This is a genomic window from Mesorhizobium sp. WSM4847 (assembly GCF_055811335.1).
On record NZ_JBVVPY010000030.1, the window covers coordinates 1 to 56,558 of the forward strand.

Below are 56,558 nucleotides of genomic sequence, written 5' to 3' on the forward strand. Positions count from 1 at the left end.
CACCCCCAATGCGTCCTGGGTTAGCGGCGGCCTTCTGTACTCGCCTCCTTGGGAATAAGCGGAGTTCGGTGCCGATCAACATGTCAGCCGATGGGGCTTCACTTTGATCGACACCGAAGGTGGGTTCGATCCCTGGCGCAGAACTTGATCCGAGGAAATTCAATGCCTGACCTCCGCCATAAGATTCGCGAATACGTTGAGCAGACCCCTTTTGTGGATACTCACGAGCATTTGATCGACGAGCGACAGCGCGTCGATGGAGTGGTACACTCGAGATTTTTCCAATCAAACGATTGGTCTTATCTCTTCCAAGACTATGCCGGGGAGGATCTCGTCGTTTGCGGTATGCCGCGGAAAGACTTTCAGAGCTTCTTGAACCCCAACTTTAGGAGCGAAGAAAAATATCTCTTACTGGCTCCGTACTGGAAACGGATAAGGAACACGGGCTATGGACTAGCGCTTCGTCACACTTTTCGTGGTCTTTACGGCGAAATCGACGTTACAAGCGATACGTTTCCTCAGATTGCCGAAAAGTACCACGAGTTCATTAGGCCTGGCTTTTACGCGGAAATTCTAAGGCGTTCGAATATCGAATATTGCCAAGTAAACTCGTTGCAAAGTTCCTTTATGGACAGTACTACGCCTAATATCCTTGCGCAAGACCTTAGTATTCTAAGTCTTTGTCGGTGCAGTGCCGCCGATTTCACGCGGATCGAGGAAGAAACGGGGTTACGCCCTAGCTCGCTCGACGAATGGCTTTCAATCATCGATGACTATTTCCGGAGGTGCGGGTCCAAGGCTGTCGCGGTGAAGTGCCAGATCGCGTACACTCGCGCCTTAGACTTCGCTCCAGTGACTAAAAGTCGTGCCGCTCGCCTTTTCCCGAACCAGGCGGATCTCACTGGCGCTCGTCATTCGCTCGGCGCAGATGATCTGAAAGCAATTCAGGATTTTTTGTTTCGGTATTGCATAGGTAAGGCTGAAGAGTATGGGTTGCCAGTAAAGTTGCACACCGGATATTTGGCCTCAGTCGGCGTCATGCAAATCGCCCGTGTCCGAAGCAATGCAGCCGACCTATGCCTATTGTTTCAGGATTATCCTGACGTAAAATTCGTGTTGATGCATATTGGATATCCATACGGACATGAGTTTATTGCGCTGGCGAAACAATACCCAAATGTGTACATCGATATGTGCTGGGCATGGATGCTAAATCCTGTTGCGAGTACCCGCTTTTTGACCGATTTTTTGGTCGCAGTACCGTCGAACAAGATCTTTACCTTTGGTGGGGATCTTGTAGCCGCGGAACCCATTTACGGGCATGCTATTTTGGCACGGCGCGGTATCGTCGAGGCTGTGCACGAACTCGTGGCGAGCGGGTGGCTCGCTGCCGAGGACATGCCGACGCTGATCGAACAGATCATGCGAGGGAATGCGCACCAATTCTTCCCGAACAACCCTTGTGGTGTAGATGCGTGAACTGGAGGCGTTAGTGGGTCGCAATACGCGGGAAGCTCTTGCAAGAAATCGGTTATAGTGTCTCTGCTTCTTTGCGGCTTGGTCGCGATGTCGGGCATCAAAGAATAATCAGGAGGATTCGCATGAACAATTGACCGGGTGAAAATTAAGTCGGTGGCGGCGGGCCAAGGCGAGCAGTGGGCTAAGGTGAAGGCCATGACCCAAGCTGGGAACGTTTGGATTAGCAGGCGAAGGAACACGCAATGAAAAGTGAAGTTACCGAGGATCAGGTCCGAGAATACCAGGAACGAGGGTTCGTGCACATCCCAGGCCTTTTGTCGCCGGCCGAGGTGGCCGAACTCAAAGCTGCCGTCCTCGATGCTGTTGAGATGATGGCTGGCCGCAAGATCGCCCCAGGCGGTATCGACCGGCCCGACGGCGACGACCGCTACTACGACCAGGTGTTTACCCAGCGGATCAACGTCTCGAAACTTAATCAGACGATCCACCGTTACATCCGCGGCCCCGAGATCGGGAACATGGCCAGTTCCCTTGCCCGCCAGCCCGCGATGCGCATCTGGCTCGACCAGGCGTTGATCAAGGAGCCCTACGGCAACCCGACCGCATGGCACTTGGACAATCCCTACTGGTCATTCTATTCGCGCGACGCGATTTCGATCTGGATCGCGCTCGAGGATGCGACGCCCCTCAACGGCTGCCTGTCGTTCGTGCCGGGCAGCCACAGGCTCGCCGGCTACGACAACACCGACATCGGGAAAGAGCTCGCGGGACTCTTCAAGGTTTACCCCAGGATGGCAGAGACGGACCCTGTCGCGGTGCCAATGCCCGCAGGCGATTGCAGCTTTCACAACGGCCTGACAGCGCATGGCGCCGGGGCCAACATGACCCGCCGCCGCCGGATCGCGATGACGGCGGGCTTCATGCCCGATGGCTCCACCTTTAATGGGCGCCAGAACATCCTGCCCACGGTTTACTTCGAAAGCCTGAAGGTCGGCGACAGGCTCTGCGACGACACGATCAACCCGATCGTCGGGAGAGCATAGCTGGTCGGTCGCAGCCTGAGCACCTTGAGCAGGCTACGTACCCTACGGGACGATGCGGGAGCTTCTCCGATACTCACCCACGAAAAGTGCAGTAGATCAACAATTTGATTATGCCCTCCCGGATACACTCAACTTCTTGATTTCATTCTGTTTTTCGTGGGTCAGAGCCAGAAATCTCCCCGTACTGTTCCGTATATGCCAAGAGGACTTCGCAATGCAGGTGAGGCGAGATCATAAGCGCATGAACTAGGCATGCGGCAGATCGCCCATTTAGGAATACCGGTAACCAGGGATTGGAGTTCCCTTTATGGCTGTAGCTGCCGAATTGGCAATCGAGACCAGACTGAGGATGGCGGGCATGCGCCCGACGCGGCAACGCGTTGCCTTGGCCGATCTGCTGTTTGCCAAGGGTGACCGCCACCTGACGGTCGAAGAGCTCCACGAGGAAGCCGTTTCCGCGAATGTTCTGGTATCGCTGGCCACCGTCTACAACACGCTGCACCAGTTCACCGAAGCGGGCATGATCCGCGTTCTCGCCGTGGAAAGCGCCAAGACCTACTTCGACACCAACGTGTCCGACCACCACCACTTCTTCGTGGAAGGCCACAACGAGGTGCTGGATATTCCGATCAGCAGTCTTGTGATCGACAATTTGCCGGAACCGCCCGAAGGCATGGAAATCGCCCGTGTCGACGTCGTCATCCGTCTGCGCCCCATCCAGCGCTGATCGCTCTTTCCCTTACATGACATCGTCGGGATAGCGCCCGGGCCGCCCCCGATAGGACGGGAACGTCCATCCGAACCAGAGCGCTCCGCCACCCACGGCAAACGCTGCCAGTTTCAATGCCGTCTGACCCGCGAAGATAAAAGGATCGCCTTCAGTCATAGCCCACCGTGAGTACTGTCTCGTGAGGTGATGGCGAACATCGGAAGACCAAGTGCAAACACTAGGAGTAGTCCCTACGACGAAGCACCCGATTGATGTGATTACGTCTGTCGCGCGCGGTATCGGCATCACGCGGTCACATTTCAAACAACGTGACAACGCCGTCGATCATCTCGTGGTATCCAGTCGGACCACGGGAGCGGGAAAAAGCTGGGGGTCAAGCCGCAAGGGCAAACTTGGCTTGCTTCAATCGACCATCGGCAAACCGCCGCGCGGACCTGAAGTACCCTGTGAGCTCCTGCGGGAGACCAACGCATCTGACGTTTTTTGTTCATGCGGGCATTCACGAGGCTGTTGGCGGCGGATTCGGCTGGGGCACTCGAGATCGGGTGATGCGACCAATATCGTTGGCAGTAGTGGACCAGGGAGGTTTTGTTCTGGATCAGATAGGTCTGAAGATTGCTGACCAGTTCGAAGAAGCGCTTGAGCTTGTTGCTGGCATCCGGCAGCCGAGCATATTGCTCCAACTGGCAAAGCATATCCCTCACGGCTCTCGTCGCCTCCCTGACGTAGCCGCTCCAGAGGAGATGACGAAGCCGCGGCACATGAAGCGCAGTGTCTCGAAGGTAAATACTCAGATTGCCGACGCTCTTGAGCCCTTCCCACGCCTGTTCGATATGACGGAGCCGCATCGACAGATGGAACCAGTCGAGAATGTGGGTGATGGGCTGGCGTGTTGCGCCGTCTGGCGCCGGTTTACTCAACCGGCGCCAGAGGGCGCAACAGGAATGGTCGCGGCTCTAATCGCCATTGGATGACAGTTCGGTGGCAGGTCAGATGCGGCTCAAAATAGCTGGCCGATTTCTAAGTTCTATATCATAGATTACGCGGCGTTCTTCGGTCAAGGTTATTATTTTTTTGTATTGCAAGAGATGAATCGCACTACCTGCAAATACTCTCGATCATAATCCAGGATCGATCAGTACTGCAGCAGTAGACTTACTTTAATCTCGGTCATACAGATCGATCTTACTTACACAACCCGTCTCATTGCTGGGCGGGAGACTCTGAACTCTTCTGAGCCGCCGGCGCCCAATGAGGCCAATCATTATGCACCGATTGGGATGCGGACCTTGACGACAGTGCCCGCTCCGGGTTTGCTATCGATGATAAGCCTCCCATTGAGTGTGGCGACCATCTGGGAACAGCCGGTGAGGCCGAGGCCGACGTGATTCCCGGCCCGGGTCGAAAAGAAGGGCGTCTTTGCTTTGCGCAGGACTTCTGGCGTCATGCCGACACCGTTGTCTGCGACCTCCAGGAACAGAACGTTGCGGCGAAAAATAGGCCGGTGCACGACCGATGCCTTTACGACAACGCTCGGCCTGTCGGTGTTTTCGACCGCCGTGAGCGCGTTCTGCACGAGCTCGCTCAGCACCAGTTGAAACTGGGTTGCCGGCACTGCTTGTGTTCCCGCCTCGGAATCGACTGACAGCTGTACGATGCCGTCCCGATCTTTGAGGTCCAGCAAAAGCTTGGCGAGCGGCAGGACATGCGAATCTCGTTGCGAAAAGGCGATCTTGAGCAAACCGTCATTGATGGATTCGAGTTCATTCGCCGCACTGCGGGCAGCCTTCAACATCTCTTCTCTCGGAGGTTGCTCCGAACCGGTACCCTCCAGAAACAGTCGCAAAGCGGTGACGCGGGAGCGCGTCATATGCGCGAACAGCGAGGCGAATGAGCGCATGTGTCGATCGCGACGGCTGACGTAAGCGTGACGCTGATGGGTTATGAGATAGAAGATCGCGACCAGTCCCAGCGCAATCGCGAACATGAACCAGTTGCGGGATGCGGCTATATCGATTTGAGCAGTCTCCTGGAGCGTCGTGCTGTGATCAACGGTGGCGCTGGAGATCTCGTACATGTCTTGTTCGAGATTGGTCATGTGGTCGAGGGCATCCGCATAATTGGAACCAGCTTCGACGGCCGGCGCGACGTTTTGCTCGACTGTCCGACGCACGTTTTCCAGGAGTTCGATGTCTTTCTGCGGGAAGAAATGCTGCAGGTACGGCAGCGCCAGAAGCTGAGCGATGTTGACGCTCACAAGAGCCATTTGCCGGGTGATGTCAGGATCGAGCTTGCCTGCTTCGTCGGCGAGACGGATATAGCCATGGACCCGGACAAGCCGCTCGCGCACCTGGGTCGCACGCCATTGAATCTCGTAGGTCTGGTTGAGGACCTCGTCCGTCTCTTGCCTGTAGCGGTCCGATCGGACGAACGCCCAAGTGCTGAGGAGGAGGGCGAGCGCCAGCCCAAGATAAGGCAAGGCAGCAAAAAAGCGGCTGGTGCCCAATCTCATTGGTCCGCGCGCAGCACCACCGGGAAGAAGACCCAGATAGCATTACGGGCTGGGACATAGGAGGCGGGCAGGCGATCGAAGGGCCAGACCATGAAGATCGGACCTTTCTCGTTCATCGTGATGGGGCGGAACTGCTGATCGCCTTTGCATCGTCCTTGGCTGCGGTCGTCCTTTGTACATTGGCGCTCGACCGCCAGGATAGGCGCATATGACTGGATCTCGCCCATGCGGAGTTCAGACACGAAGTCGTCGTAGGCGACCACCTTGACTTTAGCGACGTTGGCGAGCCCGGTTTTCGCCCATATGTCCTTCAGCAGGGGGCCCCGATAGACGATCTTCTCGTCCTCTTTCGTCCAGGGCGTGCGCGTATCGTAGGTCTGTTGCGGAAATTCGGTCTTCAACTGCTCGACGGTAAGGGTTTGGATGGCCTTGCCCGATGCATCTTCGAGCGTGAGTGTATCGGGATCCGCGAAGGCGCCCTTGCCGGCCGTTGGCCCGGCAACAGCCATGGCGACTGCGAAGGCAAGACAAGAAGCAAGAGTATCACGCCGCATCTGGTTCAACCTCTTCATATTCGCGTGGGCCGTCGTCCTTGGCGAAAAGCACGCAAGGTCCGCGGGACCCGCGGGGATCATACGCATAGCCTTTTAGCGCCAATGCCTGGGTGATATCGCGGATTCCGTCCAGGCCATACAAGTGATCATGCAGCTCTAGGTAGACGCGCTCGATGCCTGGGAGCTTGGCGTGCTGCAAGAGTTCCCTTTCGGCGCCTTCTATGTCCATAACAAGGACGTTGGTGCCGTGCTGGACGATGAAGTCGTCGGCGTCAGTCGAGACAATCGTCATTTCGCGCTCGTACGGCCCCTGATCTTTGTCCATCGAGGACATCCAGAGGTCCTTGCGGACATAGAAGGTGAATGGGCGTGGCGGACCGGCTGCAAGAATCCCTTTCAGTAGCACCACGTTGTCCAGATCGTTGGCGTCGACGACGCGCTTGGCGAGGGCAGCCGACGCCGGATTTGCTTCGAAGGCCCACACCTGAACGTCCGGGATCTGAGCGATAAGCGAGGTGATGATGCCGATGCCTGAGCCGAGTTCCAGAACACGATCACCGGGCTTCACAGCCCTCGATATCCACTTGGCTTCCTTGGCTTCGTAGGTTTCGTTGTCGAGGGCCTGCCAGATGACAGGCGATACGTCGTCAGGGCGCAGGGGCACCTTGACCCCATGGACGGTCATCAATGACATCTAATTAAAGACCCTGCGGTAGCCTGTGTCCGTTCTTCATCAATTTTGCCCGCGCCTGTTTGTAATATTTTTCCGCCGAGCTGGGATCGATGCCGAGGCGATCCGCCATTACCTGGTAAAACTGCGTACGCGTCATGCCTGGCTCGCGACGGGTCATCATGTCGATAATTTCCTGTTCTCTTGGCGTCAGGACGGAATACCGAACGTCGGGCATGGTCATCGCCACACGCGAAAGCCGAACTGCAAATCCGTTGGTGGAAATGTCGTCGAGCACGTCATTAAACACCCCGGGCTCCAGCCCGGTCTTGCCGAGATAGCCGGCCGCGCCGATTTGACGAAAAATTTCGGCCTCAGAATCGCTGTCTGAGCCTGTCACGACGATGTGGATCGCGCTTGGCGAGGCTTCGATGATTGTGCCGACGACGGCAACGCGATCAGCGTCCAGCGTCGGATCGAAGCCGGGAAGTCCCGGATCAATGACGACCAGATCGAACTCAGCGCTCCGAAGCTCTCGCGCAGCGATTTCCAATGTCTCGGCGCCAAGGACAACGCAATTTCCGAGACTCGCCCGAATCTGGTCCATAAGCGCCAGCCGCATCAGATTCTGATCTTCGACAACGAGCGCGCGAAACACTGGCGACAGGTCCTCACTGATCACTTGGCAGGCAAGTTTTCATCTTTCGCGACGGAAAAATAGGGATGCCATCATCCCTTTTTTCCGCGGCTGGACCGGGACAGTCTTGTTATGCGGGAGGAGCCGAACCACTCGGAGCAGTCGATGCCGATCCAACTTGTGTGCAGCAGCAATAGCGAGCCACGAGAGGCGGATGGAGTCGTGGATCTGATCGCGGCGCATCGCCATGCCGTGGCAAAGGTGGAGAGTCTCGGAAAACGGTTGATGCAGGCCGAAGAGGCCGAGGCCGCGCTGATCGGACCACGGCTTGACGCCGTGATGGCGGACGAGGCGCTTGTCCGCCGCCAGGCAGCGATGGCGCCGGTTGCCGATGTTTGCGAGCTGAAAATGAAGGCCGCATATTTCGAGCGGCTCATGAACGACGGTTGGTGCGACGTGGATGCGGATGACTTGCATGAGCTGCTGCGATCTTTCGTGGACTTTCAAATCTAAGAAAAGAGGGCGGACATCCAAGACGCGAACGCGTGCCATGCGGCGTAGGTCAGCGCCGGCACCGCGATGATGGCGATGAATGCGAACGCCCCGGCTATGGACCCGTCCGTGCGGCCCTCGACAGGGTAGTAGTAGCGGCGCGATTGATCCTCGTGGTTCATTGCTTGCGCTCCCCTGCCCGTCTCAGCAGAAGTTCGATGGGATGTTGAAACTTCGTCGCCCAAAGACCATCAGCTTTCATCTTCGCGTTGAGCTCAGCCACCAGATAGCTGGCGCTGACGGTGTTGCCTTTCTGGTCGGTGGCAGCGAACGCGTAGCCGGCCGCGATGAGGGCGGTCCCAAGGTCGATCGTATTGCCGTCGAGTTTCGCGCCACATACCACAAAGGTCGCTTTGTCGAGCGCCAAGGCGATCGGCTGGCAGGTCACGGCCGCCGTCGAAAACAAGGCGGCCAGGTGGGCGAGCGAGACGTTGCCGCAATCGAGCTCCGCGCCCTTCGCATCCAGCGTGATCGTGCCGCGCAAGCATGATTGCACGCCATAAAGCCGGTAGAGCTTGCCGCGGTCGCGCCACGTATCTCCCGTCAGCAGTTCGACGCCTTTCGACACCAGGAAGGGCGCGGCTGTCGCGCTGGCTGGCGCGGCGCCTTCGGCACTCACGGCGTGGGCGGTCGCGAGTGTGATAAGCGCGGCGAGGCTAGTTCGCTTCATCGGTCTGGAACTGTTTGCCGAGATCTAAGGCATGTTCGAGATCCGGCCGCAGGGACCTGCCCTCCTTATTGCGGCCGATCGCAGCCATGTCGAAGAAGACCATGGAATCGTCGTCGTAAGCGACCGAATAGGGATCGTTGGCATTGCCGGCCCCGACGAGCGCAAAGCACGAGACCGCGTCCGGAACGCCGGGCTGGCTTTTGAGGACCAGCGTCTTGCACAACATGACGGAGGCGCGGGTGTTGTAAACAGCGCCGTCATAGTCCTGCACGGCCTTCGTGCAATCCCACTCCTCAGCCTTGTAGGTGATCTTGGACTTCGGACAGGCCACGAGGCCCCGCAGCCTATAAGTCACGCCGTTGATAACGCGTTCGGTCGCGGACCTGATCTCCACCGGCTTTTGTAGCGGTGTCACCTCGCGCTGAAAAAGGCCTCCGCGTGCGTCGTAGCGCTCGTAGACGAAGGTCTTTTCGCCAGGTTTGGCGAACTTCTGCAGATACGCGGTCGACGGCTGCTCGAACGGATGCGGCTCGTTCGTGCCCAGATCGGCGGCGGATAAGACGGTGCTGTGGAGCAACAATGCCGCAAGGAAGAAAAACTGCTTCATCGGAAAAATGGCCTCGACTCTGCTTCTCGTATTGACACTTTACTTTGGCTCCATGTACCCATAGTAAAATGTCAAAATCGGTAGCGCAATGAAAAACCGGATCGCGCTTGCGCTTTCTCTCTCAGCCGTCATGGCGCCATTCGGCGCACATGCGGATAACACGACCTCGACGCGCATCGCGGCGGCGTTTGCACTGCCGGCCCGCCCGGCGGTTTCGACCGTTTCCGATGCTGATCACGGACCGACGGTTGGCGGCGGGTGTGCGCCGACGGATCGCGGGCGCGCCGCGGCCTTGGTGCGCCAGATCGCCGAAGAAGAGGGCTTCGATCCCGATCTGAGCGAGGCGGTTGCCTGGGCAGAAAGCGACATGGGCGGCAATCAAGGGCCGTCCCGCGCGGGCGCTCTCGGCATCATGCAGCTCATGCCGGCGACAGCCTCGCGCCTCGGTGTGGCCGACAGATGTGACGCCAAAGCCAACATCCGTGCCGGCGTCCGCTATCTGAAAGCGCTTTATGAGGAGTTCCATGATCCGCTCTTGATGTTGGCCGCCTACAATGCAGGCGAGCAGAACGTTTACAAAGCCAACGGCATCCCGGTGAACGACGAGACCACGAAATACGTGGTCAAAGTGCTCAATCGCTGGAAGCTCGGCAAGCTGATCAAGGCTCCCATTCCCAACCCTGTTGATCATCGTCCTGCAGCCGCGACCGACGCGGTCGATGGCGTCGCCTGGCAAGACGGACACGTCGTGGATTTTGGCAACTGAAAAAGGAGTGACATGGCGATGGATTATAAAAAGGCGGGCAAATTCGCCGTCCAGTTTATGGCCGCTGCGGCGATCGGAACGGCGCTCGCGCCGGCGAGCGCATACGCGCAGTCAGCCGCCCCCGTCGAGGGCGTACTGGAATGGTTCGTCGGTGTGCTGCAGGGCAGCATTGCTCGATCTTTCGGGATCATAGCAGTTTGCTTTCTCGGCTTCCTTGCCATGACCGGCAGGCTGGTGTGGATGATGGCGCTTTCCATCATTATCGGCATCGCTCTGGTCTTCGGTGCTGCAGCTCTGGTCGATTCCATCCGGTCTACCGCTGGAGGCGCGTGACCCGATGGAGGACGAAGAGGTCTATGTCGAGCCGGTCAGCCTGCCTCTGACGCGTCCGCCGATGAAATGGGGTGTGCGCTACGAGGTGTTCGCGCTTAACGGCATGGCTGCCGTCATCGGATTCATCGCGACCAGCAGCTTCACGCTCGGCCTCGGTCTATTCAGCGCGACCCATTTGATCAGCGCCTATCTGTGCCAGCGCGACCCGTACATCTTCCACATAGTCGAACGCCGACTGTCGAAACGGGACGCGGTCGCAAACTCGGGCTTTTGGGGCGCGAGGAGCTATTCGCCGTGAGCGTGAACGCCGACCTGAAATTCGCGAAAGCGCGCAAACGGGAAAAGCCTGTCGAGGCGCATGTCCCCTATTTGCGCCATGTCGACGACAATCTGGTGGTCACCAAAAGCGGCTTTCTGATCGGCGTCATTCAGCTCAGCGGCCTGCCCTTCCAGACCATGGATCAGGCAGAGCTCAACAACCGCCTGTTCAATCGCAACACGACATTCCGCAACCTCTCCACCTCCCGTTTTGCCGCCTATGCGACCATCATCCGGCGTCACGTCACACCAGAGATCGAAGGGGATTTCGACAATCCTTTCGTGGCGGAGCTCGATGCCCGCTACATGGACGAGTTGGGCTCGAAGAACCTGTTCGTCAACGAGGCTTTCCTGACGCTCATCCGCCGCCCGATGGTCGGGCGCGTCGGCTGGGTCGACAAGGCGCTCAATGCGTTGCGCCTCAGGACGGCCGGCGAAGAGACTCGTGAAGAGGCCATCGCCGAATTGCACGACGTCCTCAATGGCGTCACCAAGGACTTTTCCGCCTATGGCGCGCGGCTCCTGGGCGTGGTGACGCGACGCGACAGCGTGTTTTCCGAACCTGCCGAATTCATCGCCAAGATCCTTGCCGGCGGCGCAGATGTGGAAATGCCGCTGCCGCGCATGAGCTTGGCGACCGCCTGTGCGACCCGGCAAATCTTCTTCGGCAAATCCGCTCTGGAGATCAGGGGGGCACATGAAAGCAAGATTGGCGCCATGGTGTCGATCAAGGAATACCCGCCCTTCACGGCACCCGGGTCGCTTGATGGCCTGTTGCGGCTGCCGCATGAATTTATCCTGACGCAGTCATTCGCGATTGAAGATCGCGTGACGGCCATGCGCCGCATCAACACCATCTCGAACCAGGTCAGCGGTTCGGATGAGGCGGGAACCACGGTTGAGGATTCCGTGCACGCCGGCGCTGACAAGCTCGCCGGCGGCGAGGTGGTTTTCGGGCAGCACCACATGACGGTGATGGCGCTGGCTGCCGACATCCCAGGGCTCAACCGCTCCTTGTCCGACATCACGGCCGAACTGTCGCGCATGTCGATCGTCCCAGTGCGAGAAACGCTCAATACTGAACTTGCGTTTTGGGCACAGCTGCCCGGCAACTTCAGCTACATTGCGCGCCGCGCCCTGATCTCGTCGCTGAACTTTGCCGGGCTGTTCTCGGGCCACAATTTTCCCTCAGGCCAGCGTGAGGGACTGCACTGGAAGCGGTCGATCGCGCTCCTCGAGACGACAAGCCAGACAGCCTATTATTTCAACTTTCACGTCCACGACGTCGGCCACTTCACTGTTTTCGGTCCGACCGGTTCGGGCAAGACGGTCGTGCTGTCATTCCTGATGGCGCAGGCGATGCGGATTTCGCCGCGGCCGCGATGCGTCTACTTCGACTATATGCGCGGCGCCGAGCTTTTCATCCGCGCGCTGGGCGGCCGCTACGAGGTCATGGAGCCGATGCAGGCCACCGGCTTCGCGCCGCTCCAGCTGGAAGACACGGCAGAAAACCGCACGTTTCTCGAAGGGCTGCTGCGCTACTTGCTCACCCCTGACGACGGTTCGCTCGACGTCGCGGAAATGCGCGTGATCAACACGGCAATCGACAAGGTCTACAAGATCCCGTGCCAACAGCGCACGTTCGATCTGCTGCCGGAGGTGCTGCGCGGCTCGCTGGCGCCCGGGATGAACGATCTCGCGGCGCGGATTGAACCGTGGCTCGACCCTGGCGACAAGGGCTGGCTTTTCAACAACCCGGTCGATCTCGTCGATTTTTCGAAGCCGGTGGTCGGGTTCGACATGACCAAGATCCTGGCCGACAAAAAATTGCGCTCGGCCGCTCTGCTTTACATCTTCCATCGGCTGGAAGAGATCATCGACGGCACGCCGCTTCTGATGTTCCTCGATGAAGGCTGGAAGCTGCTCGATGACGAGGTGTTTGCCGCCTTCATCAACGAGACGCTGAAAACGATCCGCCGGCGCAATGGTGTCGTCGGCTTTGGCACCCAGACGGCCGAGGATGTGGTGAACTCGTCGATCTCGTCCTCGCTGATCGAGCAGACGAAAACCAACATCTTTTTCCCCAATCCGAAGGCGAGCAAGGATTCCTACATGGCGCGCTTCTCGCTGACGGCGAAGGAGTTCGAGTTCGTGCGCCGTACGCCCAAGGAAACGCGCACGTTCCTGGTCAAGCACGACAGCGATTCCATCGTGGCGAAGCTCGACCTGTCGGGCATGCCGGACCTCATCAAGGTGCTGTCGACCAACGAAGCCAGCATCAAGGAATGCGAACGGCTGCGCGAGATTTACGGGCAAGAGCCGGAAGCGTGGCTGCCATACCTTTGCGGATGGGAGAGCGAGCATGAAGAAGCGGCTTAGCAGCGTGATCGCCGCGGTCGCGATCATGCCTGGACAAATGGCGGTTGCCCCGGCGCTGGCCCAGATCGCCGTCATCGACAATTCCAATCTTGATAAGCGCGCGCAGGACGAGCAGCACAGCACAAAATCAGACGAAACCAAATCGGACGAGAATGAGAAGAAAAAGAGCCTCGTTTGCACCTATACGAACAAGTACAGGTCACAAATGTTCAGCCGCTCCCCTGGCGAGGCGCTGAGCCGCGACGCCGAAAACGCAAAGCTCATCCGCTACTATGCGCAAAAATATGGCGTTCCGGAGGGCCTGGCGCTCTCGGTCGCCTACCAGGAATCCCGCTTCGACAGCTGCGCCGGCTCGCACACCGGCGTCAAGGGCGTGATGCAACTAACAAAGGCAACGGGCAGGCAGCTCGGGTTCGATCGCGACATCAACGAGCAAAACATCGAGGGCGGTGTGAAGTATCTCGGCAAAGGCGTCGCGCAGTGTGGCGCCAGCAACTACAGCTGCCTCGCGAGCTTCTATAACGGCTCGAATGCCGCCGAACAGGCTGAGTGGGCTTCGGGCGTCGGCCGATGGCACGGCACCTTCGACAATTACGTCTCCAGCGGACAAGCGCCGGCGGCGTCCCCGCCGGCGATCAGCATCGTGACATCGAGCGGACCGGGCGGCGCCGCTCAAAGCGGCGCTCTCGATTCCGTCTCCAAAGCCGCGGCCGACCTCGACACCAGCTCCGCACAGATGACGGCCAATTCCTCGGGGATCGACGCGCTCGCCGGCGGCGTCGGACAAGTTGGCGAATACAAGGACGCCTGGGAGCTCAACTCGTCCGCGCGAAGTCTCAATGCCGGCCTCACCGGCCAATATATCGGTCAGGCCTCGGACTTCACCGCCCTACTGGGTCAGTTTCTTTCGTTGAACAACGTCGGAGCCTCGCAGACCGCGCGGATCATTGCCGCGCCGCAAAGTGGATCCCCAAATCCATTTTCATGCGACCCGGCCGAGCTTCAACGCCTACGGATCGATCAAAACCAATGGCTACCTTGTGCCAGCCAGAACGCGCACACCGCTTCCGGGAACGCACAGTCCATGCAGATCAACGCCGATCCAACCGGCGCGCGGCGCGCGATCGAAGCAATCCAGGAATAGGAGGTCTGAGAGTGAGAAAAATCGCTTTCGCGGCATGTGTAACACTTCTGTCCAGCGTCGCTCATGCGCAGATCGCCGTCATCGACAATGCGAATTTGGACATTGCCCGCCAGAACGCGGACAACACCAATTCGATCATGGGCTCCAACAAGGACATCCTCGAGAAGAGCAATCAGATCCTGCAAGCCCTGACCGGCAGCCGCAACGGCTCTCTCGGCATCGGCCAAATGGGCCTGGGCGGCAATATGTCGATTGCGCAAGCGCCGAGCTTTGGATCGATCCTCAATGGCGGCGCCCTCTCTTTCGGTGGGCTGTCGCCGCAAATCCAGAAGATCGCCGGAGCGGTCATCAACGGCCTGCAGCTGGTCAAACGGCTCCAGCAGATCAGCGGCAATGGCAGCAGTGCCGTCAACACAGCCTATAGCGGCAGCGTCAACGTCGCGTCGCTGTTGAGCGCCCTCACCTCGCAGGCCTCCCAAGGCGTCGCGCAACGCGAGCAGTCGTTGCAGTCGGCCAGCGGCCAGATCGGACAGGCCGAGGACGTCAAAGGCTCGGTCGATCAAAACACACGCATGCAGCTTGAGAACGCGCGTGCGGTCAACGAGCTCATCGGCGTGCAGAATGGTGCCGTCGCCGCGCTCAACGAGGAAATGAAGACCCGGCTGTTGCGGCAAAGCCAGGTGCAAAAGCTGATGACGCCGGCGCAAGTCAATCCGTTCCAGAACTTCGGCACAAGCGGGAACTGATCGTTGGCGTCAAAAGCGAAAAGGAGGCCAGATTTGTGGCGCTGGGCCGCCGTGGTCGCTCTGGGGGCGATGAGCGTCATAGTGGCCGGGTGCGCCAAGCCAGGTCGCGAGCTCAAAGCGCCGTGCGCGCCGCTGGCTTATGTGGGCGATGCGAGCTGCGGGCCCTTGAAGCCGGTCAACGCCCCGCCCTTCGATCGTGTTGTCGAGGATGGATGAACGGCCTGGCGACAAGCATTCTGGGAGGCATCGACGACGTCGGAAAGGGCTTTGTTTCCAGCGTCTACATGCAGCTTGGCTATGCGCTTGGGAATGTCTACGCTCTCATGCTCACCGTCTACATCATCTGGTGGGGCTATTCGATCCTCAGCGGCCGCGAGACGATCTCTCCGATCGAATCGGCATACCGCCTCGGTCGCGCGGTGGTCATCTATCTGCTGCTGAATGGTTGGGGCACGTTTTCCGAGACGATCTACAAGCTGGTACAGGCCGTGCCGAGCGAAATCGGCAAGATCATCGTCGGGGCCGTCTCGCGCGCCACCGGCAACCAGCTCTCGGATCAAGATGCGATCCCGGCCCTGATCGACAATCTCTACCGCGGTGCCCAGGACGTTGCCAATCAGGTCTACAGCGGCACTTTTTACGACATATTCGGCGCGCTGCTTTCCACCATCGTGCTTCTGGCCGCCATCATCTTTTCGGCGCTTGCGATCGCCGCAATCATCGCGGCCAAGATCATGCTGTTCATCACTTTGGCGCTGGCGCCGGTCTGGATTGTGCTTTGGCTCTACCGGTGGTCAACGCGGATGAGCGAGGGATTCATTTCGCTCACCACCTATCTGATCATCCAGCAAATCCTGATCTACGGCTTCCTGGGCTTTTATTTTTCGCTGGTCAATCTTGCCTTGAACACTGCCACGTCGGGAGGCGCCAGCGTCGACAACAAGATGTCGATGGTCCTGCCGCTCGTCCTGGTCACGATCATCGGCATCTATGTGCTCATGCAGATCCCGGCGATCGCCTCGATCCTGAACGGCGGCGGGTATCTAAGCACGGTCGGCGCATACCGCTCCTACGGCAATGTGCCCAGCAATGTTGCCCGCTATTCCGGAGCTAGGTCTGTCGCAACCCGGTGGCAGCGGCTGAGATCATCCCGTAGCAGCGAGGCGGCTCGGTCATCCATTCAGCAGGCGGCGCGCGATAACGCGAGACCATTGGCTTAGAAGCGCAGGCATCCGCCTGAGAGGCGCGGCTTCAGGGCTGCAGTGGGAGTTTGGCAATAAGGCTAAAGTAAAGTGACAAAAATACAGGCAAGCATCCCCGCCGAGACCGGCAAACTCGTTGACGAGCGCTACTATCAGGCCGGCGCGACCTGGGAAGACGACACACACCGGTCTCTGAGACGTTCGCGCACGCTGGCCTGGCTCGTCAGCGGCGTCGCGAGTGTGGTTGCGGGGCTGTCGTTGCTGACGCTCGTGCTCATCCTCCCGCTCAAGCAATTCGAGCCCTATGTGATTGAGGTCGACAAGACAACCGGATATCTAGAAGTTGCTCGCGCGCTCAAACCCGGCGATCTGTCGCAGAATGAGGCGGTCACGGCCGCCAATCTCGTTCGCTATATTCGCGCCCGCGAAACCTATGACGCGCGCGAGATCAAGCAGAACTACGATCTTGCGCAGCTTTATTCGACGGGAACGGCGGCCAGGGATTTGACTTGGGCTTACACGCCTTCCAACGCCCAATCGCTCGACAAGGTCTACGGGCGCAACGTCACCGTTTCCGTCGACGTCAAGTCGGTGTCCCTGCTCAACAGCACGACCGCGTCGGTGCGGTTTTCGACCACGACGCGTCGCGAGAATTCTTCCACGACCGACAATTGGGTGGCCGTGGTGAAATTCCGTTACACGACGACGCCGATAAAAAACGAATGGCGCTTCGACAATCCGCTCGGCTTCCAGGTGATGGAATACCGTCGCGATCAGGAGTCGGCGCCGACGGCAGGGAGCGCGCAATGAAGACCCACATTGGGGCCGCCCTGTCCCTGCTGATTTTGCTTGGCACGGCCAGTTCAGCTGCGGCGCGCGACTTTCGTATTCGCTACGTGCCTTTCGACAACGACAATGTGACCACGGTCAATGCCGCGCTCGGCGTCTCCACGATGATCGAGCTCAGCCCGTCCGAAGTCATCGAGACCGTTTCGGCCGGCGACACGAAAGGCTGGTCGATTGTGCCCAAACGCGGCTCGCGCTTTCTCTTCATCAAGCCGCTCGAACGGGACGCCTGGACGAACGTCAACGTCATCACCGACCGACGCGTCTATTCGTTGCTGCTCAAAGCCACGGACAGCGATCGCGACCGTGCGTCCTTCCAGGTCCGGTTCAAATACGCGGATGAGGATCAAGACGCGCGCCTGCTTTCTGAGGCCCAGCAAAGCGCTGCCGATCCCGATCTCAAGAACCTCAATTATGCCGATCTCAACTACAATTACGTCTATGTCGGCGATGATGGCCTGAAGCCGCGCGTCGCTTTCGACGACGGCACCAAGATGTTCCTGGAGTTCACCGGCGACATCCCGGCCATCTTCGTCGTCGACGAAAAAGGTCAGGAATCGCTGGTCAATCAGAGAACCCAGGGAAAATACACGATCGTCGACAAGATCGGCCGGCAATTCACGCTGAGGGCCGACGGCAAAACGCTCTGCCTCTACAATCGAGCGCGGCCGTCCAAGTCGGACCCTGTCTCCGACGTCTACGGGCCGAGGAAGCTGGTGCGCGGGGCCGGCCCCTTCTCTTCCCCGACCGCAAGGGGACGATAGATGAGCAACATCGACTATAACGAGCTTGATGGCGGTCCGACCGTCGCTCGACGCTATGCCGGGGTGGGCGCAAAAGTCGCCATGGTCGCCGCGGGGCTGATTGTGGCGATCGCGCTGATCTGGATCAATTGGCCCCGCGAGCCGCGCTCCCGCGATGCGGCGTCGGATTCTGGCGAAAATTTCAACCCGCCTGAATTTCGCCCGCCGGCGCTGGCCGAGACGCCACAAGCGGCCGACAACACAATCGACCAGATCGTTGTTCCGCCGCCCGCGGAAGGCGAAGCCAGCAAGCAACAGGCCGACAATGTCGATCAGACGGTTGAGCAGGGCGCCGATCTCGATGCGCAGCGGCGCGCCATCGAAGCCCAATTGGCAGCCGAGCAGGCGCGCCGCAAAGCCGAAGAGGAAGATGCCCGCCGCAAGCAAGCGGCTGACGAGGAGGCCCGCCGGAAGGCCGAGGAGGCTGAGCGCCAAAAGGCAATGTGGGAGCGCCTGCGGTCGAACCAGATGATTACGAGTGAGCAACCAAACTCGGCCGCCGGGCACGACCAGCCGGCCCAGGCGCAAATCGCCGCTGACGGTCAGCTTGTTCCGGTTCCGGGCGCCGACAACGATGCGAACAAGGCTTTCCTCGCGCAATCGGAAACACATTCGAACGCGATGGCGAAGGCGCGGGTTTTCCGCCGCACCGATGCTTTGATCCCTGAAGGCACGATGATCCGCGGATTTCTGGAAACCGCCATCAACACCGACCTGCCCGGCATGGTTCGCGCGGTGGCGCGCGAAGACGTCTATTCGCTCGACGGCCGTCGCATTCTGATCCCGAAGGGGTCTCGGCTGACCGGCGAATATCGTTCGGGGATTGCGCGCGGGCAAAAGCGTGTGTTCATCGTCTGGAACCGCGTCATCCGTTCCGACGGCGTGTCGGTCGACATCGCCTCGCCTGGCGCCGACCGTCTCGGACGGGGCGGTCTCGGCGGCCGCGTCGACACGCATTGGCTTGAACGCTACGGCAATGCGATCATGCTTTCCGTCGTTGGCGGCGTTTCGGAATACCTGTCCTCCCTCGCCGACAATGGCAGCGACAGCCAGCAACAGCAGGTGACGACCGTTGACCCGGTCACGGGGCAGACGGTCACGACCACCTATGGCGGCTCCGGTTCGCAACGCGACGCCCGCAGCATCGCCTTCGACAAATCCTCGACGGCGCTGCAACAGCTGGCACAAGAGGCATTCCGCGATACACAGAACATCCCGCCGACGATCTACGTCGACCAGGGCACGCCGATCGTCGTCTTCGTGCGCCGGGATCTCGATTTTTCCGAGCTCTATGCGGATCCGGTAGAAGAGGAGCTGGCTCGACTAAAGCGCGGCGGCAAGCCGGCAAGTGCGCTCGATCCGACGCCGCTCTTCATGACGCCGAAGGCTGAGGCTGATCCCTATTATCCAGGCTACGGGACTCCGGTCAGATGAACGTTGTGCAGCCTGTGCCGAACCCTTGGGCGCGCGCACCGGTGCTGCGCGCCGAACTGGAACCGATCTGGCCCTACATGGAGGAAGAAGCGGTTTCTGAAATCGCCATCAACCGACCCGGCGAAGTTTTCATCGAGCGCCTGGGTACAAAGGAGATGGAGCACGTCGTCAAACGCGAGCTCACCAGAAACTGGATCCGCTCGGTCTCGGTTGGCGTCGCTTCGGCCACCAACCAGGTCGTCAACGAGGTCACGCCGGTACTGTCGGCAGCTCTCCCCTCAGGCGAGCGCTTTCAATGCGTGCTGCCGCCGGCGGCCCCCGATGGCGGCGCGATCTCCATCCGCAAGCAGGTCATCATGGACATGACCCTTGGCGACTACGCCAAGATGGGCGCCTTCGAACAGACCGAGATGGGCAGCGGCCTGGCGCTCTCGGCCGAAGAAAAGCAGCTCGCCGAGATGCTCAACGACAGCTCGCCATTGGAATTTCTGCAATACGCGGTTCTCAATCGGATTTCCCTCATTGTCTCCGGCGGCACGTCGACCGGCAAAACAACCTTCCTCAATGCGTTGTTGAAGATCATTCCCTCTCATGAGCGCATCATAACCATCGAGGATACGCGCGAACTCAAGCCGGCGACAGCCAACACCGTGACGCTGCTTGCCTCGAAAGGCGACCAGGGCCTTGCCAGGGTTACGCCGCAACAGCTGCTGGAGGCGTCATTGCGCATGCGGCCGGACCGGCTGCTGCTCGGCGAGCTGCGCGGTGCCGAGACATTTTCCTTCCTGCAAGCCATCAACACCGGCCATCCTGGTTCGTTGACAACCGTTCACGCCAATTCGGCCCGCTCGGCCTATGAGCGCCTGGCCCTCATGGTCATGCAAAGCAATGTCGGGCTCTCTCGCAGCGAGATCCTTGACTACCTCCGCGAGGTGATCCCGGTCGTCGTGCAAATGGTGCGCGGCGACGGCGGACGCCGCTCGATCAGCGAAATCAAATTCACGAAGGCTGAGACGATCTAACGAGGACGCACAATGGAAAAGATCGCTGGCAGGATTTTCCTGGCGTTGATGGCCATGGTGCTGGGCGCGTTGCTGTTTGTGGTCGCATACGCGGCGACCAACTGGTACAGGACCGGATCGCATTTTCTCTTCGACAGCCTGAATGCGGACCCGCGGCCGGTCTTCGGCTACGCCTGGACGGACCTGAAAGCTGGAAGCTTCGCAAAGCTGCAATACGCCGGCGCCGCGGCCCTATTCGGCTTCGTCCTGCCGCTCGCGATCGCATTCTTGATGCGGCCGCCCAAGCGCAACGACGCGAAATTCATGTCGATGGCCGACGTTCGCCGGGCTGGCCTGCTGAAGCCGAGGGGCATCTTCATCGGACGCGCCGGCGGCAGACTGGTCAACGTCTTTGCCCCGCACCGCGATCGGCGCACCGGCAAATTGCGCCTGACGCGCCCCAGAGTTCGCGGCGGCAAGAAACTTTGGATCGACGGCGATGACGTCGGCGGCTTCGTCATTGGACCGCCAAGGTCGGGCAAGGGCGCGGCGCTGATCATTCCGAATGCGCTGATGTGGCCCCATTCGCTGGTCGTGCTCGATCTGCGCGGCGAGACCTATGAAGCTACGGCCGGCCACCGGGCCACCTTCAGTCAGGTCGTCCGCTTCGCGCCGGCCGACCGCGACGGCAACACCGCCTTCTATAATCCAATGGATTTTATTTCTCTCGATTCGGCTCAGCGGGACATCGACCTGCGCAACATGGCGGCCGCGCTCTTTCCGCGGCCGCCTGCGAACGCCGATCCTTACTGGGTCAACGATGCGCGCCTCCTCTTCACCGGCATTGCCTCTTACGTCATGGAGTCCACGCGGATCGCCGACGAAAACCGCAGCTTCGCCACCATTCTCAAGATCATGAACGGCGCCGACGAGCCGATCCTGGAGTTCCTGGCGAGCCTGCGCGACACCCGCCGGCATGAAGTCTCCGATTTCACGCTGCAGACGCTTCTGCCCTATGCGGATATGGCGGAGAAGCAGTTTTCCGGTCTCTATGCTGGCGTGCGCACCGGCATGGCGCCCTTCCTGAACGAGCGGCTGATGCGGGCAACCGCGCGGAGCTCCTTCGACATCCGCAACCTCAAGACCGAGCGGGTCTCGCTCTATCTCGATTTTCGGCGCGAGCAGATGGCTTCGCTGGGCCCGCTTTTCAATGTGCTCATCACGCAGATGATGAACTTCATGTCCGAATCCATGCCGCGCCCCGGCGAGCACCAGGTGCTTGTCCTGCTCGATGAATTTCAGAACCTCGGCAAGCTCGAGAAGGTCACGGACATGGCCACCGTTCTTGGCGGCCACGGCGTGCCGATGTGGTTTTTCGTGCAGTCGCTCAAATCGGTCGACGAGATCTACCGCAAGGAAAGCCGCGAAACGCTTATCAACGCTGCCCGGGTCCAGATCTTCTTCGGCGCCCAGGAGACCGACGATCTGCGCTACGTTTCCGAGCAGATTGGCGAAACGTCCGAACCCCAGAAGGACGTCACCAGGACGCAGGCGAGCCTTTTCGACACCTATTACACGCGCTCCGTTCACAGCAAGCAAGTGCGTCGGCCGCTGATGCGTCCGGACGAAATTCGCACCATGGACAAGAACAAGGTCGTCATTCTGCCGCGCGGCGAAAATGCAATCCTTGCGACTCGCAATTTCTATTTCGCTGATCGGCAGCTCTCCAGGCGGGCTTTCATGGCGCTCCCGGCGAACGTAAAGCACGCCAAACCAGTCGCTGCCGCCGCTGCCCTCCCCTCTCCGTCCGTCCAGTCGATCGTGCCAGTCGGGCCACGCTACCGCTCCGGCATCACACAGTCGCGGCTGCAGCGCGGTGCAACCTTCGCTGCAAAAATCGGACGTGCCGAGCGGCCAGTCGCTCGTCGTCGCTTGCCCGCCGCGCAAAAGAATGAGCTTGAGGCGACCCATATCCCGTCGGCAACGGCGGCGCCCGTTTCGCCACAGGCTGTCGACTTTTCGGCTTTGGCCGCCCGGGCGGCGTCGACCAGGATCTCGCCGCAAAAAGAGGCCGTGATTGCGGCCATTCTTGCTCAGGCCAAATCCTTCCGTCCGCAGTCGACCGACCCCGAGACGTTCGACCGCAATTTAAGCGTCGTCGCAGAAGAATTGCCGGACGTTGTGGATGCTTAATTCCGCCGACAAGCGTAGCGAGGCGATGTCAATCCATGCAAGGCGGGTTGCATAGGGTGCGGAAACCAGCAGCGAAGCGGCGAACAAACCCGATCGTCGACCACAGTCCGTCGCCGACTGTAATTGGAATGGACAATGTGCTGAGCCGCCAGCAAGCATAAACGCGAGTGGAGCAGATGCGAATCACTTGCTGAAGTGCCGACTGCATTGCACAGTTCTGGCGGGGGGCAGAAGTCACCATGTTGTCAAAAGGTTCTGACTGGCTGCGGTGGGAGCCACATATCCACGCGCCAGGCACCGTTTTGGAAGACCGCTATCCGGCCGAGGGATTTGAGGCCTATCTCAATGCCCTTGAGTCTGCGACGCCGGCGATGCGCGCGATTGGCATCACCGACTATTGCGTCACCGCGTCCTACGAGCGGGTAAAAGCGGCCAAGGATGCCGGCCGCCTGAAGCAATGCGATCTTCTCTTCCCCAATGTCGAGTTGAGGCTCGAGATAGGGACCGTCAGGGGCCATTTCGTCAACATCCATCTCCTCGTCAGTCCCGAGGATCCGGGGCACGTTGAGGAACTGAACAGGTTTCTGCGGCATCTGAAGTTCTCGACCGCGGATGATGAATACAGCTGTACGCCCGACGACCTGACGAAGCTCGGCAAGCGTATGGATCGGTCGATCAGTGACAACGCCTCGGCGTTGCGGGCGGGGGTCACCCAGTTCAAGGTTTCCCGCAGCGGACTGCAGGCAGCCTTCAGGAGCATGGAGTGGGCTCGCGACAACATCATCGTTGCCGTATCGGGCAATGCCGATGGGACCTCAGGCGTCCGGGAGGCCGCCGACCGGGCGGTCAGACAAGAGATTGAAAAATTTGCCCAGGTTATCTTTGCCAGCAGCCCCAAGCAGCGGGATTTCTGGCTTGGCTTAGGCCCTGCAGCAACGCCCCAGGAGATCCAAGACGACTATGGCGCCCTCAAACCTTGTCTATGGGGATGTGATGCCCATGAAATGTCGCTCGTTGGCAAGCCTGCGGAAGATCGCCTTTGCTGGATCAAGGGCAAGGCAACGTTTGACGGCCTGCGGCAGGCCTGTATCGATCCCGATAGGGGCTATGTAGGCCCGAATCCGCCTGCATGGTCATCAGAGTCGCAGACAATCAGTCACATCGAGATTCTGGATGCGCCGTGGGCCCGCACCCCGGCCATCGGCCTGAATCCGGGACTGGTAACCATCATTGGGGCGAGGGGGTCCGGTAAGACAGCGCTTGCCGATATGATCGCAGCCGGATGCGACGCCTATGTTGAGGACGAAGAACGCCCGTCGTTTCTCGAAAGGGCAGGTGAGCATCTGAAGAACGCTAAGGTCTTGGTCCACTGGTTGAGTGGGGAAGCAACTTCGGCGAAGCGTCTGGATCAACCTGGCGCAGACTGGGATAGTTTTCCGCGGGTCCGCTATCTGTCGCAGCAGTTCGTCGACCGGCTTTGCTCTCCAGAGGGCATGCCTCAGATGATCAAGGAAATTGAGCGGGTCATCTTCGAAGCCCACACGGATCGCGACGGCGCGGTGAATTTCCACGAGCTGCTGGAGCTCCGCGCCCAAGGACTTCGGGAATCGCGGCAGCGAGAAGAGTCTGCCATCAGCGCGATGTCTGAACAAATCGCGCTGGAGCGGGAAAAGATTTTGGCCGTCGACGGTCTCAAGAAGCAGATTGCCGAGAAGGAAACCGTCATCAAAGGGTATGAGAAGGACCGATCCGCCTTGGTCCCTTCGACGACCAGCGCTGCGGTCGCCCAAAGGCTCCAGAATCTCCTTAGTGCCGCCGACAAGGTCCGGGGTTACCTCCGGTATTATGCCAAACAACAGGCTGGACTGGAGAATCTTCAGAACGACGTCGTTGATCAGCGGCAGAACCGGGCGCCCCAGCATCTTCGCGACCTGAAAGAGGCACATGCCGCGAGCAAGCTCGATGAAGCTGCTTGGGAGAGATTCCTGCTCGACTTCAGCGGCGATGTGGATGACGCGATCAAAGCGAAAGCCGCCCAGTCCACCAAAGAGCTTGCCTACTGGAAGGGCTCTGCACCCAAGCTGCTGGAAAACGGAAGCTATGTCGCTGACGATGCCGACTTGGTGAGGATCCCCCTGGCGGTTTTGGAGGCGGAGATCGAGCGGATTCAGAAGGTCGTCGCTGCCGACCGGCAGACTGCCGACAAACTTTCTCTCAACGCCAAGCGGATCGCAGAGGAGACCGCCAAGCTTGCTGCTCTGAAAGAGAAGCTGACAGACTGCGAGGCGGCCTCGAAGCGCCGTAGTGATTTGATAGATTCGCGCAAGAAAGGTTACAGGCGCTGTTTTGAGGCCATTCTCGCCGAAGAAGCTGTGCTACGGGATCTCTACGCGCCGCTCATGGTGAGACTGGCCACCCAGGGCGGGACCTTGGGTAAGCTTTCATTCACGGTCTCGAGGGTCGCCGATGTGAAGGCGTGGGCTGACAAGGCCGAGAAGGAACTCTTTGACCTGCGCACCGGCCCTTTTCGGAGGAAAGGCACGCTGCTTGACGATGCCACAAAGGAGCTGAAGGGCGCTTGGGAGTCTCAGGATGCGGACACGATCGCCAGTGCGGTCGAAGGTTTCTGGGACAAACATCGGGAGGAGTTGCTCGAACCGAGCCCCCCGAGATCCAGTGGAACAACGCAAATGGTTGAAAACGTTTGCGCAGTGGCTCTACAGCTCGGACCACATCTCCATCGAGTACGGCATCAAGTACGACGGCGTCGACATCCAAAAGCTTTCCCCCGGAACCCGCGGGATTGTCCTGATCCTCCTGTACCTCGCGTTGGATGATGCTGATGACAAGCCTTTGGTCATTGACCAGCCGGAGGAGAATCTGGACCCCAAATCCATCTACGATGAACTGGTCCCACTTTTCCGGAGCGCTAAGCGCAATCGTCAGGTGATCATGGTCACCCATAACGCCAATCTGGTCATCAACACTGACGCCGACCAGGTGATCATCGCCAACGTCTCGGAGATGAGCGGCAGCGGCCTCCCGGGCATAACCTACCGGTCTGGCGGTCTCGATGAGGCGGATATCCGCAAAACGGTGTGCGACATCCTCGAAGGCGGGGAGGCCGCGTTCCGCGATCGCGCGCGAAGGCTGCAGATCAAATTCTGAGGCTCCCACGAGCGGAAAGGTCTCGTTTCAGCAGCTTTGCGCACAAGGCCTATTTCTCATTGGTCAAACGTCGGAACTGATTGCCGTTGGCGTCATAAAGGATCGTGAATTTCGGTCCCTTGGGGGTGCCACACCTCCAGTGCTGCTACTCGCTGCTGCGTTGCCGATCGAAGACGACGAGGCCTTGAGCGCCCAAGTCAATTGCTGAATTCAGGTATGTTCCTGTCTCGCAACGGGCAGGTTGCGGCCCACATGCTTAGCGCTCGTATTCGTCGTCCTGGCTGCGCTGCGCCTTGCGGTCCTGTTCGTCGGCCCGCCGGCCCTTTTGCTTGGCTGAGTCTTTTTGCTGCTGAACGCGTTGTCGCGCCTTCTCAGCCTGCGGCCCCGAAGCCTCGGGTTGACGCGCATCTTCTCGGGCCGGCAAATCGCGGTCGCGCGCCTCTCTTTGGGGCGCGGCCTCGCCTCCTCCTCCTGCACCCTTTTGCTGCTCGAACTGGAGCCGGGCGAGACGATCGTGCATCTTGTCGTTCACGCCATCGCGGTATTGCTCGAAACGGAGTTGCTCAGCATTGGGAAGCGTGTCCCGCATCCCATCCAATGCTTGATTCACACGCGCCATCTTCTGCCGCATTTCCAAAGGTGTCTGCGCCATTTCTGTAGCTCCTATCAGCCTGGTCAATTCTTTCATGCCGGGATGTGACAAGAACGACGGGGTTAGCCTCGGTCCCCCGTCGTACTTTGAGCGGGCATCTGCCGGCTCCTCGCCTCCCCTACGCGCATGAACCTGGAGGACAGTGTGACCGATCGCCTCGGCCGCGGTCAGCGCTTGGCCGGTCACGCCAGCCGCCCGCATCACGGCGACCGTCTGCTGCCACACGGTGGCAACCGCTCCGCCATTGGCGACGAGTAATCCGCGATCAATTCGACGCTGCTGCTTATCCTCCACGCGCGCGACCGTCTTGCCCCTGATCTGGTAGCGCGGGTCGTCCTTTGCGCGCTTGTAGGCGCCCGCATGTTCCTTCGTATACGGTCGGCTCATTGCGTGATCGTACCGGCGGGTTGCGACCATCGCGATGCCGTGCTCGCGCGCCTTCTCCGCATAGGCTTCCCGCCAGGCATGGAGATCCGCCTTGTAGAATGTCAGCCGCTCGCCGTCGGCCGAGCGCGCCTGCACCATGGCGTGGATATGGACGTGCTTGGTCTCGGCATGGTGTGCAAGCGCGAATTTGTGCCCCGGAGCGCGCTCTTCGAGCACCGCACGGGCGGCCGCCATGATGGCTTGCGCGTCCGTACCAGCCCGGGCCGAGAAAAGCAGGTGATAGGCATTGCGCCGCTCCCGGCCGGAAAGTTTTGGCCGCCATTCCTCAAAAATCGCCGCGGCCGCCGTCGTTGGCTGTTTGCTGGAAACCGCCTGCCCATCCTCGTAGCGAACCTGCTCGTGCGCCCGGATAAATTTTTGCAGGAAGTATTGCGCCTTACGCTCATTGCCGACGGCAGCCGTCACTTCCGCTGCCGCGCGAATGCCGGCCTTCCCCATGGCTTCGTCCAAGCCGGCTTCGATCTTGTCGAGCGCTTTGCTGCGTGAATTTGCCCGCCCGGCGGCTAAGATCTTGGCAAGTGGTCCGGCGCGTTCTCCCGTGTGGCCATAAACGGCGATGCTGTCGCCCGTGCGAGCATAGACGAACGGCTTTGATCCAAAGGCCGTGTTCAACCCCTCGCCAATCGCTTCGTCCGTGACGTCGCCGGCGAGCTCGAACCGCACCTCGATGAAATTCGAATTCTCAAGCTGCGCCTGGAATGTCTCCGTGAATTGGTGCAGGAAGCCGCGACGGTCCTGGGCATTGGCAAGCCCCGGTCCGCTATCGGTGAAGATCTCGATATCGCGCTTCTCGCCCTGTTCATTGGCGCGTGTGCCGATATAGGCAAGCAAGGCGCCCGCCTGTTTGCCATTGGCCGCGCTCGACAGGACCTTGAACACCGCCGGCTGCGCGCCGGCGGCATAGGCTGCTCGCGCCGCAACCGCCCTCGCCTCTCGCGTTGGCCGCGCGAAGTGTCGAGCGGACGGGAGCGCGCCCGACCTTCCGCCGCCCCCGCCACGGCGCCGCCATTCTTCTTCCTCTTCCTTGACGGAGGCGCCGAGTGTGAGGCCGAAAATCGCTATCGCCCCATTTGCGTCGCTGGATGAACGCAGACTCCCGCTGGTGCCCACAGACAGCGGTATCGCGCTGAGCGGTCCTCCTCGACCTGAGGACGAAACAGGTGCCTTTGCGACGCGGGAGCTCGCTCCCCGGTGCTTCGCACTCCCCATCGACGATTGCACGCCAGCCATAGGCGAAGCCACGCGGGCCTGGGTCACGCCACTCGCACGGATGTTCATCGCTTGACGATCGGCCGTCTCCCGGCCAGCCGATTGCAAAAGCTTATCATCGTTAAGCTCCTCGAGATCGCCAGCGCCCGGTATGCGCAAATAGCGTTCGATTTCGGCAGCATATCCGGCGAGACGACCGCTCATGCCTTGACCTCGCTGCGCTTGCGCGGCCTCGCAATCATCGCCTTCAATTCTTCGCGGAACCGACGCACGAGCTCGCCAATGGCGATCAAGGCGCGCTCGAGGTCTTCGTCATACGGCACCCGGCCCTCGTTCATCGCGCGGACCGCCTGGTTGAAATTCACACCGACACGGCGAAGCTGGTCGGTGGCCTCCTCAATGGAAGGTCGCAGCTCCCCCGTCGCCGCCGGCAGAAACCCCGCCTTGGTCCGAACAAGGCGGCGAACGACTTCGCTGACCGTCACCGACTCCCCGTCAGCCATGGCGCGCAGCCGCTCCAGTTCGACGCTTGAGAAGCGCACATGCAGGACTTCGCCATAGCGCCGGGATGCGTTCTGACTTTCTGTTTGGCCGTTGTTGGGTCTCATCTTCAAGCCCGCTTGCGGGCGCTAAGGCCCTTGGGCCGCGCCGCCCTTTTTTCGTGTGTAACACAAAAAAGGCTATCCTGCCAAAGACAAAAAACAACATCACCAAAATATCTTTGCGGTGGTACTCTAAATCACCCCAGCTTTCATTTCCAAATCATCTGCACATGTTGGCAAGGAAACATGCTCCCTCGGAAACATATTGCATCGTCAACTTATCGACAAGCCGACTTAGCGACATGTTTCTTTTTCAGCATGTTACCTTGCTGCGGAATCATCATGCTAACATGGAGGCAGATCGCAACGAGCAGGGAACATGAGCTCGTGCGATCGGGATCGCCGCGACCCCCGTGGGTTAGGTAAGGCGGATAAACCGAGGCATGCGACCGGGGCCAACAGGCACGGCCGACTTGCGCCGGGCCAAGCATCGATGGCGCGGCCTTACCGATGGGCCTCCAGCGTTCTCTGCAACCCTCACCGCGGCGGATGCCGCGGAGCGGGCTGACCTAATCGTTCGGCAGCTTGTGCTTATGGGTCCTGATGTAGTCCTGCACCGCTTGGCGCAGCAGCTCGGTCATGCTGTGGCCGTTGCTGATCGCTAGCAGCTTGAATTGGCGCTGCTCCCCGGCCGTAAGGTAATAGCCGCAGCGCACCATTTCCTCGTCGCGAATCTTCTTGCCGGCAACCGGATCCTGCTTCTGGCCCTGTCGCAGCATTTTGCGGAAGTCCGGCCGAGGTGACGCTGGCGCAGCTTCGGCCTCCGATGCCGCCGCGGATGCGGCGGCAAGCGGCTGCTGGGCGGGATCGGACTTGGGAGCGATGAACATGCTCGGAAGCGCCGGCGGCTCAGTGGAGATCGCTCTCATCATGCGAGCCTTCTTGTCGTCCTGTGACTCCGGGAGGCTCTTGTCGGTCATGCGGCCTGCCTCATTGCTTCGGTGAAGGTCTTCAGGACATCGTCGAAGACCCCTTCACTTTCGGCAATCGCCTTCGCGTCGGGCTGATCTGGGCTGTAGAGTGTCTGGCCGCTTTGCAGGTCCCGATAGGCGACACGGTTTTGCAGCGCATGTTGGGCGATCGGCGTGCCGTTCGCCTGAATGATTGCGCGCAGTTCGCTCAAGGCTCTCGCCTTCGCATCGATGATGGTCTGTTTTGTCAGGACAAACACGGCTGGCAGCGGCCGGCCGCGTGTTTCGACCGCGAGCGGGATGTAATGGTCGGTGATCTGGATTGCGGCGGTCACGTCATCGAGCGCGAAGAAGATCGGCACCACGACGATATCGGAAGCAAATAGGCCGGCCATGAGATTGTCGTTCGTAGTGCCTTCGGTGTCGATCAGCACCACGCTGCGCTCGCCATTATGCAGCTCCGCCGCCTCCAGGATCTCGCGCGGCGTCGTGGCGCTGACGAGCTGGAGTGTCTCGGGACGATTGCCGGCCTCCTTGAGCATCTGGGCCCACCGGCTCATGTTCTGGCGAACGTCGCCGTCGATGAGTGTCACCGCGTAGCCGCGCTTAAGGGCTACGGATGCCAGCGCGCGCAGCAGGGTCGATTTGCCAGTGCCACCTTTGGCGATAGCGGCAGATATGATCATAGCTCGGGGGACCTTCGATGAACCGCTTTTATGCCAACCGCCTGCCCGGCAATTGTCATACCCGAACCCAAAGTGTAGTGTCAATTTATGAGCGATCAACCGGACAGGACAGTGATGTTCAGGGCAGCTTTGGCCGGGATCTCGACGCGCGACGGCTGCGAGGCCGCGCTTGATGCGGCAGCCGCCACGCTGGCATTACAGCGCGCTTGCCTCCGTCGGCATGATGCGCCAGCGCGAGCTGATCTTGATGGTGCCGAACAGTAAGGTGTGCGGAACGGATGATTAGGGCAGTATTGGTGGCCGTAGCGGCGGCGGCGAGCCTTGGCGCCGCCGCTCAAGGTGATCAGTCCAAGGAGGCCGGCAGCAATCCGATGTGGCCAGCGGGACTGCGATGGGATTGCGCCACGGCAGCAAAAATCGTGTGTGAACGCGACGGCTCCTGCAAGGTCGCAAAAGGGGATGCTTCATTCCTGCTCAACTACGACAACAACAATATCGAGTTTGCGAGCGGCGATGTGCGCATCAAGCGGCATTATCAGCAAATGGTGCAGGCAAGCCCTCTGCAAAGCGAGGTCAAGGTGGAGCTTGCCGACAACCGCGTCATCTGGCTGACGGCGGTGGACGCCAGTCGCACCTATTCTGACGCCTGGGTGGGTGCGCTCACTGAATTGAAGGGTGGCGCCGTCCTATTGGAATCCCAAGGCGTCTATTGCACCCCACACAAGTGAGCGCCGCGAACCGGGCCCGCGCCAGGGACGGCACGGCTTCTGTAGCGCCGGAACCGCCAGTGGCCCGTTATCTCCGGCCTCCGCCGTCCCTACGGCGCTATTGGAGGCGCGCTCCGGCTCCGGCTCTTTGGGCATGGGAATTGCGGCGACACAAAAGAAGATGCTCGACGGTCCCGATTGCGGGTCAGATAGGCTCGGTGCCGCTAGCGGGCGATCGCTGCAGGAGGGATTTGGAGGGGTGTACTGATCGACCGCGGAGCTGCGCCGAATCCGGACCTTCGCAAGCAGACGTTCATTGCAGCTGCACCGCTTGCCAGCCATCGGGTCCCCTGGAGAACGCGACAACGCCATCGCCTTCATCTTTCCAGCCAGTGCGAAGCTTGTACTTCACGGTGCATTGCACGCCGGGTCCCACGGCGTTCTTCGAGCACTCTCCGATGCGCAACGTCGCTTGATCAGTGTTCTTTGCTCGCCGGAAAGCGTCCAAAGCCTCGGCCGGCGATGGAATCTCAAGGCCGGCCGCGGCCAATTTCGCACACAGCGGCGGTTCGGACGCAATCGCCGCGGAGAGCTGGTCTTGTGTCGGATAAAGAGCGAGCGTGCCGCTTATGCCGACCAATGTTCCGGATGCCGCCGCCATGATAAGGGCCCCCGCATTGAACATGATCACGGCTTTGGAAAAACGTTGAAGGTCGAGGCGATAAGGTCCGTCGTATAGACCGTCTCACCGTTGCGCTTGAAAGAGTTGTTGCTGATGCGGCCTTCGACCAAGACCACATCGCCGGGCTTGGCGTTCTCCGCCACCCAGGCGGCTTGCTTCTCCTCCAGGATAGTTACCTGGACCCAATCAGTGGCTTCCTTGACATGGCCTTGTTCGTCACGCCAATTGCGATTGGTGGCAATGTTGACCCTCGTGCTTTTGTCGAAGGGCGCTACCGACCCGACATTGCCATGAATGGTGAACCTGTTGACGCTTTTCATCGGGGTAACTCCCTCATTTCCTACCACTAATTTAGCCGCCCGGGGTGACTCGGGATCATGGTCTGCTAAGGTTGAACCAGGTGCGCTGCCGCAGCCCGTTCGCGTCGTCGTATTCGATGTAGTAAGGCTTCGCGCGGCGCGGGCGTTGAATGTCGTAATAGGTGATCGTTCGATCGTTATGTGCTCCGCTGGAGACATGAGGCTGGACCGGCACGGTGCGGTCGCCGAGCTGGATGGTTCCCGTCGGACTTCTGTCGGCCTGACCATGCCGCGCTCCAAAGTTGGCAGGCTGACCGAGATTGCCAGCCGCGATTCGGCACATGCTGGCCTGGCCTTGTCCCGGCCGGTCGCTAGCCGGCGCGTAAGGCATCCACCCCTGCGGGCAGGCCTCGTACGGATCGTAGCCGGCGCCGGACGAATTGGCCTGCGGACAAGTCGGCCACGAAAAGCCCGGCAATCCCATGGCGTCGATCAGCCGATCTATCGGCGGATGACAGGAGGGCGTGCCCTGCCAATCACCAGACAGACAAAGCAGGACCTGGCCGCCCCACTCGGATGCCAATGTTTGGGAGGGAATAGACGCGGCGCCAGCGATCGCGGCAGCGCCCACAACGAGACATTTGAGCATGGTGATGGCTCTTTTTCTCTGAGAGTTTTTGACACTTTACTATGGATTTTGGCCCAAGAAAAGGGCAGACCGAACAGGCGCGTTCGTGCGAATACATAGGTTCATGCTGCCAAACGAAGCGGGCGAGGTGAACAACCCGCTTCGGGACAATATCGCCTGGTTCCTCGAAGCCGAGCGCCGTAAGCGAAAGCTTCGCCATCAACACATGGCGGAACTGTTCAAGACGTCGCCTGGTCAAGGGCTGGCATACCGAACCTACATCCGCACCATGAGAAAACGAAACAACGTGACCCTGCGCACGGTCGAACAGATGGCCCAGGCGCTCGAGGTGTCGATCGCGACACTTCTGGTCGGCGACGCGGCGGTGGAACTATGGGCGCATAAGCTCACCGAAAAATCGATCCGCGCCCGCCTTGCCGCCATTATCGACAGCGAGCGCAAGCGCCGCAACCTGGTCCGCTATCAAATGGCGGAGCTCCTGGGCGTGTCGGAGATCACCTTCACCAAGCTCGAGCGCGCGAGCGGCAATATCAGTGTCGACACGATCGCCGCCGTCGGCGAGGCGCTCGGTCGCGATCCGGCGACCTTTTTGTTTCGGGAACCCGACAGCCAGCATCAACCGGCTTGATGTGGCGCGGCCGATCGCCAAGGCTGCTTTAAAGACAGCCTCGTGCAGCCTTTAGGGGTTCCGCGGCATGCGTGGTTTTGGCGGCTAAGGCGTCAGCCGGTCGGCGATGCGTGACTGGGGAATGGCTTCGGCCCGTCCGGCGGCCAGTCGGATCGGCTGCCAAATGGTCTTCCGCTCTGTTTATTGCGGGAGCTTCCTGTGGACGCCGCTTTTTTGAAGCCTGTCGGATAAAAATTCAGGCCGAGATTGGGCCGAAATTTCGCGATCCAGGCGATCTGGCGACGATGCGCGACAACAATGTGATTGGTGAGGTTCCTGGCTCGCCACTGCCGGCGCTCGGCGACGCGCAGCAAGCCGAGCCTGCTGGCTTTGCGTAGCGCATTGCGAACCGTGGTCGGCCCGACGCCGGCCCGATCGCCAATTTCTTTTACGGATCGGTCGCATTTGCCGTGCTGCCGGCAGTCGCACATGACGATGTAGAGCGCCGCGCTCTCCCCTTCGGTGAACTCGCCGGCGAATTCGGGCCGGATAGCCTGCATGCGAGCGAGACGCCGCTTGCGTCTCCACCGCACGGGATCTCGCAAGCCGCTGGCAGCTTCGCGCCGGCCTCGCTCACTGCGAGGGCGTTGCGGATAACAGGAGCGGGGTAGTGTGCGACCATCCGCAGGGGCCTTCTTGAGGTTGGCGCGTTGTCGCTCAGCCTTCTCGCAAAGCCGCTCCGCATCGGCCTCGCCCAGCAACTCCTCGCCGTAGAGCTTCCATATCTGCCGGTAAAAATCGTCCAGCTCGGCCAATGACCGAATGTTCGTGAGCCATAGGCTCAACGTTGAATAGAGATCCATTTCTTTCCTCTCGCCAGGCCGTGCAAAGCCGTGGCGCGGAAGCGCATTTTTTCTTGCAATGCCGGGAAAGACGGGCTACGGTCTCACAAAATCTTCGGGCGAGATCAGGAGCGCCAACTCCTGTAGCCTATTCCCGGGAAAAAGCCGGCCTCCGCGCCGGTTTTTTTATGCTCGATTTTTCCTCCGTTCAGACTCACTCGGCATGATTGCAAGGAGGAGCATACAAAGTAAAGTATCAAAAAATCCGCGAGCGGGTCATTGAGATCGCCGCCTGACAGACAAGAATCACGCGGGGATGCCTGGCGTTCGTATTTCTTACGGTTTGCCCGAAGCCGCCCCATGGCGCGTCCAGCTATCGATCTGAGGCGCTGAGTAGCTGGGCGATCTGAATGACGCCCCGCTGTTTGCGGGGCGCCATTCGGTGTTCGTCAGTCGCCGTTTTGACGGTTCGGCCGAGACCAGATGAGGCTGTAGCTCTGCCCGCCTTCGTCGGCGACGAGATTGGCGTAGATTGGGGCGGTGAAGCTCGGATCGTCGAGCTTGAGGCCCAGATAGGCGCGGCCCTCGTTGGACTTTTTGGACCAGCCGGCACCGAACTCGACTCGACCAACGAGCACGCGGTGGCTGGGTGCGTTTTCGCCGCTGGCGCGCGTATCGGGGACGATCCGGACCTTCTTGGCCTGGAGGGAAAGCGTGATGATCTCGCCGTTGAATTCTTCGCCGGCCAGCTGGAAGTTGCCGATAGTAGCCATGTTCGTGTGCTCCTGACTGGTTTGTCCGAAGCCGCCCTGTGCGGCCTCGATAGCGGTCGTGAGACGACGGTCCGGCCGACTGCATCCACTGGGCCGCAGCGGAGCGGAGGACGGCGGAAGCCGAGCTTGTTGTCCCGCGAGCAATGCGGCGAAGCCGCAGGGGAAGAAGGTTGGCGAAGCCGTTGCAGGCAAAGGCCGGGCCGGCGTCAGACCAACCTTAAGAGAGGCCGTTCAGGGAGGGTCCGGGCATCCGCTCCAGAAGAACGATACTGGAGATAGCGGAATGTCCGCCATGCATCCGGCACAAGCGGCACGATCGATGCCGCCACGAAACCAGAGGCACGAGGTCTAGGCCCTGTCCGGTCGCCGCTCAAACGGCCGCACATGATCCCGCCACGCCGCCAAAGGTTCAGGCGATGAGAGCAGTCTTGATGACGACGATTAACCCCGCAAAAGTGGCCGCCCACCTGGTTCCGGCGGTCTGATAGGCTCGGGGGCCGAATTGCTGCGCGCTTACGTCGTGACGGTCCGACGCGTGCGCCTTCGATCATGCACAATGGGGCGACGAGCTTGCTGGCCACCGCGGTGATCATGACTTCCTGAAGCACCGCGCCGCACCCATAACCGCAATGAATCGGTCGAGCCGGTTGGATTCAAAGAACTCGTTGGACGCCGCTTCCAAGCCAAGTGAGACTGCGGCCATGGGAAACGAAGAGGCAGGGCCCGTTCATCTTCGACGCATCGACCCATCGCAGAACATGCGGCGGTTTTATATGGTTGCGATCCAACCGACTTTGTTCGGCGGAGCATCCGTCATTCGCAACTGGGGCCGCATCGGGACCAGCGGCCAGTCGATGATGGAAACCTTCGATAGCGAAGACAGTGCGGCCACCGCGTCAATGAAGCTTCAGCGTGCCAAGCGCCGGCGCGGATATCGCGACTGTGATCCGGACTAGCGGCTGGCGACATCGCGCAAAGGTCGCAGGCCCGAAAGGCCAACTCGATGCCTCGGCGGCCAGCCGATCGCCATAAGCACTGTCATCCCTGTTTTCCGGAATTACCGGCGATGATGGAGATTCTTCCGCTCTTGTCCGCGATCGGTGAAAATCTGAACGGAATGCCCCCAAGCTTAACTACAACCCAACCTGTCCCTACGCGCGCCGCTTTTTGCAGGCGGCGATCCACTGCATGGCGGAGATTGGATCTTCTAGGATGGCGACCTGCCTGGCGAAATCGATAAAAGCATGGTGTGCGGCGCTTGACGGTTTGTGCCCATCCTCTGCGTCATAGCAGGCCTGAACGGCGGTCTGGTGGATCAGATCTCTTGCTCCTCGGGCCAGTCGCTGAGGAAATCGATGGCGTCCGCGAGGCTCGCAATCTCTTGCACGATATAGGTCGCACGCTTCACGAAAATGGGGCTGCCGAACTCCTCCGCATCCATGCGCTCCTCCCAGTTCACGAACCACCGCTTTGGACGAGCATTCCGCCCGGCAACCATCGCAAATGTGCTGTCCGGACCGAGACGGTTCAAGGGGCGCGATGGAAGATTTCTCGTTGGCGCAGGTGCCTGGGGGACGGTGGCAGGATCAGGGCATCAAACGTGCGTAGCAGAATGTTGCGGGGGGCAGGCAACAGCGAGGAACATCGAGAATCCGATAGCCCGCGTCCGCTTGCCGTCTCGGCGAGACGGCGAGGAGCAGCACCCCCGAAAGGCGGCGCTTGGTGCTCCTTCCGCCTGCCGACGTTCGCTTGGGAACGGCCGAAGGCCCCGCCGTGCGGCGGAGCCCTCGTCGAGGCGATCAGTCCCGGTTGGGGCGAGACCAGATCAGCTGCAGGCCTTCCTCGCCTTCCACCTCGATCAAGGTGGCGTAGATCGGCGCGGGGAAGCTCGGGTCGTCCAGTTTGACCGAGAGGTAGTCGCGGCCCTCGCTGGAGACCTTCTGCCAGGCGGCTCCCAGTTCGACGCTACCCGAGTAGACGCGGAAATGAGGGCCCTTCTCGGAAGGATTCTCGACGCGGATCAGCTTGGCCTTGACGTTGAGGTTGAGGGTCTTGATGGCGCCGGAAAAGCCGGCGTTGCCGTTTGAGGTAAAGGTGCCGATGGTAGCCATGATGTCGTCTCCGTGAGTTTCTCGGGCCGCGACCACCGCGACCTCGATAGCGGTCGACAGACCGGAGGCGATCGGCCCGCACCCGCCGGGGTCCCCGTTGCGCGTGCGCAATGGGGTGGTCCTTAGGGCCGGAACGACAGTGAAGGGCAGCCAGGACGAGGCTTTCTTGTTCCGCGCGGAATGATGGCGAAGCCAGCAGGGGAAGAAAGTCGCGACCGGCTGTTGCGGGCTTGAGAACGAGGCGCAGCGTAGCGAAGACGGCCTTCGGTCAGACCAGCCCTATCGAGGACGCAGGTGGTGCGCCCTTCCATGAAACCGCCGGCCAGACGACCAAGCGAACGCTAGCGGCACGATCACCGCAACCGCAGCCACGGTGAGGCGCCATCAAGCCCGGCCGTCCCCGTGACGCATCATCATGGCAGAACGACCGACAACCACAGCCGGAAAGGGACGCACCCGCCCCATCACTTCGGTCGGTTGACGACCGGCCGACTGCCGAAACTCCGAGGGTCCGGCGCCTGCCGCTTAAGGATGGATGGCCGCGAACACGGTTGCGGAAATACCTATCCCGAGCGGGACGTCGGCAGGGGCCGGCTGATCTGGCTCGGCCCGCTGGGATACTACCCGAACTGACCGGGTGCCAATGGCGGATACTCGGCCGCCTGCAAGATAGGATGGCTCTGCGCCACCCCCGACATGGATCGGAGAATGCAGCATCATGCAGCCTCCGCGCTGTGCGTCGCATTCGGCTGGAGATCATGCAGATAGTTGACCGCACGCTGGGCATGGGCCGCCGCGGCAAAGATGAATCGCTTCTCGTTTCTGAGAATCTCAAGCCAGCTTGCCAGGTAGCTGGCATGATCCGGCCGCGGCTCGAGCTCTGGCACGATGCCGAGGTCAGCTGCTAGAAAACAGCCGCCGAGGTCTGCCACGAGCTCTTCGTGGGCCCGGAACTCGCGATCCTTGTGGTAACGGGAGAGGTTGCGATCAAGCCGCCTTTCCGAGCCGACCCAATGGGTCATTTCGTGTCCGAGGGTCGCATAGTAGCTGGGCCCGTCGCGGAAACTCTCGAACGGCGGCATTTGCACAATATCGAGAGCCGGATTGAAATACGCCTTGTCGCCACCGTGGCGGATGACGGCTCCGGTATTTGCGAAGAAGGCATCCGCATGTTCGATCCCTTCCACCGGATCTGACTCCGGCGCGGGATTGCCGTAATACTGCGCGGGGAGGCCTTCGATCTGGTCGGCGCAAAACACCGTATAGGCCTTGAGGAACGGAATCCCGCGCTCGACCTCTTCGCCATGGGCATCGGTTTCGGTGCGTGTGATACGGCTGGCATAGACAATCATTGAGCCGGTCTCGCCTTTGCGGACATGACCGCCCAGCTCGACGCTCTGCTTGAACGTCATCCAGGTCGGGGAAACAAAACCCTTCGAAACCGCCTCCGACCAGAGAAGCAGGGTATTGATCCCCTGATATGGCAATCCATTGTGGCGCAACGGGCGCGTGATACGCCCCGTGGTGTTCGCCGCGCTCCACGGCTTCACCCACGGCCGCACGCCCTTTTCCAGCTCCGCGACGATGCGGTCGGTGATCTTCGCGTAGATATCGACGCGGGTTTTGTTGCTCTTCCTGTCCATTTTCCGGACCTCCATTCAAGGCCGCGCCAATCGCGGCCGTCACGGAGGTCCGACAGCGCAGGACCGCAGGTCCGCGAACCCGCAGAAGAGCAATCGGAAGGAAGGGATACGTCGCCTGAGGGCCGCAACGTTAGTGGAGGACGGCGAAGCCGTTTAGCGGAACGAGGACCGGAGCAGGACCAAGATTCGTGACGACCGCGGTTGGCGCGGCCGTACGAAGTGGTGTTCCTGCTTTTCTCATCTATTGCTTAGGAGAACCACCGTTGAGCACCGGCTTCGATGCATCAGTCGTCGACCAGCCAGTCAGGCAACGGTCACCAGACCCGTCTGCCGGATCTCCTCCATCAGCACCCCGCGAGCAGCACGAATTTCAAGCGCAAATTTTGGAGGTGGGAGGGATGCTCGCCGTTCCTGCATAGCTGCATTGCACAAAATGTGTTTGCGCATCGCACAGCCTTTAGCCATTAAGGCTAAAGCTGATAGACGCGATGGTTTCCTCCCAGTTGCATCGCAATCGGCTGTTCCCCTCTGGAGGTTTTGACCTTCACACCTAAAGGGCCCTCGGTTTTCCGATGGCCCTATTTTTTTGGTGGTGCAACGTCATCGTTCGTCACTGTGCGGAACGCGGCGTGATCGCCGCTTCAACCATCAGAGGCTTTGGGTGTCATTTCTGCCTGACTGTATAGACCCCTCCCGACAAAAGTCTGACCTTTGCCAGCCGTCTGCGGGCAAGCGTTCGCGCCAAAAGTTCAAAGCCGCGTCCGTAACATTCAACAATGAAAGACAGCGTCATCAGATCGAGCAGAAAGTCGTCGATCGCATGTGTGAGCGCATCAGACCCTTGTTCGAATTGAAGTAGCAAGGCGCGCGCCTCTTCGATCGCGGCCCGGCAATCGTGGGCGTCTATCAGTGCGTCAAGCCTGTCAAGGATCTGCAAGCGCCCTCACTCCCCCAAGGCCACACTCAGCGCGTCGAACGCCGCTGGTGAGTGAGTCTTCAACGAAAGAACATGGTCGCGTCTCGCCAAAAGGCATCGCTCATCAAAGTGCTCGTTGATGAAGCATGCCGCGTCAAACGACAAGCAAGAATCCGGGCTCCGCCCAGATGAAGTCTTCCAAGGCGAGTCGAGCCGGCTCGGGTCTGCGTCTCGGCCGAAAAATGCTGCTCAGAGGAACTGTGGCCGCATTCGTCGGAGACAAAAGAGTTTCTCTCAGTTTTGCCAGCCGCCACGGTTCAGTCGAGATTACATGCGAGACGGCCGATAACGGAAAGCAAAGGCTCGCAAAAAATGAGTAGAGTGGCTGGATCAGTTGAAGATTTGGCTGCACCAAAGACGTTTGCGCCCCTCCTGCAGCCGACCTTTCGTTCGATCTGGCTCGCCACCCAGGTCTCTTCTCTCGGCTGGTTGATGCAGACCGTCGCCATCAGCTGGCTGATGGCAACGATCTCGACTTCCGATCTGATGGTTGCGCTGGTCCAGGCGTCATCGAACCTGCCCGCTTTCATTTTGTCCGTGTTCGCCGGGGCTCTCGCCGACAATTTCAGCCGTCGCAGGGTCATGTTCGCCGGCCGGTGCCTGATGGTGATAGGATCTGCGATGCTGACCGCTGTTGTGGCGCTGGGCTTTGTCAGTCCGTGGATGATCCTCGGCTTCAGCTTCCTGATCGCATGCGGGGGTGCTGTTCACGATCCCGCCTGGCAGGCCTCGGTTGGCGATATCGTCGACCGCCGCGATGTCCCGGCTGCCGTGACCCTGCTCTCCGTCGGCTTCAACACGGTCCGGACCGTGGGCCCGGCGCTCGGCGGCATCGTGGTTGCCTCGTTTGGGCTTTTGGCAGCTTTTACCGTGACCACCCTCACTTATCTGGTCCCTTTGGGCACGATATGGCGCTGCAAGTGGAAGGTTCGCTCTTCGCCTCTCCCGCGCGAGTCGATGAGGACGGCGATCTATGACGGGCTGCGCTTCACGGCGATGTCTTCGGAAATCAAGGCCGCGATCGCGCGCGGAACCCTCTTTGGCCTGGCAAGCATCGCCATTCTCGCACTCCTGCCGCTGGTTGTCCGCGATCATCTGGGAGGCGGACCGCTCGCCTATGGCACGCTCATGGCAGGCTTCGGGACGGGCGCCGTCTTCGCCGGCATCTCCAACGGCACATTCAGACGGAGCTTGTCGCAAGAACGTCTGATGAAGCTCGCGTGCGTCGCCTGCGCGGCCTGCTCCCTCTCCCTTGCACTGACCTCTTCGATTGCGGTGGCCGCACTTGCGCTCGCCTTGGGCGGCGCCGGCTGGGTCACCGCCTGGTCCGGGGTTGGCGTGAGCGTGCAGCTGGCGAGCCCGCGCTGGGTCGTGGGGCGCACGATTTCGATCTACTATGCATTGATAGATGGCGGCATCGCGGCCGGCAGCTGGGTATGGGGCACGGTCTCCCAAAGCCATTCCCTGACGTGGGCGCTGGAGGGTTCCGCTGGAGCGCTGCTGCTCGTCGCCGCAGCTGGCGTGCTGTTTCCTTTGCGCGAGCGCCGCGAGTCCGAGCCCGATCCTTTGGAGGAATTCGACGCCCCAGCTGTCGCTCTCAATTTGAAGCCGAGAAGCGGTCCTATCGTGGTCAAGGTCGAATATCTGATAGCCGAGAGAAATGTCGAGGCCTTCCTCGAGCTCATGCGGCAGCGCAGGCATATCCACCGCCGCGTCGGTGCTCGGAACTGGACGCTTCAGCGCAACCTGCAGAAGCCCATGCAATGGACAGAGTCATTCCGCACGCCGACCTGGACGGACTACCTTCGCCTCAACCATCGTCTCACGGAAGTAGACAAGGAACTGGACGAGCGTGTCTCCCAGTTGCAGGCGGGAGAGGCAGAGCGTCAAATGACGCTTTCGATTGAGCGGCCGACCAGCCCGCCTCGTAAACGCGCAATCCTCCCACTTCCCCGTCATTGAAGCCTGACCGTCACGTCTAGGCACCAGCGATTGCTAATGTTGGTACTGCTAATGGTCGTGGCGAACGCGGAACAACCACCGGGATTCGATGGTCAGCGGCGCAGATGTACAACAGGCTGTCTCGCGCGAGTGGGTACGCAATATCCTGTGTCCGCGACAGAAGCCAAAGACCAGTTTCATCCGGTCAGGACCTGGCTTCTACAGCGTGCCGGAAGCGGACACCATGAGGGTGCTGGCTTGATGTGGAAAATGCGTGGGGGCGGGTGGACGACGGCGCGCGATGGGCTTAGACGACGTTCGCAATCCCCCAAGTCCGCCGAGAGCACTATGAAGCAGCAGCGACCCTTTGTCGTCGAGATCAGACAGAAGCGTGGCCTCGTAAAGCGGCCAGAGTCGATCTGGGCCGGCATCGACCTGGCAGCCATCGCGAACGATGTCGCGAAAGCGAACACGAAAGGTGCGGTCGCTGAGGCGACGCGGCAGCCGATTGGTCCTGGCGAAAATCTTTCCCAGCCCGTGTTCACCACCTCTGAAGAAGTATCCCAGGCCAAGGAGATGACCATGCCCGACGCATCGCCTCCTGAGCCGCCAACGATCGAGAAAGCGCCGGTTCCGGATGCATCGCACGCACCGACTGGAGACCGACGAACTCGCCGCAAGAAGCGGTGGCAGAAAGATGTTCCTCTGCCGCGCGGTGAACGATGGAAGCGGCGCCTGCCGTGGGCGCTGCGCCAGAGCCGGGCCGAGCGGTAGGCTGACTGTTCAACGGGCCAGAAGGAGAATAAAAGCGCGTGGCTGCGGCCCACTCACTGGCGTACCGCTCGCTCAAGACGATCCGTAAGCGCCATGATGATAGATCAGAGCCGGACCCGGCTCTCCGCTGATCACATTCCGGACGCTGCCGAGGACGAGCGCGTGGCTGTGGCGCACAATCGTGTCCTCGACTGTGCAATCGACCGCGGCGAGCGCGTCTTCAAGTGCCAGTGCGCCGGTCGCCAGAGCAGACCAACTGGCTCCTTCGTAACGAGCCGAACCCTTCAGGCCACCGCGTCCGGCGAACCGTTCGGCGATCGCCATCTGGTCGGCTCGAAGCACGTTGACGCAGAAATGCCGATGCTGGTTAATGGCTGCCCACGTTGACGAGTTCATGTTTATGCTGACCACCATCACCTCGGGTTCGACGGACAAGGAATGGGCGGTGGTAACCGTTGCGCCAATCCGTCCGTCGGCAACCCCTGCGGTAACCACGGACACGGCTCCGGCCAGGTGCCGCATGGCAGCTTTCAGAGAGACACCGGTTTCAATGAGGGGAACGCGTTCGATCAGTGTCATCTGGATAGCTCCTGCTAATTACACCTTTACGATACCTTACGAGGCGACGCCGCCTGGTATCCTAGCCATCGGTGAATTTCCTCGGCGATGCGTTCGGCATGCGCGGTGACCTCGGGAATCCCCATCAATTCGCCGACGCTGCCGGTTGGTGCGGACGAGGGGCAAACGCCTTCCGGAAAAGAGCTTTCCCTCCCACGCGTATCTTCCACAGGTAGGCAGCCGCACCCCGTGCGCCATCCGGCAGGACACAGCTACCATAGCGAGGCAATCCCGGTTGAAGAGGCATCGTTTGACTCGGAGATGTTCCTCTGGGGCATCGACCTCTTCATCATGGCTATTACTCGGAAGCCCATGAGTCTTGGGAAGATCTGTGGCGCTCAAGCCATCGGCTTTCGGAAAGACCGGCGACGCTTCGTCTCAACGACTATTCCAGCCGTATTCTTCGCGTTGAACACGGCCGTTTGCTTCGGCTTAGGTTGGGGCGGGGCATCAGGCGCCCTTGGCTCCGGCGTTTTCTTGGTCTCTTCCTTGTTCTTGCGGGCGCACAGCAAAGCCTTGGCGCTCGCCGCCTCCGCATCCGATACCTCGCCGGCCGGCTCGCCATCAAGATCGACCCGCACAGCGCCAGCATTCAGTCTCGCCAAGTACCTGGGCATGCTGGTATAGGCGCGCAGGGCTCTCCTCAATTCATCATCTGACAGTTCGCCGTCCAGCACGCGAATGTCATGATGGATGCCGATCCTAAGCGGCTTGGGCGCTTTCGGATCGAACGCCGCAGGCCACTTTGCCGATAGACGCCGGAAAAGCTGTGCGGGCGATTTCCCTCGGCCGGGGGTCGTCATGATCAAGCCTGGCCCGATTTGTTTTGTTTCCCAGTTCGGACCCTCCGTAGCACCCATATATGCAATGATTGTGGACGCCTCAAAAAATGGGGATTCGTCCGGCAGGGGCAAAGCGCATCCTAGCTTCTAGATGAATACCGTTGCCCTCCCAATCTCCTCGCGACTTCTGAGGAACGGAAACGATCAATCGGACGACCAACCTTCCGAACGGGCAAGAACTGTCGGTCATGACGTTTGGCAAAGGACGGCTGCGCCGAGTAATCGGCGGCAACTTGGCATGGGAAGAGAAGTCAATTCCAATCAAGAAGCCAGCCGCGAAACGCTAGGCTAACGCCTAAGGTCTGGAGCTCGCCTTCTGCTCAACGCCATCACAAGGACGGCGTTGAGCAGCGTAACGAACCTTACATCCTGATGTTGCCAAGCCGTCCTGAACGTGTCGATCTAGTACTCGATCAGCGTATGAACGAAAAAAGGTTGCAGCTTCGACACGCCGCCGCTCAAAAAGTTCCATGTTCGCCTTTGGCAACGGCTGGCTTGGTCATGCGTACGGCGGCGGCTATTGCAACCGATCGCTCTGAAGCTGCCCGCAGCCGCTCGTCGCTAGCCACCGCGCCCGCGCCAGGTGGGATGTCCAAGCCCGACGTGCCCGTTCCGGCTGGCGCTCTGCGTCAATGTTCAAGATGGCTCGTGCCACCTTGTGCCAGTCGAGGCCCATCGCCTCCGACATCAGCAGGACGGCGTAAGTCTGAAAGTGCGCCACGTCGTAAGGCGTGACCTCGGCCAACTCGGGTGTTTCATTATCGATCCAGGACTCCTCCTCCTTTGGGGGCGGGCGCGCGAGCACCTTCCCTCACAGCTCAGCCCAGTGAATCCGCCCCGTGCGCGCCTCACCCGGAGCCGGAAGAATTATGACATCTTCCCTGTGCAGGAAGAACCGACGCGCGAAGAACTCAAGATTTGGGTATCGCTCCCTTCCTGTGTAGCGCTCTGCCGATAGCGCAGCCTGTCGGGGCAGAAGGCAAGGAAGATAGCCCGCAAGTGTCGGAGAAGCTGCGGCTTCCAGGATTGGCGCTCGCACGGTTGCTGAGGCCGGTTTACCCTATCGAACACTATGCCGACCGAGGAAGATCGGGCGAAGCGGAAGCTCCGCCCGGTGGCAGTTAGCCGAGCGCCGCCATCTGAAGGTCGGCCGCCTGCCGGTTGACTGTCTGGCCAGGGTTCTCAACCTGGCGTTCGTAAGGCTTCCAGCTTTCACCAACGATGTGCTCGTAGGCGGCGACGGCGCCCTCGGCCGCCATGCGCAACGCGTGGGCTTGGAGGCCCATGTCGGCGGCGAACTCGCGCTTGCGCTGGGCCTTGCTGTCGAAGCCGACTGGACCGTCGAGGTCCTCGTCGCGGGTGTCATTGGCGAGCCTGGCTGTGGCGTCCTTGGCCTCGGTGACGGCTTTCGAGTAGAACTGGCCTGCTCCATAGGCGGAGCCGACATGGGACCCGACGATCCTCTGCAAATGGATCTGCATCGCCTTGTCGGAGAGTCCCTCGGAAAGCGTGTCGGCGCTTTCGATCAGGCTGCGCTCATGGAATTCACGGATGCCGTCGCTGTCGAGGACGGGAAGGCCGAAGCTTTCAGAGATGAGCGTGGCCTGGTGGCCGTCCGGGCAGCAGAGCCGGACCATTTCGAGGGTCGTGCCCTTGCGGAGCTGGACGACGCGGGCCTTGGTCCTGGTGGAGCGGGTTGAACTGGACATTGAGCTTTCCTTTCTAGCGATGCCCTTCAGGTGATCCGGCCCTTGCCGGTCTTCCCTGCGGGTGCGGTCGAAAGGAACCGGCGGAAGCTGGACGCTTCAGGGTCCGGAACCAGCCAGGCGAGCGAGGTCGGCTTGCGGAAAAGCGGGGGCCAGTCCTTCACTGGTCCCTGCGCACGACGCGGGCCTGCCTTGCCGAGATCGGCGGGTTCCGGCCGCTCCGCGGCGCGATAGCGGCCTTGAAGGGACCAGCCGCCGGTTCAGACCGCAGCAAACCCGCCGGAAAGACCGGCAAGGGATGAATTCGGACATTGGCATGCGGGAGGAAATCAACTGTTTGATTCCCGCCGCCACACGATCCGCCTGCCCGCCAGGCTGCGCGAGGACGGCGTTTGAACTTCGGCTGCTGCCGGAATCGGAAAAAGTGCGCCGGTCCGCCGCTGCGGATCAGATCTTTGGCCTGCTCCCACGTCGAACTGACAACGCACCTGTATTCAATCCCGCGGCAATGACAGATCAGAACGACGACTACGTCTATGACGACGCGACAGGGGAATGGCGACCAGCGTCGGAGATGGCTGCCATTGCAGCTACTGCCGGAAGCACCGAAGTGCGCGATGCCGCCGGCAAGGTGCTGGCCGACGGCGACTCCGTCGCCCTCGTCAAGGACCTCGAGGTCAAAGGCGCTGGGCAGAGCCTGAAGCAGGCACGGTGATCAAGTCGATCCGCCTCACCGACAATCCCGACGAAATCGACTGCCGGCATGATGTGATCAAGGGGCTGGTGTTGCGAACCGAATTCGTACGCAGGCGCTGAGCAGACACCAGTATCAGGCGCGCAGCAGGTCCGGCGGGATTCTGTCACGCAGTGCTGCGATCGCAGCGTCCTGCCTTGCCAGTTTGCGAGATAGCGCATCGATCTCGTGCTGCCTTTCCTGTGTGATCGCGGCAAGGTTCGATCGATACCGTTCCAGAAAGGTCCTGGCATCGGCAGGTTTTAGGCGCCGGTGGCCGGTATGCTGGGGCTTGAGCCGCGGAATAATTGCCGTCATCCGCCTTATGATCTGCCGGTCGATCATATCAAGCTGGCGCTGTGTCTGGCGCCGTGCCTCTTCCATGCGAAAGAGTTGCGCGCGGCGATCGGGGACAGACATTATGTGTCCCTCCCCTGCCAATCCATGAAGCTCGGTGGCCCGCCATAGACACGATGGCGCGCAACATCGATGACGAATCCAAAGCGGCCGGCATGGTATTCGTCGGTCGGAACGAGAAAGCGACGGTCCTCCGTGCCCGGTCCACGCTTGCCGCCGGGGGTCGCGATAACCTCGGTGAAGCCCGCCTGGTTCTCGGAACGGATCGCCGACACCACGACCCAGTCATCGGTGTGCTTCTCGAAAAATGCCCGCTCGTCCTTTTTCGCAGATAGGCCGGGTTCGAGCACCCTCCCGTGGATCGCCTCCCAGGCGTCCGGATACCAGTCGCGGATCGTCTTTTCCGCACAAGCCTTCTCGAAGTCCGTGAAGAGCTGCGGGAAGGCTTGGGCGACGGCCGCCCAATGGCAGTCCTCTTCATACCAGCCGCCATCGGCACGGAGCATGTCATGGACTTTGCGATTTCGCTCCGCCGACAGATGGAACCCGCCATGGCCTGCCGTTGAGTGAGCCACGACGCCCTCGGCATAGACAGTCGCTCCCTGCGACGTTCCCCATGGCGTGTGGGCGCGGGAGTGGATCTCGCGACGGCCGAGAGCTGAGCGCTGCTGCTGGTGGAGAGCGTTCTCCTCGACATGCGCGCGAAACGCCGCCTCGTCGGCAAGCTCGCCCGCATGGCCGTAGAAATCGCTGCGCGTCCATTCGGCCATGGGCCGGCGGATACGCCAGCCCGTGACAAGATAGTGCCGGCCGTTCCGGGCCGGAACCATGGCGAATGCCGTTTCACTGACAAGCGCAACGGGATAGCTGTCGGCGCTGCGGCCAAAACAAACCCCCGGATAACCAGAGGCCTCGTCGTCTCGTATCCGGGGACTGGCCGCGCTCATGCCGCCGCCCTCCCCTCGACCGTATCCGCGGCCCACGGCATCGGCCGTGATCTCTTGCAGAACGGCTCGCGGAAAGCCGTGCTGCGTCAGCCATTCCTCGGCATCCGCACGATGGCTGGCGAGATAGACCAGTTCGGCGTCTTCGCCGTCGCGGTCGAGCACCAGAACCGAGCCGATAGCGGGCCGCTCCTTGACCGCGAAGTTGAGATCGCTGTTCACCGAAAAGCTTTGGTGAACGCGCAGGACGATGGTGCCCTGACTGCCATAGTCACCCTTATGCAAGGTAATGGACGCCGGCAACGTGGTGTTGCCGACGCGAATTTCCCAGGCGGCGAGCTTGTAGCGATGTCGTTCGGGCGGGCGTGGTGTTCCATCGCGATAAGTTACGATCGAACCGAGTGGAACAAGGTCATAGATCAATTGAGCCGACATGATGGGTCTCCGGTGTTTAGGGTGAAAACGAAACCGCCGCCGGTGAGGTCACCGGCGGCGGTAATGCGATCGGAAGGAAGAAGGCGCGCGCTGCTACTCGGCGGCCTCGCGGAAGCCTTCAGCGTCATCGTCGCCGGCACAGCCGTGCGGCGACTCGACGAGCGCATCGCCGTCGAGCTCGTCCGGCGTGCCGTCGTCCTCAGGCTGTTGCCTGGCCTCGTTCATCTTCAGCCAGGAGGTCAGCTTTTCCGGGGCGGGCGCAAACAGCGCCGACGGGTGGACGAAGCGGCCCTCCTTGAAATGCTCGACCAGGGCCGCACGGGTGTCCTTGACCTTCTGACGGGGCAGGACGGATGTATCGGCGCAGGCGGCTTCCAATGCCTGCCGCGACAGGCATGACAGGAAGTCCTCCGTCCCCATGTTGGCTAAGAAGTTGTCGGCGGCGATGACGTCGCCGGCGACACGGGCGACAACGCCGCTGTCCGAGCGATTCTCCCTGCAGGACAGAACGTCGATCAGCAAGGACCGCACGGCAATGCGCAGCGTGTCCATGTCGAACGCGAGCCTGCCCTCCTGGTCGAACAGGCGCGTGGCATGTTCGCCGAGGCCTGCGGCCCCGTAACAGGAGATGTCGCGGGCACCAGATGCCACTGTGACATTCTGGCCGGCGAAGGCGAGTACGAGCAGCGCCATCAGCGTGTCGTCCCCGATCGGTGCGCGCGACAGCGCCTCGTGCAGCGCGTCGGTACGCAGATCGCCGATCATCTCTATGCCTTTGCGCGTCACGTCCGGACGCGGCTTTGCCGCAATGACGATATCATCGCCATCGGCCTCAACATCAGCGCCATTCTTGCCCTTGGGCTTTTTGGCCGCCGGCATGCGGTACGCGAGCGACTGCACCTTGCCGTCGCGGTCGAGATACATGGCGGTGTGATCGGACTTCGACGGCTTGCCGTACACACGCTCGGCCTTGGGCGGCAGCTTCGGCTCGCCCCACTGACCGGCTTCCACGATCACGCCGCGCTTGGGCAGAGTGTTTGCCATCCACTCCTGCTGCGCGCCAAGGAAGGCCTCGACATCGGTCGTATAGCGGCTGTCCGCATCGGCCGGCGCGAACAGGTCCTCGACCCAGGCAATGCCGTAGGCGTGAGCGAGATCGTCACCAAAGCTGGCGTCGCGCGCGTGCATGCGGCGCTTCGTCAGGCCCTGCGCCACGCTCCACCACGACACCTGAGGATCGGCCTTGGACGGCTTGTGCTTCTTCCAGATCTCCTTCTGCTCATCAAGCGAAGCCGATGCGATGGTGCGCAACTGCTGCTCGTTGGGCATGTCGCCCTTGGCCATCTGGTCCAACATGGCCGGCAGAACGTTGGCGAGCAGGCGCAGCTTCCTGATCTGGCGGACGGGAAGCGCTAAAGCGAGGGCGATCGCTTCCTCGGTCCAGCCGAGCGCGACCAGCCGTTCGATCGCGCGCCATTGGTCGACAGGATTGAGCTGCTCATGCGCCAGCGTCTCGGCCAGCGACCGCATTGCACCACCATCCTCGGCGCGATCGATCACCAGCACGGCGATCTCTTCCAAACCCGCGGCAATCGCCTGCCTCACACGACGATGTCCGGCATCGATGACATAGCCGTTGCCGCCATCCGCTTCCGGCGCCACGACAGGTGGCTGCACGATGCCGACGGCGCGAATGGTAGCCAGCAGCAGCGCGTCGGCCTGCGGGCTGGACTTCGAGCGTCGCGCCTTGTCAGGGTTGTCCTTCAGCGCACGCGGATCGACAAACTTCAGTTCCATGGAGATGCTCCTTCAAGGGGTTTGCGGACACCGCCGTTCGCGGGTCCTTCCTCGTCTTCTTCCCGAAGACATCCCCGGCCCGCGGAGCGGACGGGCAGGTGCAACTGCGGCCGAGCATCCCTGCCGGGCAGATCAAGCGGGGCTCTTGAGCCCTGCGCAGAGCGATCGGCCGGGATCGCGAGCGGCGCGGTTGAGCCCCAGCGTCAGCGGCCCGCCCGATCTGCGAGCGAGCTCTATTCTTCCTCCGTTTTCCTTGCTCCCTTCCTGCGACGTGGATCCAGAACCGAACGATCCGAGACGGGACTCCGCCACGATTTGTATCGCGGCTTGACCGGATATCGGCGCGCCTCCTGTATCGTCTGCACCCGAGCCACCTTGAACCTTTGCCGCCGGTCAGTGCCTGACACATTGACCGGCAGCAGTGTTGAGCCTGCTATGCGGCTGCACGCTGATCCTGGTCATCAATCGAAGACGCAAGATCGGTTTCGATTTCCGCAAGCTGTCGGCGCTTCTCGGCCAGTTCACCAGCGAATCCGAATTCGCCACCCTCACGCGAGCGATAGGAGGTGAGCCTGCGCTCGGCATCCTCAAGACGCTGGCGATATCGTTCCTGCTCGCCCTCGAAGCCGGCCAAGGCATGCTCGAGCCGGGCGATGGCGCCAAGCGGCGAGGTGGTGACGGGGAGCTCGATTTCATAATCGGCGCCGGTGCGCATCAGCATGGTGGCATAGCGGTAGCCGTCCTTGCCGAACCGCTCGCCGGAATATTCGAAATCGAACCCGCCGATGGAGGCGATAGTGGTTTCGCCTTGCTGCTGAAGCTGCACGAGAGTCAGGATTTCCTTCATCAGCGCACGACCGGCGAGTTTGCGCTCCGTGAACGCGTCGCCCCCGACCACCATGCTGAACCCATCGCCGGTGGTCGGCACGAGGCGCTCGCTATCCTTCCCGACCTCGCCGAGGCGCCGGGTCGAGTATTCGATATCGCGCTCGGCATCGCGGATCTGCCGTCGAACGGCATGCTCATCATCAATGTGGGCCGCGCGAAGACGCTCCAGACGGGCAATGTCTGCCTCCAGACCTGCCTTCTGCATCAGGCGCGGATCGCCCGAGGCGATCGCCTTGGCCATCGCGAACTGGTTGGCCTGCCCCTCACCCATATCCTCCAACCGCCGGATGGACGTGTCTCCGGAAAGGGCGGCCGCGATGAACCGGGCCTTGCGCTCGTTGTTCTGCCACATCTGGGCGTCCATCGAACCTTCTGTGGCGTAGGCGAAGATATCGATGACATCGTGCTGGTTGCCCTGCCGCAGGATACGGCCTTCGCGCTGCTCGATCTGGGAGGGAAGCCACGGCACGTCGAGATGATGCAGCGCCTTGAGGCGGAGCTGCGCGTTGACGCCGGTGCCCATTGTGTCGGAGGAGCCGATCAGGAACCGGATTTTTCCAGCGCGCACATCACCGAACAGGCGCTGCTTGGCCTCCGACTTCTTGAAATCCTGCATGAAGGCGATCTCGCAGGGTGGAACGCCCATGCGGACCAGCTCGTCGCGAATCCAACGATAGGCCGAGAAGCCTCTGGTTTTCTCGACGCCGATCGTGCCGAGATCGGAGAAGATCATCTGCGCTGCGCCCGGAAGCTCGAACGGCTTGCCGTCGGAGCGGATATAGCTGCTTTCCGCTGTTTCCTGCCAGATGCTGAAGGCATTGCGGATCAGAGCGTTGAGCTTGTTGTCCGGCTCATTGTCATCGTCCGGATCGACCAGGCGCAGGTCGATAGCAGCGTGCCGGCCATCGGTGATGACCGAGAGCAGGATGTCGTCACCAGGTTCTGCCGGACGGTCGCGCTCCTCGATGGCCTTGATGCGGGCGTGGAGCACCCTCTGGTAGCGCTTGAAGGCCGCAGACGGCTTGGCGGTGATGATCTGACGTACGCCGGTCGAAAGCGCCGGCACCTTCACATATGCCCGAAGGTCTTCCGGCATCACCACATCCGCGAAGGAGCGGAACATTGCGATCAGCTCCGGCACGTTGACGAAGGTGGCGAAGCGCGTCACCGGCTTGTATTTGCCGGATGGCTGCAATTCGAGTTCGGTCGTGACGTCGCCGAAGGTCGAAGCCCAGGCGTCGAACTCGTGCAGGCCGCGCTGAAGCAGCGCCTCGTAACCGAGATAGCGCTGCACCGAGAACATCTCGCCAAACGTATTGGTGATCGGCGTGCCGGAAGCCAGCACGAGCGCCCGGCCCGGATTCTTCGTCTCCACGAACCGGGACTTGACATAAAGGTCCCAGGCCCGCTGCGAGCCGTTCGGATCGACGCCCTTGAGCGTCGACATGTTGGTGGCGAAGCTGAGCTTCCTGAACTCCTGGGCTTCATCGACGATGATCTGGTCGACGCCGATCTCGGAGATGGTCAGCAGGTTGTCCTTGCGGGTCGCCAGCGCCTCCAGCCGTTCCTTGAGTCCCTCCTTCAGCCGCTCGAGGCGCTTGCGCGAGACGCGATCGTCGCTCTCGGCCTTGGTCAGCAGCGTCTCGTAGAGCTCGAGCTCGTCCTGGATCATCTGTTGCTCGAATGCCGACGGCACGCCGATGAAGCGGAAGGCGCTGTGGGTGATGATGATCGCGTCCCAGGCGGCGGTCGCCGCCCGTGACAGGAATCTATGCCGCTTGGCTAAAGAAAAATTCGTCTCGTCGGCCACGAGGATCCGCGCGGTCGGATAGAGCGCCAGAAATTCGCGGGCCGCCTGTGCAAGGCAATGGCCGGGAACGACCAGCATGGCCTTGGCGATCAGGCCAAGCCGGCGCTGCTCCATGACGCCCGCGGCAATCGTCATGGTCTTGCCAGCGCCGACGGCATGGGCAAGGTAGGTCGAGCCGGCCGAGACGATGCGCCAGATGCCGCGCTTTTGGTGCCCATAAAGAGAAAAGGCGCCTGAGGCGCCTGGAAGTTGCAGGTGATCCCCGTTGAATCTTCGGGGGGCGAGGTTGTTGAAGCGGTCGTTATAGACCCGCGCCAGCCGGTCGGTCCGGTCGGGATCGGACCAGATCCAGTTCTGGAAAGCCGTCTTGATCTTCTGCAGCTTTTCCTTGGCGGCTTCCGTGTCCACAACATTGAGCACGCGCTTTTCAGCATGGCCCTCCTTCGCCGTGTCGAAGATCTGCGGCACCCGGCTGTTCAGCGCGTCGGCTATGAGCTCGCCGGCATGACGGCGATCGGTGCCCCATTCGGACGTGCCGGCCGCCATCCATCCCAATTGCCGCGCCTCTACGGTCCACGACGCCAGTTCCGGCATGTGGTGGATCCTGATCTCGGCACCCATCGTCTCCTTGACGAAGGCGACGACGTCGGCGGCTGGAATCCATGGCGCGCCGAGACGTGCGGTGATATCCGAGGGACGAAGATCGGCCGGCTGCACGCCCTGCAGCGCCGTGACGTTCCGCTCATAGGCGAAATCGAGCGCGGCTGCGGCTTCCGCGACCTTCAACTTGTCGCGGACCTGACCGGAGAGATAGGCGTCGGCCGTTTGCCACGAACCGGTCTCCGGATTGCGGTAGATGGCGTCTCTCAGCTCGCCTATGACGTCATCGACATTCTCATGCAGCAATTCGGCGATGTGATCGATGTCAACATGACCGCGTTCGTTGAGCACGACGGCAAGCGCATCGGCAGCACTTGTGATGATGGGTGCTGCGGGCGGCGCGATGACGCGCTCGGTGAAAATCGGACCCGGCCGGGCGGTATTGGTCTCGAGATCGTAGTCTTCGATAGAAGCGACCAGCCAGCAATCGGGATCGTCCAGAAACGGTTGCAGGTTGGGGCGGCGATGTGTTTCGCGCACTTCACCGGTTTCGGCATCCTCACTTACCGACACGGTAGTGAAGTTGATGGGCCCGAAGTCGCGCACAAAATTCGACCAGGCGATGCGCAGCTTGACTTGGGCCGGCTTCCACGGCCGGTTGAGCTCCTGGGCCTTCAGGACTTCACGCACAGCATCACGGATGGGGATGAATTTGCGGATGATACGCGCGTGCTTTTCGGGAATGCCTTCGGCGGTGCGGCCCTTGCGGATGGTGATGCTCACAGCAGCGCCATCGATCATCTGCGCAAGGGCGGTCTTTTTCGCGACGAAGAAACTGCCCTCGCGCACACTGGGGCCTTCCGGCAGGGCATCGACGACGTCGGCACTGTCCTCGGCGTCACGATCAATCTCGTCCGGCTCGCCGTCATAAATGGCTTCCGGAAGGAGGGAGATCGCTGCGGTGAGCGCTCGCTCCAGATCGACACCGGGATGAGGCAGGCAGGAATAGGCCTGGCCGTAAGGCCCCGAGACAATGGCATGCGTGCCGAGCACGAAATCCGGGTGGCGCGCTAACCAGCGGTTCACGCGGATCGCGCCTTCATCCTCCGTCGCCTGGCGGATTTCCTCGATGTCGAGCCAGGAGAGATCACCTTCGGGCTCGGTGACCTTGCGCTTGCGCAAAAACAGGATGTCGACCACGACGTCCGTGCCGGCGTGGGCGCGGAAGCTGCCTTCGGGCAGGCGGATGGCGGCGATCAGGTCCGCCGTTTTGGCGATATGCTCACGCGCACAAGAACCCGCCTTGTCCAAAGTGCCGGAGCTGCTGACGAAGGCGGCGAACGCGCCCGGCTTCAACAGGTCGACGGACCGGGCGATGAAGTAGTCGTGAAGGCGCAGGGCGAGCGAACGATGGGCCCGGTCGGAGCGTACCGTGCGATCGGAGAATGGCGGATTGCCGATGGCAAGGTCGAAGCTCGCAGGCAGCTCCGTGCGGGCGAAATCGCCGGTGACGATACGCGCGCGCGGCTGCAACAGCCGGGCGATGCGTGCCGTGACCGGATCGAGTTCGATCCCGGTGACGTGTGACACATCGCGTAGCGCTTCGGGCATCAGCGCCGGAAACAGGCCCGTGCCAATGCCGGGCTCGAGCACACGGCCGCCACGCCAGCCGAGCCGCTGCAGGCCTGACCAGATCGCGCGGACGATGAACTCCGGCGTGAAGTGGGCATACTGGGTGCAGCGGGCGAGCGAGGCATAGTCGACCTCTCCGACTGCATCCTCCAGCTCTGAGCCGATTTCGTCCCAGCCTTTGCGGAAGCCGATCTCGCCGGGGCGGCGGAAGACGCCATTGGCAAGGTCGGACGCGCCGAAGCCGGTGAAGCGGATCAGCCTCTCCTGCTCCCCGAGCGTGGCCGGGCGCTCGTCCGCTTCGATCTCGGCGGCGAGCCGGATCGCTGCGATGTTGTCGCGCGCCCGCTCCTTCCAGCCCCGCGCCAGGCCACGGCTACCAGCGAGATGGAAGTTCGACCCGCGCGCCCGGCAGGCGGTCGATGGTCGCCGCACGATTGCCGCGCTCGGCAGCGCGGGCGCCGGCGACGACGGATCAGGATCGTCGTCACCGTCGGGCTCGACAGTGTCGCCAAAGGCCGTCACGCCGAGGCCGGAGGAAAGTGCGGTGTTGCTGAAAAGATCGATGGTGAAAGGATCGTCATGCGACATGTCTGGATCTCCTGAATGAGGGCGCACGTCGCCGTTCCGCTGGAAGGCTCCAGACGGCCGGACGTGCGCGGGATGCGGATTGGGATGTTGGACGGCCGCCGGACGGCGCCCACCGACGGATCGCTAATCTCGCTCGATCACGAAGAGCTGCATCGAACCCTGCAGGAACGCGATGCGCAGATGCGTGCAGCCGGGACTGGCTGCGATCAGGGCCTCAAGGCCTTCGGCGTCGAGAAAATCCACGCCGTCGTCGCCGCCGAACGTCCGGCGTTTGACCTCGAACCAGTCGTCGTTTCTGCGCGGATCGCATTCCTCGGCGTAGGCGACGAGCGGCTTCGCCCCCTTGGAGAGTTCGCCGTTGGAGCATAGGTAGACGCCGTGGTCTCCGACGAGCCAGAGGCCGGGCTTCCGGTTATCGGCGGCGGACAGTCCGAAGTGGGGATCGCGGAACCCGCCATTGGCTTTCGCGTCGCCAATGCCGCGAGCGATGACCTCTCGAAGGGCGATGATGGTGAAGGTCAACATCATCTCACACCTCACGCCGCGATCGCGTCGGGGAGATAGCGCAAATGCACCGGCAGCTTCGCCGCGATCTCCGCATCCGTAAGGTCGTCCAGCAGCTTCAGCGTGGTGCCCTGTCGGCTTCCATAAAACATCACCGTGCGCTTGCCGCGGTCGCGTTCCGGCCAGCGCTCACCGGCGTAGCCGCGATAGTCGTCGTGGGTGCTCGACCAGATGTGCTCCAGGCGCTCCTCGCGGGTCATCGCCCGAACGGGACGGGTTTCGCGTTCGACGATCGCATCGCGCATCCGCTCAGGCGAGCCCTTTTCAAGCAGGTCGCAATAGCCGTGGAAATACCGCATGCGGCCATTGATGTTCAGGGCGTAGAAGATGCTGGTGATGCGGTCAGTGAGAAACTCACGCAGCGCGAACATCTCGCCTCGCATGAAGAGCGGCGGCAGGATCTCGAACAGGTAATCGTGCTCGGCCTCTGATATCTCGAACCATTCGCCGCGGTACAAAGCACTGGCATCGTCCTGGAACCGATCAGGACGCTGAGCGTGGCGGTCGAACATGCGGAACATCTGCCGGCGATCGGCGATGCCATGATAAACCTTGCGGACGGACAAGAGGGTCATGGGTGGGCTCCTTTCAGCCTCGTCGGGCTGGAGCGCGGCTCATCCACTCGATGTCGCCATCCTCTTCCGCCCTTCCTGACCCCTCCTCCGCGGCCGCCTCTCCGTCCGGCCGGGTCAAGGGCCGCGAAGCGGGCGCAGCTTTACCCTTGACGCGGCCGGCGGGCATGCGGC

At 61.0% G+C, this 56,558-nt stretch carries 53 protein-coding genes and 5 pseudogenes; 24 read left to right on the plus strand and 34 right to left on the minus strand.

Annotated elements, in window-relative coordinates; genetic code table 11:
• Window positions 1-162: 162 nt before the first annotated feature.
• From AC0L28_RS30155 to irrA, 3 genes are all read left to right on the plus strand, one after another.
• Window positions 163-1,479 carry an amidohydrolase family protein gene (locus AC0L28_RS30155; RefSeq protein WP_473481869.1) on the plus strand — a complete coding sequence of 439 codons (1,317 nt, stop codon included), beginning with the start codon at window positions 163-165 and terminating at the stop codon, window positions 1,477-1,479.
• A gap of 242 nt (window positions 1,480-1,721) precedes the next feature.
• Complete coding sequence (locus AC0L28_RS30160; RefSeq protein ID WP_473481871.1) at window positions 1,722-2,522, plus strand: phytanoyl-CoA dioxygenase family protein; 801 nt, start codon at window positions 1,722-1,724, stop codon at window positions 2,520-2,522.
• A gap of 307 nt (window positions 2,523-2,829) precedes the next feature.
• Entirely contained in the window at window positions 2,830-3,249 is a 420-nt protein-coding gene (gene irrA / locus AC0L28_RS30165) for an iron response transcriptional regulator IrrA (RefSeq protein WP_473481873.1), read from the plus strand.
• Window positions 3,250-3,261: 12 nt separating this feature from the next.
• Here irrA and AC0L28_RS30170 read toward each other — a convergent pair.
• The 6 genes and pseudogenes from AC0L28_RS30170 to AC0L28_RS30195 all read right to left on the minus strand — a co-directional run.
• Window positions 3,262-3,360 (minus strand): annotated as a pseudogene (locus tag AC0L28_RS30170) (trimeric intracellular cation channel family protein); the annotation flags it as partial.
• A 265-nt stretch (window positions 3,361-3,625) separates the two neighbouring features.
• Window positions 3,626-4,148 (minus strand): annotated as a pseudogene (locus AC0L28_RS30175) (ISKra4 family transposase); the annotation flags it as partial.
• Window positions 4,149-4,516: 368 nt separating this feature from the next.
• Window positions 4,517-5,758, minus strand: coding sequence for an ATP-binding protein (locus AC0L28_RS30180; protein WP_473481875.1), 1,242 nt, complete (start codon window positions 5,756-5,758; stop codon window positions 4,517-4,519).
• A gap of 2 nt (window positions 5,759-5,760) precedes the next feature.
• Complete coding sequence (locus tag AC0L28_RS30185) at window positions 5,761-6,273, minus strand: hypothetical protein (RefSeq protein WP_473481877.1); 513 nt, start codon at window positions 6,271-6,273, stop codon at window positions 5,761-5,763.
• A gap of 34 nt (window positions 6,274-6,307) precedes the next feature.
• Window positions 6,308-7,012 carry an FkbM family methyltransferase gene (locus AC0L28_RS30190; RefSeq protein WP_287099983.1) on the minus strand — a complete coding sequence of 235 codons (705 nt, stop codon included), beginning with the start codon at window positions 7,010-7,012 and terminating at the stop codon, window positions 6,308-6,310.
• A gap of 4 nt (window positions 7,013-7,016) precedes the next feature.
• Complete coding sequence (locus AC0L28_RS30195; RefSeq protein WP_473481879.1) at window positions 7,017-7,670, minus strand: response regulator; 654 nt, start codon at window positions 7,668-7,670, stop codon at window positions 7,017-7,019.
• A gap of 177 nt (window positions 7,671-7,847) precedes the next feature.
• On the opposite strand from AC0L28_RS30195, the gene AC0L28_RS30200 reads away from it, so the two are divergent.
• Window positions 7,848-8,138, plus strand: a complete 291-nt coding sequence (locus AC0L28_RS30200) for a hypothetical protein (RefSeq protein ID WP_292363412.1) — start codon at window positions 7,848-7,850, stop codon at window positions 8,136-8,138.
• On the opposite strand, the gene AC0L28_RS30205 is transcribed toward AC0L28_RS30200, so the two are convergent.
• Genes AC0L28_RS30205 through AC0L28_RS30215 form a run of 3 tightly spaced genes read right to left on the minus strand, consistent with a single transcriptional unit; the run spans window position 8,135 to window position 9,454 of the window.
• Entirely contained in the window at window positions 8,135-8,299 is a 165-nt protein-coding gene (locus AC0L28_RS30205) for a hypothetical protein (RefSeq protein WP_473481881.1), read from the minus strand. The genes AC0L28_RS30200 and AC0L28_RS30205 overlap by 4 nt on opposite strands.
• Window positions 8,296-8,847, minus strand: a complete 552-nt coding sequence (locus tag AC0L28_RS30210) for a thermonuclease family protein (protein WP_473481883.1) — start codon at window positions 8,845-8,847, stop codon at window positions 8,296-8,298. Before AC0L28_RS30210 ends, AC0L28_RS30205 begins: the two co-directional genes overlap by 4 nt.
• Entirely contained in the window at window positions 8,834-9,454 is a 621-nt protein-coding gene (locus AC0L28_RS30215) for a hypothetical protein (RefSeq protein WP_473481885.1), read from the minus strand. Before AC0L28_RS30215 ends, AC0L28_RS30210 begins: the two co-directional genes overlap by 14 nt.
• Before the next feature lie 295 nt (window positions 9,455-9,749).
• Between AC0L28_RS30215 and AC0L28_RS30220 the strand changes: the two genes are divergently transcribed.
• The 13 genes and pseudogenes from AC0L28_RS30220 to AC0L28_RS30280 all read left to right on the plus strand — a co-directional run bounded on the left by AC0L28_RS30220 (window position 9,750) and on the right by AC0L28_RS30280 (window position 25,787).
• Complete coding sequence (locus tag AC0L28_RS30220; protein WP_473481981.1) at window positions 9,750-10,220, plus strand: lytic transglycosylase domain-containing protein; 471 nt, start codon at window positions 9,750-9,752, stop codon at window positions 10,218-10,220.
• 12 nt (window positions 10,221-10,232) lie between these two features.
• A complete protein-coding gene (locus AC0L28_RS30225) occupies window positions 10,233-10,553 on the plus strand; it encodes a TrbC/VirB2 family type IV secretion system protein (RefSeq protein WP_473481887.1) in 321 nt (106 codons plus the stop codon).
• Between the two features lie 4 nt (window positions 10,554-10,557).
• Window positions 10,558-10,851 carry a VirB3 family type IV secretion system protein gene (locus tag AC0L28_RS30230; RefSeq protein ID WP_095488713.1) on the plus strand — a complete coding sequence of 98 codons (294 nt, stop codon included), beginning with the start codon at window positions 10,558-10,560 and terminating at the stop codon, window positions 10,849-10,851.
• Complete coding sequence (locus AC0L28_RS30235; RefSeq protein WP_473481889.1) at window positions 10,848-13,250, plus strand: VirB4 family type IV secretion/conjugal transfer ATPase; 2,403 nt, start codon at window positions 10,848-10,850, stop codon at window positions 13,248-13,250. The genes AC0L28_RS30230 and AC0L28_RS30235 overlap by 4 nt, the downstream gene beginning before the upstream one ends.
• Window positions 13,251-13,254: 4 nt before the next feature.
• Window positions 13,255-14,394: a transglycosylase SLT domain-containing protein gene (locus tag AC0L28_RS30240; RefSeq protein ID WP_473481891.1), complete on the plus strand. Its 1,140-nt coding sequence runs from the start codon at window positions 13,255-13,257 to the stop codon at window positions 14,392-14,394.
• Window positions 14,395-14,405: 11 nt separating this feature from the next.
• Complete coding sequence (locus tag AC0L28_RS30245; RefSeq protein WP_473481893.1) at window positions 14,406-15,140, plus strand: type IV secretion system protein; 735 nt, start codon at window positions 14,406-14,408, stop codon at window positions 15,138-15,140.
• Window positions 15,141-15,352: 212 nt separating this feature from the next.
• The gene (locus AC0L28_RS30250) at window positions 15,353-16,360 is read left to right on the plus strand and encodes a TrbL/VirB6 family protein (protein ID WP_473481895.1); all 1,008 of its coding nucleotides are present in this window, start codon (window positions 15,353-15,355) and stop codon (window positions 16,358-16,360) included.
• Window positions 16,361-16,432: 72 nt separating this feature from the next.
• The gene (locus AC0L28_RS30255; protein WP_473481897.1) at window positions 16,433-17,152 is read left to right on the plus strand and encodes a VirB8 family type IV secretion system protein; all 720 of its coding nucleotides are present in this window, start codon (window positions 16,433-16,435) and stop codon (window positions 17,150-17,152) included.
• A complete protein-coding gene (locus AC0L28_RS30260) occupies window positions 17,149-17,952 on the plus strand; it encodes a TrbG/VirB9 family P-type conjugative transfer protein (protein ID WP_473481899.1) in 804 nt (267 codons plus the stop codon). The genes AC0L28_RS30255 and AC0L28_RS30260 overlap by 4 nt, the downstream gene beginning before the upstream one ends.
• The gene (gene virB10, locus AC0L28_RS30265) at window positions 17,953-19,425 is read left to right on the plus strand and encodes a type IV secretion system protein VirB10 (protein ID WP_473481900.1); all 1,473 of its coding nucleotides are present in this window, start codon (window positions 17,953-17,955) and stop codon (window positions 19,423-19,425) included. It begins immediately after the preceding gene.
• Window positions 19,422-20,447: a P-type DNA transfer ATPase VirB11 gene (gene virB11, locus AC0L28_RS30270; protein ID WP_473481902.1), complete on the plus strand. Its 1,026-nt coding sequence runs from the start codon at window positions 19,422-19,424 to the stop codon at window positions 20,445-20,447. The genes virB10 and virB11 overlap by 4 nt, the downstream gene beginning before the upstream one ends.
• A 12-nt stretch (window positions 20,448-20,459) precedes the next feature.
• Window positions 20,460-22,619: a type IV secretory system conjugative DNA transfer family protein gene (locus tag AC0L28_RS30275; RefSeq protein WP_473481904.1), complete on the plus strand. Its 2,160-nt coding sequence runs from the start codon at window positions 20,460-20,462 to the stop codon at window positions 22,617-22,619.
• Between the two features lie 239 nt (window positions 22,620-22,858).
• A pseudogene (locus AC0L28_RS30280) lies at window positions 22,859-25,787 on the plus strand (TrlF family AAA-like ATPase).
• A gap of 256 nt (window positions 25,788-26,043) precedes the next feature.
• On the opposite strand, the gene AC0L28_RS30285 reads toward AC0L28_RS30280, so the two are convergent.
• Window positions 26,044-27,549, minus strand: a complete 1,506-nt coding sequence (locus tag AC0L28_RS30285) for a relaxase/mobilization nuclease domain-containing protein (RefSeq protein ID WP_473481906.1) — start codon at window positions 27,547-27,549, stop codon at window positions 26,044-26,046.
• A 48-nt stretch (window positions 27,550-27,597) separates the two neighbouring features.
• Between AC0L28_RS30285 and AC0L28_RS30290 the strand changes: the two genes are divergently transcribed.
• Window positions 27,598-27,972: a hypothetical protein gene (locus AC0L28_RS30290; RefSeq protein WP_473481908.1), complete on the plus strand. Its 375-nt coding sequence runs from the start codon at window positions 27,598-27,600 to the stop codon at window positions 27,970-27,972.
• Between the two features lie 323 nt (window positions 27,973-28,295).
• Here AC0L28_RS30290 and AC0L28_RS30295 read toward each other — a convergent pair whose 3' ends face one another.
• From AC0L28_RS30295 to AC0L28_RS30305, 3 genes are all read right to left on the minus strand, one after another.
• Entirely contained in the window at window positions 28,296-28,709 is a 414-nt protein-coding gene (locus tag AC0L28_RS30295; RefSeq protein ID WP_473481910.1) for a MobC domain-containing protein, read from the minus strand.
• A gap of 497 nt (window positions 28,710-29,206) precedes the next feature.
• Window positions 29,207-29,617 (minus strand): hypothetical protein, encoded by a 411-nt coding sequence (locus AC0L28_RS30300; RefSeq protein WP_473481912.1) that lies wholly within the window; start codon window positions 29,615-29,617, stop codon window positions 29,207-29,209.
• Complete coding sequence (locus tag AC0L28_RS30305) at window positions 29,614-30,393, minus strand: nucleotide-binding protein (RefSeq protein ID WP_473481914.1); 780 nt, start codon at window positions 30,391-30,393, stop codon at window positions 29,614-29,616. The genes AC0L28_RS30300 and AC0L28_RS30305 overlap by 4 nt, the downstream gene beginning before the upstream one ends.
• A gap of 197 nt (window positions 30,394-30,590) precedes the next feature.
• On the opposite strand from AC0L28_RS30305, the gene AC0L28_RS30310 reads away from it, so the two are divergent.
• A complete protein-coding gene (locus AC0L28_RS30310) occupies window positions 30,591-31,022 on the plus strand; it encodes a hypothetical protein (protein ID WP_473481916.1) in 432 nt (143 codons plus the stop codon).
• A 292-nt stretch (window positions 31,023-31,314) separates the two neighbouring features.
• Here the strand turns inward: AC0L28_RS30310 and AC0L28_RS30315 are convergent, their stop codons facing one another.
• The 3 genes from AC0L28_RS30315 to AC0L28_RS30325 are packed head-to-tail and all read right to left on the minus strand — an operon-like array spanning window position 31,315 to window position 32,631.
• Window positions 31,315-31,662 (minus strand): hypothetical protein, encoded by a 348-nt coding sequence (locus tag AC0L28_RS30315; protein WP_473481918.1) that lies wholly within the window; start codon window positions 31,660-31,662, stop codon window positions 31,315-31,317.
• Between the two features lie 26 nt (window positions 31,663-31,688).
• Window positions 31,689-32,003 carry a single-stranded DNA-binding protein gene (locus AC0L28_RS30320; protein WP_473481919.1) on the minus strand — a complete coding sequence of 105 codons (315 nt, stop codon included), beginning with the start codon at window positions 32,001-32,003 and terminating at the stop codon, window positions 31,689-31,691.
• Window positions 32,004-32,058: 55 nt separating this feature from the next.
• Window positions 32,059-32,631, minus strand: a complete 573-nt coding sequence (locus tag AC0L28_RS30325; protein ID WP_473481921.1) for a hypothetical protein — start codon at window positions 32,629-32,631, stop codon at window positions 32,059-32,061.
• A gap of 103 nt (window positions 32,632-32,734) precedes the next feature.
• On the opposite strand from AC0L28_RS30325, the gene AC0L28_RS30330 reads away from it, so the two are divergent.
• Window positions 32,735-33,259, plus strand: a complete 525-nt coding sequence (locus AC0L28_RS30330; protein WP_473481923.1) for a helix-turn-helix domain-containing protein — start codon at window positions 32,735-32,737, stop codon at window positions 33,257-33,259.
• Between the two features lie 92 nt (window positions 33,260-33,351).
• Here the strand turns inward: AC0L28_RS30330 and AC0L28_RS30335 are convergent, their stop codons facing one another.
• Both AC0L28_RS30335 and AC0L28_RS30340 read right to left on the minus strand, forming a co-directional pair.
• Window positions 33,352-34,101 (minus strand): hypothetical protein, encoded by a 750-nt coding sequence (locus AC0L28_RS30335; protein WP_473481925.1) that lies wholly within the window; start codon window positions 34,099-34,101, stop codon window positions 33,352-33,354.
• Between the two features lie 428 nt (window positions 34,102-34,529).
• The gene (locus AC0L28_RS30340) at window positions 34,530-34,853 is read right to left on the minus strand and encodes a DUF736 domain-containing protein (RefSeq protein WP_292337286.1); all 324 of its coding nucleotides are present in this window, start codon (window positions 34,851-34,853) and stop codon (window positions 34,530-34,532) included.
• A 701-nt stretch (window positions 34,854-35,554) separates the two neighbouring features.
• Here AC0L28_RS30340 and AC0L28_RS30345 point away from each other — a divergent pair.
• The gene (locus tag AC0L28_RS30345; protein WP_473481927.1) at window positions 35,555-35,809 is read left to right on the plus strand and encodes a WGR domain-containing protein; all 255 of its coding nucleotides are present in this window, start codon (window positions 35,555-35,557) and stop codon (window positions 35,807-35,809) included.
• A 195-nt stretch (window positions 35,810-36,004) separates the two neighbouring features.
• Here the strand turns inward: AC0L28_RS30345 and AC0L28_RS30350 are convergent, their stop codons facing one another.
• The 5 genes from AC0L28_RS30350 to AC0L28_RS30370 form a co-directional block, all read right to left on the minus strand.
• Window positions 36,005-36,193, minus strand: a complete 189-nt coding sequence (locus AC0L28_RS30350) for a DUF982 domain-containing protein (RefSeq protein WP_473481983.1) — start codon at window positions 36,191-36,193, stop codon at window positions 36,005-36,007.
• Window positions 36,169-36,294 (minus strand): hypothetical protein, encoded by a 126-nt coding sequence (locus tag AC0L28_RS30355; protein ID WP_473481989.1) that lies wholly within the window; start codon window positions 36,292-36,294, stop codon window positions 36,169-36,171. Before AC0L28_RS30355 ends, AC0L28_RS30350 begins: the two co-directional genes overlap by 25 nt.
• Window positions 36,295-36,652: 358 nt before the next feature.
• Window positions 36,653-36,964 carry a DUF736 domain-containing protein gene (locus AC0L28_RS30360; protein ID WP_473481985.1) on the minus strand — a complete coding sequence of 104 codons (312 nt, stop codon included), beginning with the start codon at window positions 36,962-36,964 and terminating at the stop codon, window positions 36,653-36,655.
• Window positions 36,965-37,680: 716 nt separating this feature from the next.
• Window positions 37,681-38,607, minus strand: coding sequence for an ArdC family protein (locus AC0L28_RS30365; RefSeq protein ID WP_473481929.1), 927 nt, complete (start codon window positions 38,605-38,607; stop codon window positions 37,681-37,683).
• A 664-nt stretch (window positions 38,608-39,271) separates the two neighbouring features.
• On the minus strand, window positions 39,272-39,544 hold the full coding sequence (locus AC0L28_RS30370; RefSeq protein ID WP_473481931.1) for a hypothetical protein: 273 nt from the start codon (window positions 39,542-39,544) through the stop codon (window positions 39,272-39,274).
• A gap of 351 nt (window positions 39,545-39,895) precedes the next feature.
• On the opposite strand from AC0L28_RS30370, the gene AC0L28_RS30375 reads away from it, so the two are divergent.
• Both AC0L28_RS30375 and AC0L28_RS30380 read left to right on the plus strand, forming a co-directional pair.
• Entirely contained in the window at window positions 39,896-41,545 is a 1,650-nt protein-coding gene (locus AC0L28_RS30375; protein WP_473481987.1) for an MFS transporter, read from the plus strand.
• Between the two features lie 327 nt (window positions 41,546-41,872).
• The gene (locus AC0L28_RS30380) at window positions 41,873-42,298 is read left to right on the plus strand and encodes a hypothetical protein (RefSeq protein WP_473481933.1); all 426 of its coding nucleotides are present in this window, start codon (window positions 41,873-41,875) and stop codon (window positions 42,296-42,298) included.
• A 72-nt stretch (window positions 42,299-42,370) separates the two neighbouring features.
• On the opposite strand, the gene AC0L28_RS30385 is transcribed toward AC0L28_RS30380, so the two are convergent.
• From AC0L28_RS30385 to AC0L28_RS30400, 4 genes are all read right to left on the minus strand, one after another.
• Window positions 42,371-42,877 (minus strand): flavin reductase family protein, encoded by a 507-nt coding sequence (locus AC0L28_RS30385; RefSeq protein WP_473481935.1) that lies wholly within the window; start codon window positions 42,875-42,877, stop codon window positions 42,371-42,373.
• A 377-nt stretch (window positions 42,878-43,254) separates the two neighbouring features.
• Window positions 43,255-43,830 (minus strand): ProQ/FINO family protein, encoded by a 576-nt coding sequence (locus AC0L28_RS30390; RefSeq protein WP_473481937.1) that lies wholly within the window; start codon window positions 43,828-43,830, stop codon window positions 43,255-43,257.
• 1,049 nt (window positions 43,831-44,879) lie between these two features.
• A complete protein-coding gene (locus AC0L28_RS30395) occupies window positions 44,880-45,467 on the minus strand; it encodes a hypothetical protein (protein ID WP_473481939.1) in 588 nt (195 codons plus the stop codon).
• A gap of 26 nt (window positions 45,468-45,493) precedes the next feature.
• On the minus strand, window positions 45,494-45,628 hold the full coding sequence (locus AC0L28_RS30400) for a hypothetical protein (protein ID WP_287306406.1): 135 nt from the start codon (window positions 45,626-45,628) through the stop codon (window positions 45,494-45,496).
• Window positions 45,629-45,972: 344 nt separating this feature from the next.
• On the opposite strand from AC0L28_RS30400, the pseudogene AC0L28_RS30405 reads away from it, so the two are divergent.
• A pseudogene (locus AC0L28_RS30405) lies at window positions 45,973-46,280 on the plus strand (alkylphosphonate utilization protein).
• A gap of 13 nt (window positions 46,281-46,293) precedes the next feature.
• Here the strand turns inward: AC0L28_RS30405 and AC0L28_RS30410 are convergent.
• The 7 genes and pseudogenes from AC0L28_RS30410 to AC0L28_RS30440 form a co-directional block, all read right to left on the minus strand.
• A complete protein-coding gene (locus tag AC0L28_RS30410) occupies window positions 46,294-46,617 on the minus strand; it encodes a hypothetical protein (RefSeq protein WP_473481940.1) in 324 nt (107 codons plus the stop codon).
• The gene (locus AC0L28_RS30415) at window positions 46,617-47,501 is read right to left on the minus strand and encodes a DUF7007 domain-containing protein (protein ID WP_473481942.1); all 885 of its coding nucleotides are present in this window, start codon (window positions 47,499-47,501) and stop codon (window positions 46,617-46,619) included. Before AC0L28_RS30415 ends, AC0L28_RS30410 begins: the two co-directional genes overlap by 1 nt.
• Window positions 47,498-47,933, minus strand: a pseudogene (locus tag AC0L28_RS30420) (hypothetical protein). The gene AC0L28_RS30415 and the pseudogene AC0L28_RS30420 overlap by 4 nt, the downstream one beginning before the upstream one ends.
• A 93-nt stretch (window positions 47,934-48,026) precedes the next feature.
• Complete coding sequence (locus AC0L28_RS30425) at window positions 48,027-49,730, minus strand: ParB N-terminal domain-containing protein (RefSeq protein WP_473481944.1); 1,704 nt, start codon at window positions 49,728-49,730, stop codon at window positions 48,027-48,029.
• Window positions 49,731-50,163: 433 nt separating this feature from the next.
• Window positions 50,164-55,248, minus strand: a complete 5,085-nt coding sequence (locus tag AC0L28_RS30430) for a lactate dehydrogenase (RefSeq protein ID WP_473481946.1) — start codon at window positions 55,246-55,248, stop codon at window positions 50,164-50,166.
• Between the two features lie 123 nt (window positions 55,249-55,371).
• Window positions 55,372-55,773, minus strand: a complete 402-nt coding sequence (locus AC0L28_RS30435; RefSeq protein WP_473481948.1) for a DUF3085 domain-containing protein — start codon at window positions 55,771-55,773, stop codon at window positions 55,372-55,374.
• Between the two features lie 11 nt (window positions 55,774-55,784).
• Window positions 55,785-56,387 carry a DUF1419 domain-containing protein gene (locus tag AC0L28_RS30440; RefSeq protein ID WP_473481950.1) on the minus strand — a complete coding sequence of 201 codons (603 nt, stop codon included), beginning with the start codon at window positions 56,385-56,387 and terminating at the stop codon, window positions 55,785-55,787.
• Window positions 56,388-56,558: the final 171 nt, after the last annotated feature.

What these genes read in the sequence shown, in the direction of transcription:
- AC0L28_RS30425 (WP_473481944.1), bottom strand. Translation starts at nt 49,730, where the DNA reads ATGGAACTGAAGTTTGTCGATCCGCGTGCGCTGAAGGACAACCCTGAC.
- AC0L28_RS30250 (WP_473481895.1), top strand. Translation starts at nt 15,353, where the DNA reads ATGAACGGCCTGGCGACAAGCATTCTGGGAGGCATCGACGACGTCGGA.
- AC0L28_RS30395 (WP_473481939.1), bottom strand. Translation starts at nt 45,467, where the DNA reads ATGTCCAGTTCAACCCGCTCCACCAGGACCAAGGCCCGCGTCGTCCAG.
- AC0L28_RS30380 (WP_473481933.1), top strand. Translation starts at nt 41,873, where the DNA reads ATGAAGCAGCAGCGACCCTTTGTCGTCGAGATCAGACAGAAGCGTGGC.
- irrA (WP_473481873.1), top strand. Translation starts at nt 2,830, where the DNA reads ATGGCTGTAGCTGCCGAATTGGCAATCGAGACCAGACTGAGGATGGCG.
- AC0L28_RS30160 (WP_473481871.1), top strand. Translation starts at nt 1,722, where the DNA reads ATGAAAAGTGAAGTTACCGAGGATCAGGTCCGAGAATACCAGGAACGA.
- virB11 (WP_473481902.1), top strand. Translation starts at nt 19,422, where the DNA reads ATGAACGTTGTGCAGCCTGTGCCGAACCCTTGGGCGCGCGCACCGGTG.
- AC0L28_RS30190 (WP_287099983.1), bottom strand. Translation starts at nt 7,012, where the DNA reads ATGTCATTGATGACCGTCCATGGGGTCAAGGTGCCCCTGCGCCCTGAC.
- virB10 (WP_473481900.1), top strand. Translation starts at nt 17,953, where the DNA reads ATGAGCAACATCGACTATAACGAGCTTGATGGCGGTCCGACCGTCGCT.
- AC0L28_RS30210 (WP_473481883.1), bottom strand. Translation starts at nt 8,847, where the DNA reads ATGAAGCGAACTAGCCTCGCCGCGCTTATCACACTCGCGACCGCCCAC.
- AC0L28_RS30330 (WP_473481923.1), top strand. Translation starts at nt 32,735, where the DNA reads ATGCTGCCAAACGAAGCGGGCGAGGTGAACAACCCGCTTCGGGACAAT.
- AC0L28_RS30215 (WP_473481885.1), bottom strand. Translation starts at nt 9,454, where the DNA reads ATGAAGCAGTTTTTCTTCCTTGCGGCATTGTTGCTCCACAGCACCGTC.
- AC0L28_RS30300 (WP_473481912.1), bottom strand. Translation starts at nt 29,617, where the DNA reads ATGACCGACAAGAGCCTCCCGGAGTCACAGGACGACAAGAAGGCTCGC.
- AC0L28_RS30315 (WP_473481918.1), bottom strand. Translation starts at nt 31,662, where the DNA reads ATGGCGGCGGCATCCGGAACATTGGTCGGCATAAGCGGCACGCTCGCT.
- AC0L28_RS30360 (WP_473481985.1), bottom strand. Translation starts at nt 36,964, where the DNA reads ATGGCTACCATCGGCACCTTTACCTCAAACGGCAACGCCGGCTTTTCC.
- AC0L28_RS30260 (WP_473481899.1), top strand. Translation starts at nt 17,149, where the DNA reads ATGAAGACCCACATTGGGGCCGCCCTGTCCCTGCTGATTTTGCTTGGC.
- AC0L28_RS30435 (WP_473481948.1), bottom strand. Translation starts at nt 55,773, where the DNA reads ATGTTGACCTTCACCATCATCGCCCTTCGAGAGGTCATCGCTCGCGGC.
- AC0L28_RS30205 (WP_473481881.1), bottom strand. Translation starts at nt 8,299, where the DNA reads ATGAACCACGAGGATCAATCGCGCCGCTACTACTACCCTGTCGAGGGC.
- AC0L28_RS30275 (WP_473481904.1), top strand. Translation starts at nt 20,460, where the DNA reads ATGGAAAAGATCGCTGGCAGGATTTTCCTGGCGTTGATGGCCATGGTG.
- AC0L28_RS30225 (WP_473481887.1), top strand. Translation starts at nt 10,233, where the DNA reads ATGGCGATGGATTATAAAAAGGCGGGCAAATTCGCCGTCCAGTTTATG.
- AC0L28_RS30385 (WP_473481935.1), bottom strand. Translation starts at nt 42,877, where the DNA reads ATGACACTGATCGAACGCGTTCCCCTCATTGAAACCGGTGTCTCTCTG.
- AC0L28_RS30325 (WP_473481921.1), bottom strand. Translation starts at nt 32,631, where the DNA reads ATGCTCAAATGTCTCGTTGTGGGCGCTGCCGCGATCGCTGGCGCCGCG.
- AC0L28_RS30375 (WP_473481987.1), top strand. Translation starts at nt 39,896, where the DNA reads ATGAGTAGAGTGGCTGGATCAGTTGAAGATTTGGCTGCACCAAAGACG.
- AC0L28_RS30345 (WP_473481927.1), top strand. Translation starts at nt 35,555, where the DNA reads ATGGGAAACGAAGAGGCAGGGCCCGTTCATCTTCGACGCATCGACCCA.
- AC0L28_RS30355 (WP_473481989.1), bottom strand. Translation starts at nt 36,294, where the DNA reads ATGGATGCGGAGGAGTTCGGCAGCCCCATTTTCGTGAAGCGTGCGACC.
- AC0L28_RS30230 (WP_095488713.1), top strand. Translation starts at nt 10,558, where the DNA reads ATGGAGGACGAAGAGGTCTATGTCGAGCCGGTCAGCCTGCCTCTGACG.
- AC0L28_RS30320 (WP_473481919.1), bottom strand. Translation starts at nt 32,003, where the DNA reads ATGAAAAGCGTCAACAGGTTCACCATTCATGGCAATGTCGGGTCGGTA.
- AC0L28_RS30335 (WP_473481925.1), bottom strand. Translation starts at nt 34,101, where the DNA reads ATGGATCTCTATTCAACGTTGAGCCTATGGCTCACGAACATTCGGTCA.
- AC0L28_RS30365 (WP_473481929.1), bottom strand. Translation starts at nt 38,607, where the DNA reads ATGGACAGGAAGAGCAACAAAACCCGCGTCGATATCTACGCGAAGATC.
- AC0L28_RS30185 (WP_473481877.1), bottom strand. Translation starts at nt 6,273, where the DNA reads ATGGCTGTTGCCGGGCCAACGGCCGGCAAGGGCGCCTTCGCGGATCCC.
- AC0L28_RS30340 (WP_292337286.1), bottom strand. Translation starts at nt 34,853, where the DNA reads ATGGCTACTATCGGCAACTTCCAGCTGGCCGGCGAAGAATTCAACGGC.
- AC0L28_RS30440 (WP_473481950.1), bottom strand. Translation starts at nt 56,387, where the DNA reads ATGACCCTCTTGTCCGTCCGCAAGGTTTATCATGGCATCGCCGATCGC.
- AC0L28_RS30430 (WP_473481946.1), bottom strand. Translation starts at nt 55,248, where the DNA reads ATGTCGCATGACGATCCTTTCACCATCGATCTTTTCAGCAACACCGCA.
- AC0L28_RS30155 (WP_473481869.1), top strand. Translation starts at nt 163, where the DNA reads ATGCCTGACCTCCGCCATAAGATTCGCGAATACGTTGAGCAGACCCCT.
- AC0L28_RS30410 (WP_473481940.1), bottom strand. Translation starts at nt 46,617, where the DNA reads ATGTCTGTCCCCGATCGCCGCGCGCAACTCTTTCGCATGGAAGAGGCA.
- AC0L28_RS30415 (WP_473481942.1), bottom strand. Translation starts at nt 47,501, where the DNA reads ATGAGCGCGGCCAGTCCCCGGATACGAGACGACGAGGCCTCTGGTTAT.